Raw genomic sequence first — 55,449 nt, 5'->3', positions numbered from 1 at the left:
CGCCAGACCGCCAACGTCCGCCGCCTGTACGACCGTCCGGGCCGCCGGCCGGCCGGGTTCCTCGCCACCGGCGACGCCCTGTGTGCCTTCAACCCGATCTACGGACAGGGCATGGCCGTCGCCGCGATGAACGCCGTCGCCCTGCGCCGGGCCCTGGCCGACCCGAAGCGGACGCCGAGTACCCGGACCGTCCAGAAGGCGCTGCTCGACTCCTCGAAGCAGGCCTGGGACATCTCGTCCGGCGCGGACAAGAACATGCCGGGGGCCATCGGCAACGCGACCGCCTCGCGCGCGGTGGACAAGCCGGTGGGCTGGTACCTGCGCCGACTTCAGCAGCGGTACGGCGGGGATCCCGTCGTGGGCGCCGCGTTCCGCTCCGTCCTGACCCTGACGGCCCCCATGACCTCGCTGTTCGCCCCGGCGGTGGCGCGTGCGGTGCTCTTCGGCCCGGTGCCGGAGACGCCGGCCGAGCCGCCGATGCGACGCGAGGGGTAGGGGGTACGACGGCGGGGGCGCGGGGACGGCTTACGACGGCGGCGCGGGCGGGGTCAGACGCCCGGCGCCGCCGTGATCACGCCCGCCGCGATCGCCGCGCCCAGCGCCGCGTAGTCGTCGGCGTTCTGGTCCGCGTAGCGGATCGCGAAGTCGGCGACGGCGCGGTCGAAGACGTCCGAGGAGCCGAGGTACGCCGCGATGGCGATGCGGTCGCCGGAGCGGGCGTGGGCGCGGGCCAGGGCCCGGCCGCAGAGACCGGCGTACTGGCGGAGCATCGCCGGGGACATGGTCTCCACGTCGGCCGAGCCCTTCATGTCGCGCAACTGGCGCCAGTAGAAGTGGCGTTTCTCGGGTCCGGTCATCCAGCCGAGGAAGATGTCGCCGGCGGCCTGCGTGAGGCGCTGCCCGCGCACGACCCGCTCCCCCTGGTGCGCGTACGCGCTCGGCGTCAGGAACGGTTCCAGGACCGAGCGGCCGGCCTCCTTGATCTGGAGGAACAACGGATCGCCGTCGTCCCGCCCTTGGAGCAGGAGGATGAAGCAGCGGGTGCCGACGCTGCCGACCCCGACGACCTTGCGGGCCGCGTCGACGAAGTGGAATCGGTCCAGGAGCAGTCGCCGCTCCTCGGCGAGCGAGCTGCGGTAGTCGTTGAAGATCTTGCCGAGGCCGACCCGGTCGATGTCGGCGGCGCGTTCGAGGAGCGGCGGGTCGTCGACGATGCGCCGGGCGCCGTGCTCGTCCACCGTGGTGAGTTTGCCGAAGGCCTGGAGGCTCGTGCGGCGGCGAGCCTGGGCGAGGCGGTTCTCGAACGTGGCGCGGCGCTTCCGGCGGACCAGCGGCGCCAGTTCGTCGGCGTCGATCCGCTCGTACCAGACGGCGAGTTCGCCGAGGCCGGCGAGGCGGCGCATGGCGGTGCGGTACGCCTCGGTGGCGACGAGGGCCGCGTGGTGGGCCTTGGCCCTGGAGGTGCCGTTCTGGAGGGAGGCGACGGCGACGCTGGCGGCGAGCCGCTTCACGTCCCACTCGAAGGGTCCCGGGAGCGTCTCGTCGAAATCGTTGACGTCGAAGAGGAGAGCCCGTTCGGGTGAGGCGTAGACGCCGAAGTTGAGCAGATGGGCGTCGCCGCAGAGCTGCACGGTGAGGCCGGTGTGGTGCCCCGCGCCGAGGTCGGCGGCCATGATCGCGGCGGCGGCGCGCAGGAAGGCGAACGGGGAGACGGCCATCCGGCCGTACCGGATCGGCACCAGTTCGGGTATCCGGTCGACTGACTCCCGTTCCAGGACGGCCAGCGGGTCCGGGCGGTGCGATGACGGTATCCAGCGGCCGTGCGAGGACCGCGGCACGATCTTGCGGGCTGCCCTGCCGGCTTCGGCCCGCTCCGCCGGTGTCGTCATCCGGCCTCACCCGCTTCTTCCGCAGCCAATTCCGGTCGACCTTCATTACAAGGTCAGACGGCGCCGCGCGCACGCCGGGGCGGTCCCGGATTCGGCCACTCCCCGTCGCCGCCTCTTCCTTAATGGTTTAGACCAATGATAGGAAGTGATCACCCCCACGGATCAGACTGTCACGCTGAGCAAAGAGAGGGGTTGGAACATGACTGAGCCCGAAACCGAGCAGGCTACGGCGGTCCCGCTCTACCTGAAGGTCGCCGCGGCGCTGCGCGGCGACCTCGCCGACCGGCGTATCGCTCCCGGCAGCCGGCTCCCGTCCGAGCGCTCCCTCGCGCACCGCTACCACGTCAACCGGCAGACCGTCCGCAGCGCGCTCCACCTGCTGCGCGAGGAGCGGCTCGTGGTCACGGACCGCCGTGGCACCTTCGCGGCGGGCACCGAGAGCGAGCCGCGCGTACCGGTCCTGACGGTGCGTCGGCAGCACTTCCCCGGCGGCACGGAGGCGGCCGACGCCCTCGTGCGCGCCTCGCTCACCTGGGAAGCGCCGCCGGGCGGTCTCGTGGGGCGGCTCGGGCTCGTGCCCGGCGAGCCGACACTTGTCCACCGGCACGTCGTCCTGTCCCCGGTCGGGACGCCCCTGCAGCGGTCGGTGTCCTGGTTCTCCCGGGCGGCGCTCGTCGAGATCCCGCAACTGGCGAAGTACCGGCGGACCAGGGGCGCCGTCCTCCAGCCGGACCTGCGGCTCCTCTACCACTGGATGCACCAGGCCGGCCTCCGGCTCACCCGGCGCGAGTCGATCGGGGTGCCGCCGGCCGCGACGGCGGGGACCGGGGGCGGTGCGCCCCGGCTGATCGTCCACCGGGTGGTGTGCGACCAGCACGGGCACGCGCTGGAGATCACGGACATCGACTGCGCGGCTCAGGGGGTGTCCTGGACCTACGAGTTCAGCAGCTGAGGAAAGGGAGATCGGATCCAATATCTTGGATCCGACATCCTGGATCCAAGATCCGATGTCCGGTATCCGTGATCCGCGATCCGCGATCCGCGATCCGCTACACGATCCCCTCCGCGATCTCCGCCTCCTCGCGGGCCGTTCCGTACGCCGACGGGGTGCCGTACGAGCGCCGCGCCACGTACCACCACACGGAGGCCAGCACGAGGACGACGGCGAGCGCGATCACCGCGTAGTTCATCGAGTCGATCGTCACCGGCGACTTCTGCGGCAGGCAGAAGAGCACGGTGACGAGGGCGACCCAGATCACCGCCGTCCAGCCGATCGGGCGGCTCCACCGGCCCAGGTTCCACGGGCCGGGGGTGAACCGCTTGCCCGCGCGCAGGCGCAGATAGATCGGGATCGCGTAGGCGGGCGTGATGCCGATGACGTTGATCGCGGTGACGGCGCCGTAGGCGGTGGCGGAGTAGAGCGACGGCACGGCGAGGAGCGCGGCGACGCCGACTGCGAGCCAGACAGCCGGAACCGGCGTCTGCGTACGGCTGCTGACCCTGCGCCAGAGCGCCGAGCCCGGCAGGGCGTTGTCCCGGCTGAAGGCGAAGACCATCCGGCTGGCGGCGGCCACCTCGGCGTTGCCGCAGAAGAGCTGGGCCACGATCACCACGAGCAGCAGCGCGGTGGCGCCGCCGGAGCCGAGTGCGTCGAGGAGGATCTGCGCCGGCGGGACGCCCGTGGCGCTGTTCTGCGTGCCCGCGTAGTCCTGGATCGCGAAGGTCAGTCCGGCGAGCAGGGCGAAACCGGCGATCCACGAGACCCAGATGGACCGCACGATGCCCTTGGCGGCGCTGACCGAGGCGTTGGACGTCTCCTCGGAGAGATGGGCGGAGGCGTCGTAGCCGGAGAAGGTGTACTGGGCGAGGAGCAGGCCGACGGCGGCGACGTAGAACGGGTTGGCCCAGCCGGTGTCGTTGACGAACTCGGTGAAGACGAACTCGGCGGACTGGTGGCGGTCGGGGATGAACGCCAGGGCGCCGACGATCACGGCCACGCCGGCGAGGTGCCACCAGACGCTGATCGAGTTCAGCACGCTGACCAGGCGGACGCCGAAGAGGTTGAGCACGGCGTGCAGGAGCAGGATGGCGAGGAAGATCAGGAAGGTCGAGCCTGCGGTGGGCACGATGCCCCACTGGAGGTTGAGGAAGGCTCCGGTGAACAGGGCGGCGCCGTAGTCGATGCCGGCGATGGCGCCGAGCAGGCCGAGGAGATTCAGCCAGCCGGTGTACCAGCCCCAGCGCCGGCCGCCCAGCCGGTCGGCCATGTAGTAGAGCGCGCCGGAGGTCGGATAGGCGCTGGTGACTTCGGCGAGCGCCAGTCCGACACAGAGCACGAACAGCCCGACGCCCGCCCAGCCCCACAGCATGACGGCGGGTCCGCCGGTGCCGAGGCCGAAGCCGTAGAGCGTCATGCAGCCGGAGAGGATGGAGATGACGGAGAAGCTGATGGCGAAGTTGCCGAAGCCGCCCATGCGGCGGGCGAGGACCGGCTGGTAGCCGAGCTCTCTCAGCCGGGCCTCGTCGTCCGGGCCGCCGGCGGGAGGCCTGCGTATCTCGTCGACGGGGACGCTGCGGGACATGCCGGTACCTCCGGTGGAGAAAGGGGGTGAGCGGGGCTGTGAGGGGACGTAGGGAACGTCAGGGGTCGAGGCAGCGGGCGCGGGCGCGCAGGAAGACCTCTTCGGCGAGGTCCCGGTCGTCCGGGCGGGCCGTGCGGTACGCCCACGGCAGCACCGTGTAGTAGGGCCCGAGTGCCTCGAAGACGCGGGCGGCGTCCGCGAAGCACTGGGCGCCGAAGAGGGCGTGCGCGAGGTGGTTGAGGTCCAGGAGTGAGGCCTCGGCGGTGGCGCAGAAGAGGAACCAGTCGTGCAGCGCGCGCTGGGCGTCACGGACGGCGTCCTCGGCGACCCAGTGCAGGTCGAGGGCGTGCTGATGGCCGCGGTCGCGTCGGTAGCGCTCGACCCGTACGTAGAGCGGCAGTGCGTGCAGCGCGGAGCCGATAGGGGCCGAACAAGACGCCCACTGGGCGTAGTTGACGGCCTCGGAGTGCGAGCCGGCGCGGCGCGCGTAGAGGAACTGCAGCATCCGGTGGTGCGCCTCGCGGTTCTGCGGGTCGCGTCTCTCGGCCTCGGCCAGGAGTCCCCAGGGGCCGGACGGGAGGAGGGGCGCCGGCGGGGCGAGGCGGTGTTCTGCCATGTGCTGCCGGTCGTCGAGCGCGGCGAGGGCGAGGAGGCAGATCCAGGGGACGGGGTCGGCGGGCGCCTGTCCGGCGGAGTCGCGGCAAGCGGTCCAGGCTTCCTGCCACAGTTCGCGGGTGCGGGGGTGGGCGCCGCGGTGGGCGCGTACGGCCCGTTCGACGGCGACACGGGTGTGCATCACGGTCGCGGGGACACTGTCCGGCTGCTCGGTCCGCCAGGCCTGGACGACGTCGCCGCCCGCGGCGACGGTGGCGAGCACTTGGGTACGCCGCGTCCAGTCGGCCCATTCGGGTGTCTCGTCGAGTAATCGGGCCATGGACACCCAGCGGCCGGTCCGCAGATCCTGGACGGCATGACGCAGGGCGTGGTCGTGGCCCGCCGGATGGTAGACGGGCCGGAAGCCGTGTCCTGCCCTCACGGAGCGGGGCGTGCGGTGGGCGACATGGGTCCTCGGTGGGTGAAGGGGGTGATCAGTCCCCGATGGGCATCCCGGCCGTTGATCGGCGATCACTATAGGGTCCGTGGAACGATCGCGATCCACTTTCGGATCTGACCGTAACTATCCGGCCACAGAGCGGATATGAGCATGCGTCACCTCATGTGCCGGGACCCGGTGGACGCGCGGCGACCCGCTTGACGGGAGGGAGCGCGTGCACCAGTCTTTCCGGTTCCGCGATCAAGGACGCTGACTCTTCGAGGACGGGAGTACGAGATGACGGGCCCGGTGCTCGCCGTCGACCAGGGAACGTCGGGGACCAAGGCGCTCGTCGTCTGCCCCGAACGGGGTGTCATCGGGACCGGTTCGGCGCCCGTGCGGCCCCGCTACCTGCCCGGCGGGCTGGTCGAGGTCGATCCGGCGGAGCTGTACGACTCCGTGGTCGCCGCGGGCCGCGCCGCGCTCGCCGAGGCGGACACCCCGGTCGCGGCCGTGGGCCTGGCCAACCAGGGGGAGACCGTCCTCGCCTGGGACCCGGCGACCGGCGCCCCGCTCACCGACGCGCTCGTCTGGCAGGACCGCCGGGCCGAGGAACTCTGCACCGAACTATCCGCTCACGCGGACGAGTTGAGGCAGTGGACCGGACTGCCGCTCGACCCCTACTTCGCCGCCCCCAAGATGGCCTGGATCCGTCGCCACCTCACCGGCGCGGGCGTCGTCACCACGAGCGACGCCTGGCTGGTGCACCGCCTCACGGGCGCGTTCGTCACCGACGCCGCGACGGCGGGCCGGACCGGCCTCCTCGACCTGGACACGGTGTCCTGGTCCGCCCCCGCCCTCGACGTCTTCGGCCTGGGCGGCGAACGGCTCCCCCGCGTGGTCGACGCCGACACGCGCGTCGGCACCACGACCGCCTTCGGCCCCGCGATCCCGCTGACCGGGCTCCTCGTGGACCAGCAGGCCGCCCTCCTCGCGCAGAGCGTCACCGCGCCTGGCTCGGCCAAGTGCACCTACGGAACAGGGGCGTTCCTGCTCGCCCAGACCGGGACGACACCGCGCCGCGGCGACTCGGGGCTCGTGAGCTGTGTGGCCTGGCGGCTCGCGGGCCGGACCAGCTACTGCCTGGACGGGCAGGTCTACACGGCCGCGTCCGCCGTGCGCTGGCTGACCGACCTCGGGGTGCTCTCGGGGGCCGGAGATCTCGACGCGGTGGGCGGGACCGTGCCGGACAGCGGCGGAGTCACCTTCGTCCCGGCCCTCGCGGGGCTCGCCGCGCCCTGGTGGCGCGGCGATGTCCGCGGCTCCCTGCACGGCCTGGGTCTGGACACGACCGGCGGGCACCTGGTCCGCGCCCTCTGCGAGGGGATCGCCGCGCAGGTCGTGGAGCTGGCCCGCGCGGCGGAGGCCGACCTCGGCCGCCCGCTCACCACCCTGCGCGTGGACGGCGGGCTCACGCGGTCCGCGCTGCTGATGCAGACCCAGGCGGATCTGCTGCAACTGCCCGTCGAGGTCTCGGCATTGCCCGACGCCACGGCGCTCGGGGTCGGCGCGGTGGCCCGGCTCGGCCTCGACCCCGGCCTCGCCGTCCACGAGGCCGTACCGGAGTGGAAGCCGTCGGCCGTCTACGAGCCGGCCGTCTCCCGCGCGGAGGCCGGCGAGCGCCTGGAGCGGTTCCGTACCGCCGTGGCGGCGCTGCTCGACGGCGCCGAGGGGGCGTCGGGCGCATGACGGCGGAGCCGCGGCCCGGGGCCGTCACCCGTGCGGGCGCGCTGCCGGACACCTCGGCGCCGGGCGCGGAGTACGACGTCGCGGTGGTCGGCGCCGGGGTCGTCGGCTGCGCGGTCGCGCGCGAGCTGGCCCGACGGCCGCTGCGTGTCGCCCTGGTCGAGGCGTCCGGCGATGTCGGCGACGGCACGTCCAAGGCCAACACCGCGATTCTGCATACCGGTTTCGACGCCGCCCCCGGTTCTCTGGAGGCGCGGTTAGTACGGGACGGTCGGCGCCTGCTCGCCGACTACGCGCAGGAGACGGGCATTCCCGTCGAGCCGGTCGGCGCGCTCCTGGTCGCCTGGGACGAGGAGCAGTCGGCCGCCCTCCCCCGCCTCGCGGACAAGGCCGTACGCAACGGCCACCGCACCACCCGGATCCTCGGCGCCGAGGAACTCCGTTCGCGGGAAGCCCACTTGGGCCCGGGCGCCCTCGGGGCCCTTGAGGTTCCGGGCGAGTCGATCATCTGCCCGTGGACGACGACACTGGCGTACGCTACCCAGGCCGTGCGCTCCGGGGTCGATCTGCATCTCAACTGCCGGGTGGAGAAGTCCGATCCGGGCGTACCGCATCGGCTGGTCACGCCGCGCGGCGTGCTGCGCGCCCGCTATGTCGTCAACGCCTGCGGGCTGTACGCCGACCGCTTCGACGCGCTGTTCGGCCGACGCGACTTCACGGTGACGCCCCGGCGCGGCCAGTTGATCGTCTTCGACACGTTCGCCCGCTCGCTCGTCCGGCACATCCTCCTTCCCGTACCCGGCGCACTCGGGAAGGGGGTGCTGGTCGCGCCGACGGTGTACGGGAACGTGCTGCTCGGCCCGACGGCCGAGAACCTCGACGACCGGACGGCCACGGGATCGACGGCCGAAGGTCTGGCGGCCCTGCGTGCCCAGGGGCGCCGCATCCTTCCCGCGCTCCTCGACGAGGAGGTCACGGCGGTCTACGCCGGGCTCCGGGCCGCGACCGAGTACGACGACTACAAGTGCATCGCTCACCCCGGGCTGCGGTACGTCACGGCGGGCGGTATCCGGTCCACCGGACTGACGGCCTCGATGGCCATCGCCGCGCACGTGGTGGAGCTGCTCGCGGAGAGCGGCCTCGTTCTAGGGGCGGAGCGGGCGCTCGCCCCGGTGCGGATGCCGAACCTCGGCGAGGGCTTCCCCCGGCCGTACCAGGACCCCGAACTCATCGCAGTACCGGCGTCTCCGTCACGGGCTGGTCGGGGCCGCTCACCGTGGACGTCACGGCCCCGACGGGTCTGGAGCGGATCACGGCGCGGGCAGTGGTCCTGGCGACCGGCGCGCGCGAACGGCCGCGCAGCGCACGGCTTGTGCCCGGGACGCGGCCGGCCGGAGTCCTGACGACCGGCGAGCTCCAGCAGTCGGTGCATCTGTACGGGGTACGGCGGGAGCGGCTCGGACGGCGTGCCGTCCTGATCGGCGCCGAGCCGGTGGCCCACCACGCGGTGCGGGCGCTCCGCCGGGCCCAGGTGGACGTGGTGGCGATGGTCACCGAACAGCCGTGCGGCCCCCGGCGGTTCGGGACCCTGCCGCCTCCGCCGCTGCTGACGGGCACGACGGTGACCGAGCTCCTTGGCCGGGGCCGGCTCGCGGGCGTCCGGGTGCGGCACGCCGACGGCCGGACGGGCACGATCCGCTGCGACACGGCCGTCTTCACGGGCGACTGGATCCCGGACCACGAACTGGCCCGTTCCGGCGGAGTTCCGCTGGACGCCGGGACCCGCGGCCCCGCGGTCGACGGCGCCTTCCGTACCGCCTCGCCGGGGATCTTCGCGGCGGGCAACGTGCTGCGTGGCGTCGAGCCGGCGGGTGCGGCGGCGGCCGAGGGGCGCGCGGCGGCCGACGCCGTACTGCGGTATCTGGCGGGTGAGCCCTGGCCGGTCGCTGCGGTGCCGTTGACGGCGGAGGAACCCGTCGGGTGGGTGGCGCCGAACCGTATCGCCGGCGGGGCCACCGCACGCGCGTTCCTGCTGCGGGTGCGGGAGCCGCTGGCGCGCCCCCTCGTGGAGGTCGTCCAGGACGGCCGAGTCCTCCATCGCGGCCGGCTGCTCGGCACGGCGTGGCCGCATCGTTCCGTGCGCGTGCCCGCCGGATGGGTGCGCGAGGTCGACCCGGCGGGCGGTCCCGTGGCGGTGCGGGTCACCGGGTGAAGCGCCAGTGGCCTGGGCCACTGGCAGATGTCCGGAACCGTTGACCGCCGGGTCACCCCGCCCCATGCTCGTCGTCATGTTCATGGCGGATCGTTCCGACGGAGATTCCGACGGAGATCCCGACGGAGATCCCGTCTTCTTCCGACACGGAGGTGTCATGGCCCGGCGCATGGTCAGATCCCTGCTCGCCACGCTCATGGTGGTGGTCGCCGCCCTCGCGGGCACGGTCGCCACATCCGGTACAGCCCACGCCGACGAGTGCTACACCTGGGGCCGCACCCTGTCCTCGGGCATGTCCGGGGCGGACGTGACACAGTTGCAGATCCGGGTCGCCGGATACCCCGGCTACGGCGCCGTGCTCGCCGTCGACGGCGACTACGGCCCCGCCACCAAGGCCGCCGTGACCCGCTTCCAGCAGGCGTACGGACTCGCCGCCGACGGCGTCGCCGGTCCCGCGACGTTCTCGAAGCTGTACGCCCTCCAGGACGCGGACTGCACGCCGATCCACTTCACGTACGCCGAGCTGAACAAGTGCAACAGCGACTACTCCGGCGGCGCCGTCAGCGCGGCCGCCGCCAAGTCCAACGCCCTGCGCGCGATGTGGAAGCTGGAGGCCATGCGCCACGCGCTGGGCGACGTACCGATCTCGGTGAGCAGCGGCTTCCGCTCGTACGCCTGCAACTCGGCGGTCGGCGGAGCCTCCGACAGCCGCCATCTGTACGGCGACGGCATCGACCTGACGGGGTCGCCGTCCCTGTGCACGCTGGCCAAGCAGGCGCGCAACCACGGCTTCAACGGGATCCTCGGCCCCGGCTACCCGGGCCACGGGGACCACACCCACATCGACACGCGCGCCTCCCGCTTCTGGTCGGCGAGTAGCTGCGGGATCTGACCCGCTCGGCGACACTGGGCGGTATGCCGGACAAGCGCAGTGCTGGGCTTCTTCTCTTCCGCGGAACGGCGGACGGTGGCTTCGAGGTGCTCATCGGCCATATGGGCGGGCCCTTCTGGTCGTCGAAGGACGTCGCGTCCTGGTCGATCCCGAAGGGCGAGTACGGCCCCGAGGAGACACCGGAGGCCGCCGCCCGCCGCGAGTTCGAGGAGGAGCTCGGTGTGCCGGCGCCGGACGGCGAGCCGATCGCGCTCGGCGAGGCGCGGCAGGCGAACGGAAAGACCGTCACGATCTGGGCGGTGGAGGGGGATCTCGACCCGACCCGGATCGTGCCGGGCACGTTCACCATGGAATGGCCGCGCGGTTCGGGCGTCCAGCAGGAGTTCCCTGAGATCGACCGGGTCGGCTGGTTCCCTCCGGAGGCGGCCGCTCCGCTGCTGGTGAAGGGGCAGCGCGTCTTCCTCGAACGGCTCGCCGCGTGGCGGGACGGGCGGGGCGAACCCTGATTGTCAGACCCGTACGAGAGGGTGGAGGTCGCCAACCTGTCGAGAGGGAGCCCGACATGACCACGATCACCGTCCGTGAGCGCGCCGCCGCCCAAGCGTACCTGCGTCTGCTGGAGTCCACCCAGGCCGTGCTGACCGATCCGCACCTCGTGCCCTACGCGGCGGCGATGCTCACCCACCCGATGGCCGAGGCCGACGAGGCGCTGCGCGCCGCGGGCCTGTCCGGGAACGAGGCGCATCTGCTGCGCCTCGTCTCGGCCCTGCGCACCTCGCCCGCGAACGACCTCGGCCGGGCGGGCTGACCGGCCGTAGAGACCGCCGCACTTCAGGCCTCGGCTACAGTGCGGCCACAGGCCGGTGCCCGTCGGCTGCGGGTTCGCTTGCTGAGCCCCCTCCGTTATTCGCTGCGGTCGGCGGGTTCGGTGACCGCGACCTCGGCGGGGCGCAGCAGATGGTGTCCGACCCGGTAACCGTGGCGCAGCACGGCGGTGCAGGTCGGCTGCTCGACGGTGTCGGACCGTTCGTGAGTGACGGCCTCGTGCCGGGCCGGGTCGAACGGCTCTCCCGGCGTCCCGACGGTCTCAAGCCCGAGACCGGCGAGATGGCTCTCCAGGACGTCGGCGACCGCCTTCAGGCCACCGGTCACTTCGCCGTGCTCCCGGGCGCGATCGATGGCGTCCAGGACGGGGAGCAGCCCGGAAAGGACATTGGCCACCGCGATCTCACGGATCGCCAGGCGGTCTCGCTGCACCCGCTTGCGGTAGTTGTCGAACTCGGCCTTCAGCCGCTGCAGGTCAGCGGTGCGCTCGGCGAGCTGCGCCTCCAGTTCGCCCACCCGTTCAGCCGCCCGGCCGGCTTCCGCCGGAGCATGCTCGGCACCGAGAAGGGTGCGCTCGTCTCCGTGCGTCGTCTCCCGCTCCGCCGCCGCCTGGTCGGGCTTCCTCGGCTGGAGGGTGACCGGATCGATGCGCCGGTTGTCCCGTATCACCACAGGTGGCGTCCGCTGCTGGGGCGGCCGGGACTCGTTCGGCCGGCTCATGCCGCGCCTCCTTCGGCCCTCTCGTCATCGACGATCTCCGCGTCGACGACGTCCTCCTCGCTCGCCGGCCTGCCCTGCGAGGCCGTAGCGGAACCGGCTTCGCTCGCGGCACCCGGTGCCTGGGCGTAGAGGGAGCTGCCGATCTTCTGCGAGGCGGCTACCGCCTTCTCCATGGCGGTACGGATCGCGGCGGTGTCCTCGCCCTTCAGCTTCTCCTTGACGTCCGCAAGAGCGGCCTCGGTCTCCGTCTTCACGTCACCGGGGATCTTGTCCGCGTTGTCGGCCAGGAGCTTCTCGGTCTGGTAGATGAACTGTTCGGCCTGGTTGCGGGTCTCGGCGGACTCGCGGCGGCGCCGGTCCTCCTCGGCGTGGGCTTCGGCGTCGCGCATCATGCGGTCGATGTCGTCCTTCGGCAGCGAGGAGCCGCCGGTGACGGTCATCTTCTACTCCTTGCCCGTGCCCAGGTCCTTCGCGGTCACGTGCATGATGCCGTTGGCGTCGATGTCGAACGCGACCTCGATCTGCGGGACACCACGCGGGGCCGGCGGCAGGCCGGTCAACCACGGAGTTGGTCGTGCCCAGGTCAATGCCTACCGCCCGTGCCATCACTCCTCCTTTCACACGTGTTCCAGATGCGCGTTTGCTCGACTGGGGGCTGCCCGAGGGGCAGCCGGGAACGGCGAGCGAGGGGGCGGGGGACGAAGAGAGGCCCGCCCCTCGACTTCGCTGCCGCTCAGGCGTTGATCTCCTTGGGTGAGCCGTTGCCGGCCCTGATCTCGATCTTCCGCGGCTTGGCCCGCTCGGCGACCGGGATGGTCAGCCGCAGCACGCCTGCTTCGTAGGAGGCGGCGATGCGGTCGGTGTCCAGCGTCTCGCCCAGGAACAGCTGCCGGCTGAAGGCTCCGGTCGGCCGTTCGGCGATCAGCACGTCGCTGTCGTCGGTGGACGCGCCGGTCCGACGCTCCGCCTTCACGGTGAGCACGTTCTGCTCGACAGCCAGGTCGATGGAGTCGGGCTCGACGCCGGGCAGGTCCATCTCGACGACGAAGGCGTCGCCGTCACGGAAGGCGTCCATCGGAATCGCCGCGGGCCTCGTCTCGGTGCCGAACACCCGCTGCGTCAGCCGGTCGAGCTCGCGGAAGGGGTCAGTTCGCATGAGCATCCTGTTCGCTCCTTTCCCATCGGTTCGGGGATGACCATGGCGATACCATCTATATAACTCGCTGCAAGAAACTTGACAAGATCCCGCTCAAGGCTGTTCGAGGCCGCCCCTCGGCCGATGGTGTGACGTAGGTCATTGGTGAATGGCGACACCTATGTCGACCATTAGGGGCAATTCCGCAGGATCGGCCCACTATGAAGAGCGGTCCCCATGAGCAACCACGTACACGTCCGCATCAGCCGGGGCATGGCCGTTTCGGGGGAAGGCGAGCTGGTCGAACAATTCGACTGCCGGTGCGGAGCCACCTGGACCAAGACGTACCAGGTGCAGGGCCCAGAACTCTCTGCAGAAGACGCCGACTGATCCCCGCAGAGGTCAGGCCCCGTTGCGGGCCCCTGCGTGGTCCGATGGGTCGAGGGTGAACAGACCGCCGTCGGGATCCCGGAGCGTCACCTGATGACCGCCGCCCCACTCCGGTCCCGTGACGGTGCTGCCCCCGTTCTCCAGCGCGAGCGCCACCGCCCGGTCCAGATCCGGGACCTTGAAGTGGACCAGCCAGCGGGGCCGCAGCTGCGGCTTCGGCGCGGCTTCCTCGACGGGGCCGCTGTTCAGCCTGGCGACGGGTCGCCCGGACCGCCGGAGGACGACCTGATCCTCCTCGTACGAGGTGTCACAGCAGCTGTCGCCCTCGCCCCACCCCAGCACCTCGCCGTAGAAGACCGCCGCGTCGAACGCATCGCCCGTATGGAGTTCCAGCCAGGCCGGCGACCGCTCCGCGCCGACACTCCACTCGGCGAGGACACTGCCGTCCCAGACACCGAAGGTGGCACCCTCGCGGTCGGCCAGCAGCGCCGCCCGGCCGCCGGGCGGAAAGGAGACGGGGCCCACCCCGACCGTGCCGCCCCGCTCACGCACCCGCGCGACCGCCCCATCCGCGTCGTCGACGGCGAAGTACGGCGTCCATGCCACCGGTACGGCGAACTCACCTGCCACCGCCCCGATGCCGGCGACGGGGACTCCGTCGACCTCCGCCACCGAGAAGGCGCGCCCGAAGCGGCCCTGCCGGAACGTCCACCCCAGCACCGCCCCGTAGAAACGCTCCGCCGCCTGCCGATCACGCGCCGTCAGGCTGCCAGCACGGGGCACCGATCACATCCGCTGCCACCAGCACCACGGAATTCTCCCTCCGTACGTGCTCAGAACCCCGGAGCCGCTCTCCCCGGCTCCCCGGCTCCCCGGGGCCACGCGCCGGCCTCAGCAGCCAGGAACGGTCCTGCCGCTGAGCTGCACCAGGCCGCAGAGGGTCTTCACCGACACCTTCCAGGTGTCGTCCTGGAAGACGGCAGTGCCCTTGGAGTCGGGCAGCGCGGGCGTCCCGCCGACCAGCAGGTCGTACGTCACGTCCGCGTCGTTCGGCGAGGTGAACTCGATCCCCTCGACCTTCACGGAGGTCAGGGCCGCGTTCTTGTCACCCGCGAAGGCGCCGAGAACGGGCTGCATCTTCTCGCCGTTCTCCAGCAGCTTCACCTTCTCGGCCGGCGGTGTCTTCGGGTCGAAGAACGCCGTCCAGTTCTTGGTGATCTCCGCCTTCGCGGCGGACGGGTCGGACGGCTGGTCGCCCGTCGGCACGGGCGGAACCACGGGGGTCGTCTCGCTCGACGGGGCGCCGTTCCCATCGTCCCCGCAGCCCGCGAGAACGGGCCCGAGCACCAGCATCGACGCGGCAGCGAGAGCCGCGACACGAGAGCGAGGGCGTCCACCGATTCGCATGACAACCATCTGGCTCACCACCGAGTGTCCATAGAGGCCGGGCGCTGATGATTCCAGGGTGTGCCGGTTCCGGGGACGGCGCAAAGGAAGAGGGCCGGGGCAGCCGAGGGGCCCATGCCTTGGCCGGGATATCAGCCGTTCAGGGTGTCTGTACAGGCCTGGACGGGGTAGTCGCGTGACGGAAGCGGGAGGTGGCGCTCGTGGGTGGCGGGGTTGCCTCGTCGATGCGTGGGTGGGTGGCTGCGGCCGCCGACCCGGGCACACTGACGTGCGTCGAGCTGCCCGTACCGGTGCCGTCGGCGGATGAACTGCTCGTCCACGTGCACGCGTGTGGGGTGTGCCGGACCGATCTGCATGTACGGGACGGGGACCTGCCGCCGCATCGGGAGCAGGTGGTCCCGGGGCACGAGGCGGTCGGCGACGTCGTGGCGACCGGAAGTGCGGTCACCGGACCGGGGGTCGGCACCCGGGTCGGAATCCCCTGGCTGCGCAGCACGTGCGGGGTCTGCCGGTACTGCCTCGGTGGCCGGGAGAACCTGTGCCCGTCCAGCGTCTACACCGGCTGGGACGTCGACGGAGGGTACGCGGAGTACGCGACGGTTCCCGCGGCGTACGCCTATGAGCTGCCGTCCGGATACAGCGACGAGGAACTCGCCCCGCTGCTGTGCGCCGGCATCATCGGCTTCCGGGCCCTGCGCCGTACGAACCTTCCCGAGGGCGGGCGTCTGGGGATCTACGGGTTCGGCGCGTCCGCCCACCTCACCGCGCAGGTCGCCCTCGCCCGGGGTGCGGTCGTCCACGTCTTCACCCGCTCCCCCGCCGCCCGCGATCTCGCGCTCGAGCTCGGAGCCGCATCCGCGAATCCCCCCGACGCGTCACCGCCGGAGCCGCTGGACGGGGCGATCATCTTCGCCCCCGCCGGCACCCTCATCCCGGTGGCCCTGGAGGCACTGGACAGCGGCGGGACCCTCACCATCGCCGGTATCCACCTCTCCGACATCCCACCGCTGAACTACCAGCGGCATCTCTACCGCGAGCGGACGGTGAGCTCGGTCACCGCCAATACCCGGCAGGACGGACACGCGCTCCTCTCCACCGCCGCCGAGCACCCGCTGCGGGCCACCCTGACGATCTACGACTTCGACCACGCGGACCGGGCTCTCGACGACCTGGCCGCCGGCCGGATCACCGGGGCAGGAGTGCTCCGCGTCAACGCCCCGCACGACTCTTGACAACGGGAACGAGGGCGTATTACTCACATGTCCAATGAGACGTTTCTTCGGAAATGTCCCGGCTCGTCTCCATGAAAGGAGCCCCGAGGCGGCCGGCTGGAAGGGAGGCGGGGATCCCATGGACTATCTGTCGGTTTCTTCCTACCGCTACGCCGGCTGGCCGATCGTCGAGGCATCCGGCGAACTCGACATCGCGACCCGCGAACAGCTGCGCACGCGCCTGCACGAGGTGATCGGCGCGCACAGTCCGGCGAACGTCATCGTGGATGTGAGCGGCCTGGAATTCTGCGATGCCGCCGGCCTCGGCGTGCTCGTCGCCGCGAGCCGCGAAGCCAGGCAGCGGTCCGGCGAGCTTCGCCTGGTCAGCCGCAAGAAGTCCTTCAGGCGCCTGCTGGACGCCACTCGGCTGAAACACATGCCTCTGTACGACAGCCTCGCCCAAGCCGTGCGCGCCCCCTCGGCAGCCGTCGAAAGCCCTGTCGCGTACACGGTGGAGCAGGTCGCTTTCACCTGCGGCCACTGCTGGCACAGGTGGACGCTCGACTACGAGGTGCACCGCTCCCGCGACGGCGCCGCCGATGCCGACGGTGGCGGCGACGGCCACCGCCGCGTCCCGGAGCGCTACGTTCGCAACGGGGTGGAGGTCCCGTCCCCCTACGTCCCCAGCGGCGCACCCGCCTGCCCGCAGTGCGGTCGGCACTGGCTGGGCCGCCTCGCCGCCCAACTGCCCGCGCCCCTGGAAAGCACCCTCACAGCGGGATGAGCGGGATCGGGCATCGCCGCCCGGTTCCCGTCACTCTGCGTCAGGTCGCCGGGTGAGGGAGTGGCATGCCACCGGCCGACGGCTGATCACCAGACGGAAGGGTGGGTGATCGGCCGCCGGCCGGGGTAGGCCCAGGCGGAATCAGCTCATGGGGTCGGGGCCCCCGGGCATGCCCTCCTGCTGCTGGATCTTCTCCCGCAGCTGACGCGCCTTGTCCTGCAGGCGCTGGCGCTCCTGCGGGTCGTTGGCACGCTCGGCGGCCTGTTCCATCTCCTGCGCCTTGCGGCGCATCTGCTGGGCCTGTTCTGCAGCGCTCATGATCACTCCTTTGTGAACGGGAAGAGCGCCTCCAGCCAAACAGAGCCCCGCGCACACCGCACGCCGAACAGTCACGGAAAGTGACATTCCTAGGCCTGCCCCTACGGCTAGGCCTGCTCCCTACGGTCGGCTCGTCCAGTCGCGGACGGAGTCGGGCGCTTCCTGGCGCGGGGGCCGGGGTTGCCTGCCGAGGAGTTCGGCCAGGCCGCGGCGGGTGGTGGCGACGAGGACGCGGTCCCCGGCGCCCAGGACACGGTCGGGCTCCAACTGCCACACGAGACCCGCCGAGTACCGGCCGAGGGGCGCGGAACCGGTCGCGAGGGCGATGACCCGCCAGGCACCCGGACGGAAGGCCTCGGCCACGGTACGCCCCTCCAGGAGCGGGTTGCCCGCCGCCTCCACGGCCGCGAAGAGCAGCACCCGGCGCTCCACCGGGATCGCGCCGAGGATCTGACGGCCCATCATGGCGCCCGCGAAGGCGGGTGCGGCCAGGTGCGAGACGCTGCGGCTGCGGGTCAGGGCCTCGGGGTGGGCGGCGCGCAGCGTGCGGTAGACGGCGGTGGCGAAGTCGTCGTCGTACAGCCGCATCGCGACCTTCAGATCGGGCTTGACGGAGCGGGCGGAGAGCGCGGCCTCCAGATTGGTGATGTCGATGCTGGTCAGCGCGAGCAGGGCGTGGGCCCGGTGGATCCGGGCGGCCTCCAGGACGCCCTCCTCGGTGACGTCCCCGATGACGGTGGGCACGCGGAGCCGGCGGGCCAGTGCGATACCGCGCGCCTCGGGGTCGGACTCGACGCAGACCACGGGGATGTCCAGCCAACGCAGCCGCGCGAGGACGCGCGTGCCGACCTTGCCCAGGCCCAGGAGGACCACGTGCCCGGACAGCCCTCGGGGCGGGCGGCGCAGCGAGGTCGCCGTCCGGAAGGTGCCGAGGGCCTCCAGGATTCCCGCGATGAGGACGGGCATCAGGAGCAGACCGACGAAACCGGCGAGGATCTGGAGCACCTGACGGCTGGTCGGCTCCTCCACGGCGGGGTCCCCGATGGCGAAGATGTCGAGTAGCGTGAGGTAGGCGGCGTGCAGGGGGTGGTCCCCGGTGGTGAGCGAGGAGGCGAGGGCGATCGCGCCCACCGCCGCGGCCACACCGGCGAGCGACCAGCGCAGGCGGCGGGAGAACAGCGAGCCCACGGGCAGGACGGAGGCGCCGAACCGCTTGGCGGACAGGGTGGGACCGGCGTAGGTGATCGCCTCGAGGGCGACCGTTCCCCGGCCGGGGGCGGCCGCGACGGCCCGGTCGTCGGGCAGCAGCAGCGGCCCCTGGGCGCCGCTGCGCTCCGAGCCCTCGACGCCGGCCGGGTCGTTGGTCGTCGCCGACAGGAGGGCGAGGGTGCACAGCCCCGGATCGGCGACCTCGCCCCGGGCCGGCGGGGTCCGTTCGACGGCGTGCAGGAGCAGGCCGCCCGCCTGGACGACCTTGCTGGTGCCGGCGACGGCGGTGGCCGCGAGGGCGGGGGCCGCCGTGTCCGCGTCGGACAGCACGGTCGTGGCGGCGTCGAGCTCCTTGGGGTCGAGACCGGGCTCGGCGACGGCGGCGGCCTGGTCGAGGAGCGTTTCGAGGTGCTGGCCGAGCCTTCGGTTGTAGAGCCGGATGACCAGGCGCAGCCTCGGGTTCAGCCGGCGTGCGGCGAGCGCGCCGCGGATGTTCGTCTCGTCGTCCTCGTGGACCAGGGCGAGCGCGGCGGCCCGCCCCACGCCCGCGTCGAGCAGGACCGCGTCGTCGACCTCGTCCGTCTCGACCACCCGGATCGACCGGGACTCGGACGCGCCGCGCTGGTCTCCCGGGGCCGAGCGGGTCACGGCGGCCGTGACCCGGCCGAAGAGCGAGGCGGCGCGACCCGCGCGGCCGGCGGGCTGCTGCGGGGCGTCGCTCCGCGCCGGGACGAGCAGGGTGATCCGCTCCCCGTAGACGTCGTGAAGCTCATGGGACAGCCGGTGGGCGAGGACGTCGTCCCCGCAGACGATCATGTGGCCGACGGGGGCGGTCCGCGGCTGACGATCGCCCCGGAAGGCGGGCGCGCCGAACGGCGCGCCTTGGGGATCGGCGGCGGGCGGCCCCTCCGGGGGCTCCGGGGGCTCCGGGGGAACGGGCGTGCTCTGGTACGGAAGTGAGGACACGTCACCAGGATGCCTTGCGCCTCCGACAGCCCGGTCATCGCCCGTACGCCACTCTGCGTACGCCGGTCGGCGCACTTCGATCTGCGGGCGCCGTCCTGGCTTTCTACCGTGGCTGAATGATCGTCATGTCAGCTGTCCGTCGTGCTGCCGCCGGTGCCGGGGCGCTGCTGCTCGTGCTGCCCGTCCCGGCGGCCACGGCATCCTCCGTCACCGAACCCACGCCTCCTGCCGAAAGTTTCATCGACTCCGCCCGCCTCTACCGCTCGGGCACCCAGGTCCAGCGGCTGTCGGGTGCGCCGGACGCGCCGTCCTCCGTCTCCGCGCTGTCCTGGCTGGTGGCCGACGCCTCCACGGGTGAGGTCCTCGCGGCGCGTGACGCGCATCGGCGGCTGCCTCCGGCCAGCACGCTCAAGGCCCTGTTCGCCGTGACCGCGCTCCCCCGCATCGATCAGGAGAAGCGGCACACGGTCTCCGAGGCGGAGCTGGCGGGGATCGGCAGCGGCAGCAGCCTGGTCGGGGTCCGGGCCGGATTCACGTACAAGGTGTCCGACCTGTGGAGGGGCGTCTTCCTCAGCTCCGGCAACGACGCGGTGCGGGTGCTGGCGGCGATGAACGGCGGCTGGAAGTCCATGGCCCGTCAGATGCAGGAGAAGGCCCGGGCGCTGGGGGCACGCGACACGCGGGTGGTGTCCCCGGACGGGTACGACGCGCCGGGGCAGGTGTCGTCGGCGTACGACCTGGCGGTCTTCGGGCGGGCGGGGCTCCAGGACCCGTCGTTCGTCCGGTACTGCTCCACGCCGTACGCCGACTTCCCGTCGGGGAACTGGTCGTACGGCATCCGCAACACCAACCGGCTCCTGACCGGGGCGAACGGGGTGGGCCGCTATCCGGGGCTCATCGGCGTGAAGAACGGCTACACCAGCCGTGCGGGCAACACCTTGATCGCGGCGGCGCGGCGGGGCTCGCGGACGCTGGTCGTGTCGGTGATGAACCCCCAGTCGGGCGGGGGGCTCGCGGTGTACGAGGAGGCGCGGACGCTGCTCGACTGGGGCTTCGACGCGGCGGGACGGGTCCAGCCGGTGGGCTCCCTGGCCCCCGCGCCGGTACGGGACAAGGCGAAGCCGGCGGACCGGCCCGCCGAGAAGGCCGTCGGGAAGGCCACTCCGCAGGCTGGTCCCGAGGCGGAGGGGCAGACGGGCGCGGCGGCGGTGTCCGGGGACCTGGCCGCGCTCTCCTCTCCCGGGAAGGCGGTGTCCCGCCAGGATGTGCCTCCCAGACCCTGGGCGGGCCTACCGCTGGCCCTGGTGGGTTCGTCGCTCGGCGCCGCGCTCTCACTCTGGGTCTGGCGCCGCAGATCCCCCCGGCGCGGCGACGAGGGCCTCTAGCGCCCGCGTAGTAGGCGGCAGCAGCGTGCTGGGCATCCTCGACCGCCCGCGCGTAGCGGCGGCGTCGGCGAGAACCGGAGTCGTCACCACTGACAACGGGTCCTCGCCGACGCCTTGGCCGGTCTCAACCAGCTGGTCTCACTTGCCCAGGGAGCGCTTCAGCTCCGCCTTGTTCATGGACGAACGGCCGTGGATGTCGCGCCGCTGCGCCTCGGCGTAGAGCTGGTCGTACGTCGGTCCCTCCGCGCCGCTGTGCGAGCGCTTCCCGCCGCGCCGCGAGGAGGACATGTCCTCGGTGGAACTCTTGCTCGCGGACTTCGACTCGCCCGCGCGTGCGCGTTCCTTGTTGACCGTGCGCGAGGCGATCTCCTTGGCGCGCTTCTCACTCTCGCCCCGTTCCAGAGCGCTCTCCTTGATGTGCTCGTACTGGCGTTCGCGCTTCGAGCTCGATCCGCGCGGCATGACGTACTCCTCTCTGCTCAGGTGTCCGGTCGGCCAGGATTCGGCCTGATCCGTCGGGACCAGCGGATGACCAGGCGCAGCAGGCCGTACAGGGTCGCCACCCACACGGCCGCGAAGGCCCAGACCAGGGCGGGCGCGCCGGTCGCGACAGCGAGCACGAGCAGGGCGAGGGTCAGCATGCCGAGGAGGGCGACGATCACGGCCTCGCGGTGGCGGTGCGGACGGTGGTCGCCCGCGCGGTGATCGCCCGCACGGTCGTCGCCCGGACGGTGGCGCCGCAGGCGCGGCACCCAGCTGCCTGTTCGCTCCCGGTGCATCGTGCGGAGACCGCGCTCCAGCGCCTCGTCCGCGCTGAGCGCCTCCTCGATCTCGGCCAGAATGCGCCGCTCACGCTGGGAGAGACGGGCCTCGTCCATCGCCGGACACCTCCCACCGGGACGCCGGATCGGTTCCGACCCGGCGAGTACCCGCGCAGGCCGATCGGACACCCCCGACAGAGGCCCAGAACGGTAGAATCCGGAGCGAACGCGATCATTTCGGACAACCTCATGGTGGAGGGCGGCAGGAGTCGTGACGACGTCTGCGGGCGGGCCCGAGGGGCCCGGCACCACCGGCCTCTCGGCCGAGATCAGACGGCTGCGCGCCGAACTCACCCGCCGCCATCTGATCGATCTGGCCACCGGCGTCCTCGCGGCCCAGCTCGGTGCCTCCCCGGCCGATGCCTCGGAACACCTCACCGCCCTCTCCCACGCGACGGGCCTCGGAGTCGAGGACCTCTCCGCCGACATCGTCAACGCCGTCGCCGGCACGTCCGGAACCGGACCGGCCGCCGCCCCGCGTGCCGAACCCGCCCCGTCCCCTCCCGTCGTCTTCAGCACTCCGGACGAGCGCCGGGCCCGGCGGGCGGTCGCCGCGGCCGAGACGCTGGACACCGTCGGCGAGGCGGCGCACGCCCTGCTCGAAGGGGGCCTTGCACCGCTCGGTGCGGAGAGCCTGTGGCTCTGGCGATGCGACACGTGGGGCTGTCTGCGCCTCGCGGGACATGCCGGCGTCGGGGCGGCGGAGGCGGCGGCCTGGCAGTGGATCCCCCCGGCGCCCCCTCCCGCGTTCCGCTCGGTCCTGTCCGACGGCGGGCCCGTCTGGCTGGACACCGGCCCGGAGGCCGGAGAGGAACTGCCGGGTCCTGCGCGCCGCGCGGGCCGGGCGGTGCTCCCGCTGCGGCTGCGCGGAGCGACGGTGGGCCTGGCCCTCGCCGCCTGGCCGGGGCCCGTCGTCTTCGACGAGTCCCTGAGAAAGGCCCTCGTCGGTCTGATCGACGTGGCGGGCACCGTCCTCGACGCGGCCGACTCCTCCCCATCGGCCGCTCCGGCCCTGGTGGACGTCCTGGACGCGCTCGTCCATCCGGCGATGCTGCTGCGGGCGACTTCGCCCACGTCGCCGCCGACGGTCGAGCATCTCAACGACTACGCCGTGGAGGCCCTCGGTGGCGCGCCGCCCTCCGAGGACCGGTCCCTGTCGGCCGCCCTCCCCCGGGTCCACGCGGACATCGCCCATCTGGCGCGGCGCGCCCACCGGACGGCCCGCACCCAGCGCGTGGCCCGGCTGCCGGCGTCGGCGGACCGGGGGCACGAGGACCCCGCGCCGCTGCTCGACGTACGCGTCCTGCCGACCGGAAGTGAGCGGACCGTGGTCCTGTGGCATACCGCCACGGATCCGGCGCTCGCCTCGGAGCGCGCGGTGTCCCGGCTGCAGAGCGTGGCGCTGTTCCAGGACAGCCTGACCGGCGGCGGCACGGTGTGGTCGGAGCAGGCGTACGCCCTCTTCGGCCGGGCCCGTGACGAGCCTCCCGTACCCCTGCTCGGGCTGCGCGGCCTGGTGCACCCGGAGGACGGGGAGGCGCTCACGGACCTGCTCAGGGCACTGACCGAGCGGCGTACCGGTGCGCAGACGGTGCTGCGGATCGTCCTGGGCGACCGGACCGTGCGCCATGTCCGGGTGGCGGCGGAGCCGCTCCTCGACGCGGGCACGGTCACCGGGTTCGCCGGGGTGTTCCAGGACGTCTCCGCGAGCCGTCGCACCGAGGCGGCGCTGAACGCGACCTTCGACCAGCTGACGGCCGTACGGACCCGGGCCGAGCTCCGGCACCAGACGGCGCTCCAGCTCCAGCAGGCGATCGTGCCGGAGGTCCCGGACCTGCAGGAGTTCCCGGGCCTGGTGGTGGCGGCCCGGTACCGGCCGGCGGCCGAGGAGTACCGGGTGGGCGGCGACTGGTACGACGTCCAGCCGCTGCCCAGCGGCAAGGTCCTCGTGGCGGTCGGGGACGTGGCCGGGCACGGCATCGAGTCCGTGACCGGCATGGTGGCGCTCCACAACGCCCAGCGGGGTCTGGCCTGCACCGGTGAATCGCCGCGGCGGATGATGGAGTGGCTCAACGACGTGACGCTGCGCACCAGCGGGCACCCGACCGCGACGGCGGTGTGCGCGCTGTACGACCCGGAGGACCGGGGGCTGGTCTGGTCGAGCGCGGGGCACCTGCCGATGCTGCTCGTGCGCGACGGCGTGGCGCGGCTGATCGACCCGCCGCACGACCTCCTGCTGGGCGCGGTGCCCTCGTACGCGTACGAGGAGCGGCGGACCGCCCTGCGGCCGGGCGACACGCTGCTGCTGTACACGGACGGGCTGATCGAGCGCCGTCACGACGGTCTGGACGACGGGCTCGCGCGGCTCGCCGCGCAGGCGGAACGGCTCAGCGGCTACCCGCCGAACGAGCAGGTGGAACGCCTCCTCGACGGCGCCGCCGGCGACACGGACGACGACACGAGCATCGTCGCCGTCCTCGTACGCTGACGGCCGCGCGCACGGCGACGGCGGCGAGCCCGCGTCGGGCAAGGGCAGGCCACGGGCAGGGGGCGGCCATAGGGCGCGCCCGCGCCACGGGGCGGGGCCGGGGCGCGTCACGGGGCGCGGCCGGGGCGGTCACGGGGCAGGGCGGTCACCGGCATGGCCGGTCACGGGGCGGCCCGCGTACCGGGCCGCGTCACTGGCAGGGCAGTCACGGCGTCCCCGCGTCACGCGGCCAGGGCGGATCACGCGGCCAGGGCAGGCCACGGCGCCCCCACGTCACGCGGCCGGGGCGCGTCACCGGGCAGGGGCCGACAGCCAGTGGCGGACCTTGGCCATGAGTTCCTCGGTGTCGACGGGTTTCGCGACGTAGTCGCTGGCGCCGGCGGCGAGGGCACGGGCGCGGTCGCCCGGCATGGCCTTGGCGGTGACGGCGATGACGGGGAGCCCGTGGCGGCCGGGGAGGTTGCGGATCGCCTCCGTGGTGGCGTAGCCGTCCATGCCCGCCATCATCACGTCCATCAGGACGAGTTCGACCTCGTCGTGGGTCTTAAGGAGGGCGAGGCCCGCCCGGCCGCTGTCGGCCTGGAGCACCCGGACGCCGTGGCGTTCCAGCACTTCGGTGAGCGCGTAGACGTTGCGCACGTCGTCGTCGACGACGAGGACGGTACGTCCCGCGGTCCTCGGGTCGTGCGGCACGGCGGCCCCGAGGGCGCCGGCGGCGCGCTCGGTGTCGGCCGCGGACACGCCGGCGCCCGGCTCCGCGGCGCCCGCTCCGGCCGGGGCGGGCCGGGGAGCCGGCAGGTAGAACGTGAACCGGCTGCCCTTCCCGGGAGTGGAGCGCACGTCGATCGCGCCGCCGAGCAGCCCGGCCACCTCGCGGCTGATGGAGAGCCCGAGCCCGGTCCCGCCGTAGCGGCGGGCCATCGTCCCGTCGCCCTGCTGGAACGCGCCGAAGATCCCTTCGAGCCGCTCGGCGGGGATGCCGACGCCGGTGTCGCTGACGCGGAAGGCGAGCACGGGTCCGCTTCCGCGCAGCGCCACGGGCGTCTCGTCCTCGTAGGCGTACTCGATGACGAACTCCACTCCGCCCTCGTCGGTGAACTTCAGTGCGTTGGAGAGCAGGTTGCGCAGGATCTGCCGCAGTCGCGACTCGTCGGTGGTCAGTTCCTCGGGCACGTCCGAGGAGACGGTGACCGAGAACGTCAGCCCGCGTTCGTCGGCCACGGGTCCGAAGGTCGCCTCCAGATACTCCAGGAGCTGGTGGAGCGCGAACCGTTCGGGCCGGATGTCCATCTTGCCCGCCTCCACCTTGGACAGGTCGAGGATGTCGTTGATCAGCTGGAGCAGGTCGGATCCGGCGGAGTGGATGACCTCGGCGTAGTCGACCTGCTTCTCCGTGAGGTTCCCTTCGGGGTTCTGGGCGAGCAACCGGGCCAGGATCAGCAGGCTGTTGAGCGGTGTGCGCAGTTCGTGGCTCATGTTGGCGAGGAACTCGGACTTGTACATGGACGTCCGGGAGAGCTGCTGGGCGCGCGTCTCCAGTTCCTGGCGGGCCTGTTCGATGACAAGGTTCTTGGACTCGATGTCCTTGTTGCGTTCGGCGAGCAGTGCCGCCTTCTCCTTCAGTTCGGCGTTGGAGCGCTGGAGTTCCTGCTGCCGGGCCTGCAACTCCTGGGACCGGGAGCGCAGTTCGTCGGTGAGCCGCTGGGACTGGCCGAGGAGTTCGTCGGTACGGAGGTTGGCGACGAGCGAGCTGACGACGGCGCCCGCGGTGTCGACGAACTGTTCGAGGAAGTCGCGGTGGATGGCGGTGAAGGGCTGGAGCGAGGCGAGTTCGACGGCTCCGAGGACCTGGTCCTCGACGACGATCGGCAGGATGACCAGCATGGCCGGTTCGCCGGAGCCGGCCGCGGAGGCGATGGTGGCGTAGCCGGCGGGCACGTTCTCCACGACGAGGGTGCGCCGGTCGCGGGCGGCCTGGCCGACGAGGGACTGGCCGACGCGGAAGCGGCGCGGCGGGGCGGCGGGTTCGTCGGGCGAGCCGTAGGACGCGGTGACGACGAGTTCGGTGCCGCGCTTGTCGTGCCGGGCGAGGAAGAAGGCACCGTACTGGGCGGAGACCAGGGGCGGCACCTCGGTCATGATGAGTTCGGCGATGTCCGGGAGGGTGCGCGTGCCCTGCATCAGGCCGGCGATGCGGGCGATGTTGGTCTTGAGCCAGTCCTGTTCCTCGTTGGCGCGGGTCGTGGCGCGCAGGGACTCGACCATCGCGTTGATGTTGTCCCGCAGCTCGCCGACCTCGCCGGGGGCCTCGACGGTGATGGAGCGGGTGAGGTCGCCCTCGGCGACGGCGCTGGTGACCTCGGCGATGGCGCGGACCTGCCGGGTCAGATTGCCGGCGAGCTCGTTGACGTTCTCGGTGAGCCGCTTCCACGTGCCGGAGACGCCCTCGACCTCGGCCTGGCCGCCGAGCTTTCCTTCCGTGCCGACCTCGCGGGCCACGCGGGTGACCTCGGCGGCGAAGGAGGAGAGCTGGTCGACCATGGTGTTGATGGTGGTCTTGAGCTCCAGGATCTCGCCGCGCGCCGCCACGTCGATGCGGCTGGTGAGGTCGCCCTGGGCGACGGCCGTGGTCACCTGGGCGATGTTGCGGACCTGGTTGGTCAGGTTGTCCGCCATGGAGTTGACGTTGTCCGTGAGGTCCTTCCAGGTGCCGGAGACGCCGTGGACGGTGGCCTGGCCGCCGAGTTTGCCCTCCGTGCCGACCTCGCGGGCGACCCTGGTGACCTCCTCGGCGAAGGAGGAGAGCCGGTCCACCATCGTGTTGATGGTCTCCTTGAGCTCCAGGATCTCGCCGCGGGCGTCGACCCGGATCTTGCGGGTGAGGTCGCCCTGGGCGACGGCGGTGGCGACCTGGGCGATGGACCGGACCTGGGAGGTCAGGTTGTCGGCCATCGTGTTGACGCCGGAGGTCAGATCGCGCCACACCCCGCTCACGCGCGGCTCGCGGGCCCGGCCGCCGAGCAGGCCCTGGCCGCCGACCTCGCTGGCGACACGGGTGACCTCGGAGGTGACCAGGGAGAGCCGGTCGACCATGTCGTTGTAGACGGAGGCGATCTCGCCGAGGATGCCGCCGGCCGAGTCCGGCAGGCGGACGGTGAGGTCACCGTCGCGTACGGCGGTGAGCCCGGCCAGGAGCCTGTCGAGCCCGTCCTCACCGAGTCGATCAGGCGGCACGTGCGGCTCGGAAGCGGCCGGCCGGGGGGAACTCGACATCGCGGACCTCGCGCTGCACGGAGGGGTACGGGAGCGGTACGGGCCCGGTACGAGTGCGGGTGCACCCGCGACGGCCCCGCTCCTCCACTCTAGGCACGGCGCGACGCGGCGGCAGTGCCGGTGATCGCCATCTCGAACCAGACGGCCTTCCCCGTGCCGCGCGGCACCCACCCCCACGCGCTCGAGAGCCGTTCGAGCAGATACAGCCCGTGCCCCGAGGACCGGCTCGCCACGTGTCGGCCGTGCGGACGTGGCCGTACCGGGCTGGTGTCGCTGACCTGGACCCACAGCCGCCCGTCGGTGCGGTCGAGGCGTAGCTCGTACGGCCTGCCACCGTGCGTGTACGCGTTGGTGACGACCTCCGAGACGAGGAGCAGGACGTCCTCGGCGAGGATCTCCCGCGGGCCGGTGAGCGGGCCGAACCAGTCGCGCAGCGCCTGGCGGGTGAGGTCGCGGCACTCCCCCACCACGCCGGGGCCGCCGCTCAGCGGGAAGCGGCGGGCCTGGGCGGCCTCGTCCCGTTCCATCGTCGTCATGAGGTGCCGCTTCCCGGCCATACCGTGTCAAACACTCCACAAAGGGAATGTTTCTGTCAGGACGCTCGAACAGGACGCTCGAACGACGGACCCCCGCCGCCGCCCCTCGCCCGGCGGTCGGCGAAGGCTCGCCCAACCGTCGAGGGAGCCTCATGTCCACCCCCCGAAAGCACACCGGTACGACCCGCACGGGAGCGGCAGCCGCGACCGTGCGCGCGCGGGCGCTGGACGGCCTGCCCGAGATCGACCGGCCCACCGAGGTGAGCACGGCCGACGCCCAGACCCTCTCCATGGCGCTCTTCACCCGTCTGGAGGCGCTGGAGGAGGGCACGCCGGAGCACGCGTACGTACGGAACACGCTGGTCGAGCTGAATCTCAGCCTGGTGAAGTTCGCCGCCCGCCGGTTCCGGAACCGGGCCGAGCCGATGGAGGACATCATCCAGGTCGGCACGATCGGTCTGATCAAGGCGATCGACCGGTTCGAGGCGGGGCGGGACGTGGAGTTCTCGGCCTTCGCGCTGCCGACCATCGTCGGCGAGATGAAACGATTCTTCCGGGACACCAGCTGGGCCGTCCAGGTGCCGCGCAGGCTCCAGGAGCTGCGCATCGAGCTGGCGAAGGCCGTCGACACGCTGGAGCAACAGCTGGGCCGGCGTCCCAGCCGGGCCGAGCTCGCCGCGCATCTGAGCATCGGCGAGGAGAGCGTGGCCGAGGGCGAGCAGGCGTCGAACGGCTATGTCGCCCGCTCGCTCGACACGCCCGCCGGGGACGACGAGTCGGCCGTCACCGCGGGCGCCCGGCGGCTCGGCGAGGAGGAGCGGGCCTTCGAGCTGATCGACGCGCTGGAGTCGCTCAAGCCGCTGATCGCGGGGCTCGACGAGCGGGACCGCCGGATCCTGGCGCTGCGCTTCGGAGAGGAGCTGACCCAGGCGGAGATCGGCGAGCGGCTGGGCCTCTCGCAGATGCACATCTCCCGCCTGCTCGCCCGGATCCTCGACGAACTCCGAACCGGCCTCCTGGAGGACCGCACCGACCACGGGCCCGCCGCGGGCCACCGGGGCGGCAACGGCCACCCATCCGGCGCCCACGCAGGCCACCCGGCCGACACTGGCCACGCATCCGGCGCCCGGCAGGTCAGCCCATCCACCGATCACCGGGTCCGCCCGTCCACCGATCGCCGGGTCAGCGCGGTCCCGGGTGGTGCCGGCGCGGGTACGAGGGGCGGCTGACCTCCAGCCAGACGACCTTGCCGCGCTCGCGGGGCTCCGACCCCCAGGCCCCCGCCAGCCGGTCCAGGACCATCAGACCGTGACCGCCGGGCAGCGACGGCGCTCGCGGCTGCCGTCGCCTCGGGTGCTCCGGGCTGGCGTCGGACACCTCGACCCGGAGGTGGTCGGAGCGGTGGCGCAGGACCAGCTCTTCGGGGCCGTCGGCGTGCAGACAGGCGTTGGTGACCACCTCGGAGACCAGGAGCAGGACGTCCTCCGCCCGCTCCCGCCCCTCGTCGTCCTCTGCCGGCATCCAGCCCCAGTCGGTCAGCGCCTCCGCCGTGAAGTCACGGCAGCGCATCACGACGCCCTTGGTCCCGAACAGCACCAGCCGCCGGACCTGGCCCTCGTCCACGGCGTTCCCTCCCACGACTCCCTCCGCCATCGCGCGCCTAGCCGCCCGCCCGCCGGTCCGTGAGCGCCTCGGCCAGGTTCTCGTACACCCGGAACACGGTCCGTGCCCCGGTGATCTCGAACATCCGGGAAACGGGCGGGCGCAGTCCCGCCAGTTCCAGTCGGCCGCCCGCCTCCAGGGCGTTCAGGCGGGCCCTGAGCAGGACGTTCAGCCCGGTCGAGTCGCAGAAGCGCAGCCGCTCGCAGTCGACCAGGATCCGTACCGCACCGTTCCGTTCCTCCAGCGCGTGCCGCAGCGTGTCCGCGGTGTCGTGGTCGAGCTCTCCCGTCAGGGAAAGCACCACAGCACCGGGCTGCGGACCGGGCTCGGCCGTGACGGCGAACCGTTCCGACCCCATCGGATCACCCGCCTCCCTCCGTGCCCTCGTACGGGCCCCTATCCCTCTCATGCCCCGGAACGCGACTCTTGCCCCATCCGGACCGCCCCATCCGACGGGGAAGGCCTGCCATCGTGATGAGGCGGTACGGCCGTACGGTCAGGAGCCGGGGAGTCCTTCCAGTGCCTGGCGGGGTGCGGGGCTCGTCCGCCCCACGTACCGTTCGGCGGCGTGCACCGCCTCGCGGGCGGTCCGCTCCCCCATCAGCACGCACAGCGTGTACGCCGTGTCCTCGAAGCGCCTGCGGATCGACAGATCGCACGGCCTGGCCAGGACCGCCCGTTCCTGTGCCCGGTAGTGCCGCAGCAGCCGGTCGATCGTGTTTCTGTCGGGCAGCAACATCTTCTCCTCCTGGCACAGGCCCCCTTCCCTCCGTCGCTCCATACTCGGGTCGACGCGTCACCCGCGCGACCCATGCGAACACGGTCCGTCACGGTCAGGGGTCCGGCGTGCATGTGGGCCGGGTATGGCGGAAGGTCGATTACATGAAGGCGAGTGCGGGACTGAAGGTCGTCGTCACGGGCGCCACGGGCAATGTCGGGACGAGTGTGGTCCGGGCTCTGGAGGGCGAGCCGCGGATCGCGTCCGTCCTCGGACTCGCCCGCCGCAGGCCCGCGTTGACGCTGGAGAAGACCGAGTGGGCCGAGGTGGACCTCTCGCTGGAGAGCGACGAACCACGGCTCGCGCAGTACATCGAGGACGCCGACGCGGTGGTCCATCTGGCCTGGCGGTTCCAGCCGACCCACGACCCGGCCGAGACCTGGCGGTCGAACGTCCTCGGCGCCCTGCGGGTCTTCGACGCCGTGGCGGAGGCGCACGTGCCGATTCTGGTGTGCGCCTCGTCCCTCGCCGCCTACTCCCCCGGGCCGGAGGACGGGCCGCCCGTCTCGGAGTCCTGGCCGACCCACGGCTGGCCGGGCGCCGCGTACACCCGTGAGAAGGCCTATCTGGAACGCGTCCTGGACACCTTCGAGCGCGACCATCCGCAGACCCGGGTGGTGCGGATGCGGCCCTGCTTCCTCTTCAAGGAGGAGTCGGCGAGCGAGCAGCGGCGGATCTTCGCGGGCCGGTTCTTCCCCGGGTGGCTGGTCCGTCCCGATCTGCTGCCGCTCCTCCCGGACCTGCGGGGGCTGCGCTTCCAGGCCCTGCACACGGACGACGCCGCCGACGCCTACCGCCGTGCGCTCCTACGGGACGTCCGGGGCCCCTTCAACCTCGCCGCGGACCCGGTGATCGACACTGCGGCGCTCGCCTCGCTCCTGGACGCCCGGCCGGTGAAGGTGCCGAGCGGGGCGGCGCGGGGGCTGCTCTCGGCCGCCTGGCGGCTCCGCGTGGCGGGTGCCGACCCGGGCCTCTTCGACGCGGTCCTGAGGCTGCCGCTGCTGTCCACCGAGCGGGCGCGCCGGGAGCTCGACTGGGAGCCGTCCTCGACCTCGCTCGAGGCACTGGGTGCCTTTCTGCGGGGTGTACGGGCGGGCAGAGGCGACGCCACCGATCCGCTCGCGGGGCGCCGCGTCGGCTGACGGACCACCCCGTCGGTCCCGGAGCGACTGCCCGGGCATACCCGTATCTCCTTCTGGCCTACAGGAAGTTGGCCACCCGCCGCGGCCGTGGTCTGAAGGGCGACGGATGCGCTCGCGCCCCTGACCGCGGTCCCGGCACCTCCGACCCCCCCGGCCCGGTGGCGGTCGTGCCGCACGAGTGATGCGCTGGTTCTGCGTGTTGACGCGGCGGGGTGACGCGGCAGGTTGACGAGGTGTGTCGGCGGGCCCGGGGCCGGAAAGTGTCATGGCCGCCGCTCCGGCGGCTCTCCCCTCTGCCGGACCGCCCGGTGGCCTCGGAGAAGAGAGCGGAGTCCATGCAGTACCACGAGGAGCGCAGTCCCGACGAGCAGCGGAGGAAGGGCGGAGGACGCCACCGGGGTGGAGGGGGTGCGAGACGTCCTGCCCTCCGGCTGCCGTCCTTCCGTACGGCCGTGATCCTCGCGGGTACGGCGACGGCTGTTCTCACGGTGGCCACCGGGGCGTACGTGGCGTCCCTGGGGAACACGTCAGGGACCGACACCCGTTCGGAGGGAGGCACCCCGACGAATGTGGCGCCCTTCACCGAGGCGTCCGCCCCGCCGCCGGCCGCGCCCCCGGCCCCGAAGCCGGCCGCGTCGGCCTCCGCACCTCCCGCGCAGGCCCCCGAGCCACCGAGGGCGTTGGCCCCGCAGATGAGGGCGTCCGGCGGCGGGAAGGCGGCGCAGTACATCGACCGGGTCGTCGCGCTCGCCAACACCGAACGGGACAAGGCCGGTTGTGCGCCGCTGCGCGCGAACGGCCGGCTGCACGAGGCCGCGCAGTCCCACGCGGACGACATGGCGGACCGCGAGTACTACCACCACACCACCCCCGAGGGCCGGGACGCCGGCGACCGGATCAAGGCGGCCGGGTACGCGTGGTCCAGCTGGGCGGAGAACATCCACCGCGGCCCCAAGAGCCCCGCGGAGGCGATGGAGGACTGGATGAAGAGCGACGGGCACCGCAGCAACATCCTCAACTGCTCGTTCAAGGACATCGGCGTCGGGGTGACCCTGACGGCCAACGGGCCTTGGTGGGTGCAGAACTTCGGCGCCAGGCGCTGATCCGGCCGCCCGGCCCGGCGGTGTGGGTTCAGGACGCGGGCGTGGCCAGCTTCTGCACCCACACCGTGCCGTCCGGCCCGGGCACGGCGGCGACACCGGTGTGGCGGTAGCGGCAGTCCAGCATGTTCTGCTGGTGCATGGCGCCGTCCAGCCAGCCGTCGAAGACGGCGGCCGGGTCGGCCGTGCCGCGCGCCAGGTTCTCGGCCCATGCGGACCAGGAGTACCCGGCGGCCGTGATCCGCGCGTCGGCGAACTCGCCCTCGGGGCTGCTGTGCGCGTAGTACCCGCGCCGCACCATGTCCCGGGCGTAGGCGCGGGCCGCTCCGGCGAGCCGGGGATCGGTGCGCAGCGGCGCGCAACCCGCCTCCGCCCGCCGCTGGTTGACCAGCCGGGTCAGCCGCTCCTCGGCGGTGACCGTCCGCTTCGGGGTGGGCGTCGGAGACGGAGTCGATGCCGGGGTGGGCGTGGGGGTGGTGGGGCTGGGCGGGGGTGCGATCGTCGTCGCCGGGGGCGGAGCCGCCGCGGGCGCGAGCTCGCGCGCCCCGGGCTCGGACGGTGCGACCAGGACGACCCCGCCGAGCACGCCGACGGCCACCACCCCGGCAACCCACGCCCGCCGCATCACTCCTGCGCCCGACCCGCTCGTCCCGCCCGACCCACTCGTCCCACCCAGCCCGCTCGTCCCAGCACCGGCCCCGGCCTCGGCCGGGACCCGGTCGGGGCTCAGGTGCCAGGCCGCGTCCTGACCGGTCTCCGGCCGGCCGGCGGCCTGGCCCGGGACCGGATCCCTCGGCGCGCCCGCATGGGTCATCGGGCCGGCGGCGTCCGCCGGCGGCCACGTCGTCGATCCGGCCGGGTCGGGAGCATCTCCGGCCCAGGCGGCGGCCTGGGGCTCCGGACCGGCCGTGGCCCAGGTCAGGAGCGGTGGGACCAGGCCCAGACCCACGAGGAGTGCCTCTGCCGGGGCGAGAGCGGCATGGGCGGGGGCGCACCGGCGGCAGGTCGTCACATGGCGGGCGAGGCGCTTGCGCCAGAGCGGGGAGGGGTGTCCGTTCCAGTCGGCGGTCAGCCGGACCAGCTCCCCGCACGGCGGCCGCGCGGCCAGGGCTCGTACGATCTCCCGACCGGTCTCCAGGCGCTCCTTCATGCGCTGGACGCGGACGGCCGCGTGCGCGGGGGTGATCGCCAGCGCCTCGGCCAGCTCCGCGCGGCCGAGTTCGCCGCCGGCCTCCAGCCACCACAGGGAGAGCACCTCGCGGTCGCTCTCGTCGAGCCAGCGGGTGGCCTCGGCGACCTCGCGCCGCTGGCCGGAGAGCCCGAGCCGCAGGATGGTCAGATCGACGAAGTCGCCCGTGGGGTCGGCCAGCTCGGCCGCCCGGTCGAGACCGGGGACAGGACCGTTCTGCCGCTCGCGCCAGCGCCGGCGGATCTCGTTCATGGCGATGGCGACGAGCCAGGACCGGAAGCGTGCGGGCTCGCGCAGCCCGGGCAGGCCGTCCAGGGCGCGGACCATCGTCTCCTGGACGACGTCGTCGACGTCCGCGTGCCCGTCGAGCGCGCGGCCGACGATGTTGTAGACCAGCGGAAGGTACGCGCGTATCAGCCGCTCACCGGCGTGCGCGTCCCCCGCGGCGGCCGCGTCCACCAGTGCGGCCGTGCCGCGCTCGTCGCTGTGCATGTGCCCTGCTCCCTCGTGCCTGGGTCTGTCCGTCCCCGTCGTGAGGAGACCCATGGGAGAGGGCGGGATAACACTTCGCGGCCGAGTCCGTGACGTTACCGGGCCGCGCCACCTCCTATGCGGGTGGGTGGGGCAGGTACGGCACCGTCGCCGCGTTCCCCGCCCGTACGGCTTCGACGGCGGCCTCGTGGATCTCGCGGCTCTCCGCCTCGGAGGAGCACGGCACCGGACTGCCCGACATCGTGAACCAGTCGGAGGCACCGCTGTACTGCACGGCTACGCGTGCTTCGCCATCTGCCCAGGTGGTGTGCACGGTCATGTCGCCCGTGACCGTACCGACCTCGTCGGTGAGCACCCCACCGCGCCCGGTGTAGACGCCGGGGGTCGTCCATGATGCCCAGCTCATCCATCCAGGTTCACACCCGGTTGCCACATGCGCCACTGACGGGACCGCCCCGGTCGGAGGAATTCCGGCCGGGGCGGTTCGACGGTCGCGCCGGGATCAGGCGAGGGACGCGATGGCCTCGTTGAAGGTGGCGGACGGGCGCATCACGGCCGCGGCCTTGGCCGGGTCGGGCTGGTAGTAGCCGCCGATGTCGGCCGGGGAGCCCTGGACCGCGATGAGCTCGGAGACGATGGTCTCCTCCTGCTCGGTCAGGGTCTTGGCCAGGCCGGCGAAGGCCTCCGCGAGCTGCGCGTCGTCGGTCTGCTTGGCCAGCTCCTGGGCCCAGTACAGGGCCAGGTAGAAGTGGCTGCCGCGGTTGTCGATACCACCGAGGCGACGGGTCGGCGACTTGTCCTCGTTGAGGAAGGTGCCGGTGGCGCGGTCGAGGGTGTCGGCGAGGACCTGGGCGCGGGCGTTGCCCGTGGTGGTGGCCAGGTGCTCGAAACTGGCGGCCAGGGCGAAGAACTCGCCGAGGGAGTCCCAGCGGAGGTAGTTCTCCTTGACGAGCTGCTGGACGTGCTTCGGGGCGGAACCGCCGGCGCCCGTCTCGAAGAGGCCGCCGCCCGCCATCAGCGGGACGACGGACAGCATCTTGGCGCTGGTGCCCAGCTCCAGGATCGGGAAGAGGTCGGTCAGGTAGTCGCGCAGCACGTTGCCGGTGACCGAGATGGTGTCCTCGCCGCGGCGGATGCGCTCCAGGGAGAACTTCGTGGCCTCGACCGGGGCGAGGATCTTGATCTCCAGGCCCTCGGTGTCGTGCTCCGGCAGGTACTGCTTGACCTTGGCGATCAGCTGCGCGTCGTGGGCGCGGTTCTCGTCGAGCCAGAAGACGGCCGCGGAGCCGGTGGCGCGGGCGCGGGTGACGGCGAGCTTGACCCAGTCCTGGATCGGGAGGTCCTTGGTCTGGCAGGCGCGGAAGATGTCGCCCTCGGCGACCTCCTGCTCCAGGACGACGTTGCCGGCGGCGTCGACCAGGCGGACCGTGCCGGCCGTGGCGATCTCGAAGGTCTTGTCGTGGGAGCCGTACTCCTCGGCCTTCTGCGCCATGAGGCCGACGTTCGGGACGGAGCCCATGGTCGACGGGTCGAAGGCGCCGTGGGCGCGGCAGTCCTCGATGACGGCCTGGTAGACACCGGAGTAGCTGCTGTCCGGGAGGACGGCGAGGGTGTCGGCCTCCTGGCCGTCCGGGCCCCACATGTGGCCGGAGGTGCGGATCATGGCCGGCATCGAGGCGTCGACGATGACGTCGGACGGCACGTGCAGGTTGGTGATGCCCTTGTCGGAGTCGACCATGGCGAGGGCCGGGCCCTCGGCGATCTCGGCGTCGAAGGAGGCCTTGATCTCCTCGCCCTCGGGGTGGGTCAGCAGGCCGTTCAGGATGGTGCCGAGGCCGTCGTTGGGGGACAGACCGGCGGCGGCGAGCGTCTCCCCGTACGCGGCGAAGGTCTTCGGGAAGAAGGCGCGGACGACGTGGCCGAAGACGATCGGGTCGGAGACCTTCATCATCGTGGCCTTGAGGTGCACGGAGAAGAGGACGTCCTCGGCCTTGGCGCGGGCGACCTGCTCGCTCAGGAAGGTGTTCAGGGCGGCGGCGCGCATGACGGCGGCGTCGACGACCTCGCCGGCGATGACGGGCAGCGGCTTGCGGAGCTCGGTGACGGTGCCGTCGGCGGCGACGTGCTCGAAGCGGAGGGTGCCGTCCTCGGCGATGACGGTGGACTTCTCCGTGCTCGCGAAGTCGTTCTCGCCCATGGTGGCGACGTTCGTCTTCGAGTCGGAGGACCAGGCGCCCATGCGGTGCGGGTGGGTCTTGGCGTAGTTCTTGACCGAGGCGGGGGCGCGGCGGTCGGAGTTGCCCTCGCGCAGGACCGGGTTGACGGCGCTGCCCTTGATCTTGTCGTAGCGGGCGCGGACGTCCTTGTCCTCGTCGGTCTGCGGGTCGTCCGGGTAGTCCGGGAGGGCGTAGCCCTGCGCCTGGAGCTCGGCGATCGCGGCCTTCAGCTGCGGGATGGACGCCGAGACGTTCGGCAGCTTGATGATGTTGGCTTCGGGCGTCTTGGCGAGCGCGCCGAGCTCGGCGAGGGCGTCATCGATGCGCTGCCCCTCTTCGAGACGCTCGGGGAAGCTGGAGATGATGCGGCCGGCCAGGGAGATGTCACGGGTCTCGACATTGACTCCGGCCGTCGAGGCGTAGGCCTGGATCACGGGCAGGAACGAGTACGTCGCCAGGGCGGGCGCCTCGTCAGTGTGGGTGTAGATGATGGTCGAGTCAGTCACCGGGTGTGCTCCGCTCCACGTCTGCGTCTGCGAGATTGCTCGACATCAAGATATCTCGTGATCGCCCTCGGTGGGAAAGGGCCCTGTCGGGTCGGTGGCAAGGGTGCCCGTGAGCCGGTAGGGGGTGGGGCGGGCGCCCAGGTCGACATCGCGGAGCAGGCCGAGCATCAGGAGCGTGGCCGCCGCGCTCGCACCGGCCGCGAGGGCGTGTCCTGCCTGGTAGGCGAGGCGCGGGCGGTCCGGGTCGGTGGGCTCCAGGACGAACATGGAGTCGACGAGGAGGAGGATCCCGAGGCCGAGGCCGCCGACGGCGGCGATGCTCAGGGGCACGATCACGAAGAGGGTGCGCAGCGGGAAGCGGCGGCTGCGCGCGGGGGCGACCCCGCCGCGTCGGGCGAGGACCGCGACGAGCCCGCAGGCCACGGCGAGGACGAGCAGGTCGGCGCCGATCGTGTCGCTGGGCCGGTGCCATCCGGCGGCCACGGTGTACGCGCCCACGGCCGTCGCCCACAGGGCGCACAGGCCCACGGCGAGGCCGCGCGCCCGGTACGGGACGACGAGGGCGAGTCCGATCATCACGCTCATCGCGATGGTGGTGTACCCGCTCGGGAAGGTGTTCCGCGTCAGGTGCGCGGGCGCGTCGACCAGGTCGGGGCGGACCAGGAGGTAGCGCTTGAGCACCTCGGCAAGGAACAGCGAGAAGGCGACGGTGCCCAGTGCCACGACCGTGAGCGCGTACCGCCGGCGCAGCATCCCGATGGCGGTCAGGACGAGCAGGGCGACGGCGAGCGAGTAGACGGTGATGTGCTGGAGGGAGCGGTGCGCCTCGTGAGCGGCGGCCAGCGTCTCGTCGGTCAGCCGGCCGGTGAGGACCGCGTTCTCCCAGCGCTGGCCTGTCGCGGTCAGCACGAGTCCGGCGTAGACGACGGCCATGAGCAGGACCGAGCCGAGACAGGCGCACCGCATTCGCCTGCGGACGCGGGTGCTGAAGGAGTCGGCCGCTTCACCGGCGACGGCGGCGTACCACCAGGTGCCGGTCTCCAGCGACTGCGTGCTGCGGTCGGTACGGAGCCTGTCGTAGGGAGCCATGCTCCGATTCGACCCCGCCGCGGCCCCACGCGCCCGCTGGACGCACCCGAACGAATCGCCGAGCGGGAGTTCCGGGGCGCGAGCGGTCCTGCGCGGGGGCGTCGACCCGGTCAGTGGTCCTGCGCGGGGCCGGGCCCGGGCGAGCGCCTCGCGGCGGTATCCGCTGATCTCTAAGGGGCGGTCCCGCGCCGCCCCCGCGAAGCATCAGGACGACTCGCGGACGACCAGTTCCGTCGGCAGTACGCGCTGCGGCTGGTCCGCGGACGCCTCGGCGATCTCCTGGAGCAGTAGCCGGGCCATCGTGCGCCCCATCTCCTCGATCGGCTGCCGCACGCTGGACAGCGGCGGGTCCATGTGGCGGGCCACCGGCGAGTCGTCGACGCCGACCAGGGCCACGTCCTCCGGGACCCGGCGCCCCGCCTCCTTCAGCACCCCGCGCGCACCGGCCGCCATCACGTCGGAGGCAGCGAAGACGGCGTCCAGGCCGGGGCTGCGGTCGAGCAGCTCCCGCATGGCGCGACGCCCGCCCTCCTCGGTGAAGTCGCCGGTGGCGACGAGCCGCTCGTCGGGGGCGAGCCCCGCCTCCGCGAGCCCCCAGTGGTAGCCGTCGAGACGGCAGCGGGCGACGTACATGTCCAGCGGGCCCGTGATGGTCGCGATGCGGCGGCGCCCGCGCCCCGCGAGATGGGCGACGGCCGAGCGCCCGGCGCCGACGTTGTCGGAGTCGACATAGGCCACCTGCTCCGCCTCGGTCCGGCGGCCGTTCAGCACGGCCGGCAGGCCGAGTGCCCGCACCTGGTCCGGCAGCGGGTCGTCGCCGTGGACCGAGACGAGGAGCACCCCGTCCACCCGCTGGGCGGCGAGGTACTGCTCGAAGCGCTGGCGCTCCCTGTCGTCGCGGATCAGCGTGAGCAGCAGCTGCTTGTCCGCGTCGGCGAGTTCGGCGCTGACCCCGCGGATGATGTCGAGGAAGTACGGCTCGGCGAAGAGCCTCGCCTCGGTCTCGGGAATCACGAGCGCCACCGCATCCGTACGGCTGCCGGCCAGCGCCCGGGCCGCGCGGTTGGGTACGTAACCGAGTTCGGCGACGGCCCGGTCGACGGCGGCCTTGGCGTGCTCGCTCACCCGCGGGGAGCCGTTGATCACCCGCGAGACCGTGCCACGGCCGACGCCCGCCCTGGCCGCGACCTCCTCCAGGGTGGGCCTGCCGGTCTGACGCCCGCTCACCACCATCTGCCGTCTCCCCTCGCGTCCCCTGTGTCCCGCTGACTGTATCAAGCGTGGGAGCGCTCCCAAGCCTCGCGTAACGGATCGCCGCCCACCTCTTGACACCCGTACGGGCCAGGCAGCAACCTTCCGGCGAGAGGGAGTGGGAGCGCTCCCACGCACTGAGCCGCGCAGGCCGCACGAGCCACGCATCGCAGCACCCCGGACGAGGAGAGTCGAATGCGCACTTCCAGCACGAGCCGCAGCAGACAGAGACACCGCCGCACCGTTCGCGCCGCGGTCGCCGGGGTCGCCGCCGGCGCCGCCCTGATCACCGGCTGCGGCGGCGACGGCGGTTCCGACGGGGCGGGCGGCGACGAACAGATCACCCTGCGCATCGGGACCTTCGGCTCCTTCGGCTACGACGACAAGACGGGCGCCAAGCTCTACGCCGAGTACATGAAGGCGCACCCGAACATCAAGATCGTCGAGTCGAACGTCGCCGACGGACAGAAGTACTGGGACACCCTCAAGCTGCGGCTCTCCCGCAACAGCGGTCTCGCCGACATCCAGGCCCTGGAGGTCGGTTACGTGGCGGAGGCCACCGGCCCCGCCATGGCGGACAAGTGGGTCGACCTCGGTACGACCGGCGGCGCGGAACTCGGCGCGTTCCTCGACTGGAAGGTCAAGCAGGCCACCACCTCCGACGGCAAGGTCATCGGACTCGGCACCGACATCGGCCCGATGGCCATCTGCTACAACAAGGAGCTGTTCGCCAAGGCCAAGCTGCCCACCGACCGCGCCGCCGTCGGCGCGCTGTGGCAGGGCGACTGGGCCAAGTTCCTGGAGACAGGAAAGAACTACCAGAAGAACGCCCCGGCCGGAACGGCCTTCCACGACTCCGCGAGCGGGCTGTTCAACGCCGTCGTCTCCAGCGAGGCCGTGCAGTACGCCAACACCAAGGGCGAGCTGGACTACGAGAACAGCCCGGGCGTGAAGAAGGCCTGGGACACCGCCGTCGCGGCGGCCAAGAGCGGCATCACCGCCAAGCTGCGCCAGTTCGACGAGAAGGGCACCTGGAACGCCGCCTTCAAGAACTCCACGTTCGCCACGGTCGCCTGTCCGAGCTGGATGACCGGCATCATCAAGGACCAGGCGGGCGCGGGCAACCAGGGCAAGTGGGACATCGCCGCACCGCCGGTGGCCGGAAACTGGGGCGGTTCGTTCCTCGCCGTCCCGAAGTCGGGCAAGCACGCCAAGGAGGCCGCGGAGCTCGCCGCCTGGCTCACCGCGCCCGCGCAGCACGCCAAGGTCTTCGGCGTGAACGGCAACATCCCCTCGACCAAGCACACCCTCACGTCCGCGGTCGTACAGGACGCCAAGCTGCCGTACTTCGGTGACACCCCGGTCGGCAAGATCTACTCGGAGGCCGCGGCCGGCATCACACCGGCCCCGATCAGCCGCTGGGACGGCCAGGTGAAGACCTTCCTCACCGACAACGGCATCCTCGACATCGAGCAGCGCGGCACCGATCCCGCGAAGGCGTGGGAGAACGTCAAGAAGCTGATCGAGGACAAGATCGAGCAGTAGCGGGGGCGCCTTCCCAGCCGCCCGGCGCTCCCCCGCCGGGCGGCCGGCCGACCGCGCCCCTCGCGCGCGTCGCGGACCTCGCACCCGACCCGACCGCGCCCCTCGCGCGCGCGGCGCGCAGTCCGCACCGACCGCGCGCATCCGTACCGATTCCGAAGGGACGCCCCCGTGGCCACCTCCCTCCAGGCGGCGGCCGGCGGCTCCCCGCCGCCCGCCCCGCCCTCCCCCGACTCCCCCAACCCCCCACCGCCTCCCGGTGGTCTGCGCAGCCGGCTCTACCGATGGGACCTGCGGTTCAGCCCGTACGCGTTCGTCGCCCCGTTCTTCCTCACCTTCGCCGCCTTCGGGCTCTTCCCGCTGATCTACACGGGCTGGCTCTCGCTGCACCGCGTGGAGCTCGGCGGGGAGGCGCAGTGGCGGGGCCTGGACAACTACACGGCCCTCGCGGACAGCGAGTTCTTCTGGAACGCGCTCGCCAACACGTTCACCATCGGTGTCGTGTCGACCGTCCCCCAGCTCCTCATGGCGCTCGGCCTGGCCCATCTGCTCAACTACCGGCTGCGTGCCCGGGGTTTCTTCCGGGTCGCCGTCCTCGCCCCGTACGCCACCTCCATCGCGGCGGCGACCCTCGTCTTCGCCCAGCTCTTCAACACCGACTACGGCCTGATCAACACGGCTCTGGGCTGGGTGGGGTTCGAGCCGGTGGACTGGGAGTCCTCCAAGTGGCCGGCGCAGATCGCGATCTCGACGATCGTGACCTGGCGCTGGACGGGCTACAACGCGCTGATCTACCTGGCCGCGATGCAGGCGGTGCCGAAGGATCTCTACGAGGCGGCGGCGCTGGACGGGGCCTCCCGCTGGCGGCAGTTCCTCAGCGTGACGATCCCGTCGATCCGGCCCACGATCCTCTTCACGATCGTGGTCTCCACGATCGGCGCGACCCAGCTGTTCGGCGAGCCGATGATCTTCGGCGGCAGCCTCGGCATCAGCGGCGGCAGCGGCAACCAGTTCCAGACGCTGAGTCTGCTGATGTACGAGAAGGGCTGGGTGACCGGCGCGCTGGGCCAGGCCTCCGCCATCGCCTGGTTGATGCTGCTGCTCCTCCTTGTGATCGGGGCGGTCCGCACGCTCCTCGCCCGGGCGAACCGTAAGAAACTGGGGGCCTGACCTCATGTCACGTGTACGTGTACGTCTCCGCCCGGCGGCCGGTGACCAGAACCGGGCCGGCCCGCTGACCTACGTGCTGCTCGGCCTGGCCGCGCTGGTCTCGCTCTTCCCGCTGTACTGGAACCTGGTCGCCGCCTCCCACTCGGGCGAGCGCGTGGTCTCTCCCCCGGCGCCGCTGCTGCCCGGCCCCCGGCTCTTCGACAACCTCGCCTTCGCCTGGAACCAGGTCGACATGGGCGAGGCGCTGGTCAACACCACCGTCGTGGCAAGCCTCGTGGCGCTCTCCACCGTGCTCTTCTCCACCCTGGCCGGCTTCGCCTTCGCCAAGCTGCCGTTCAAGGGGCGGGGCGCGATGCTGACGCTCGTCGTCGCGACCATGACGATCCCTCCGCAGCTGAGCGTGATCCCGCTGTACCGGATCATCACCGACCTGGGCTGGGTCGACCAGCTCCAGTCCGTCGTCCTGCCGTCCCTGGTCGCCGCGTTCGGCGTGTTCTTCATGCGCCAGTACCTGATCGAGGCGCTGCCGGTGGAGCTCGTGGAGGCGGCCCGGGTGGACGGCGCGCACAGTCTGCGGATCATCTGGCACGTGGTCTTCCCGGTGGCCAGACCCGCGATGGCGGTGCTCGGCATGCTGGTGTTCGTACAGGCCTGGAACGACTTCTTCTGGCCGTTCATCGCGCTCACCCCGGACGGGAGCCCGACGCTCCAGGTGGCCCTGGCCGGTCTCGGCGCGGGCAACCACACGGTCGACCAGTCGATCGTGCTGACCGGCGCGCTGATATCCACGCTGCCGCTGCTGCTGGTCTTCGCCGTGCTCGGCAAGCACATCGTGGGCGGCATCACCACGGGCGCGGTCAAGAGCTGACCGGCGCCCCCGCCCCGTACCCCCTTTACATCCCTCACACCCGGGAGCACTTCCGTATGACCGCGACAGATCCCGGACCGCTCACCGCGGTCCGACAGTTCCCGCCCGGCTTCCTGTGGGGCGCCGCCACCGCCGCGTACCAGATCGAGGGAGCGGCGGCCGAGGACGGCCGTACGCCCTCGATCTGGGACACCTTCTCGCACACGCCGGGGAGGGTGTTCGAGGGCCACACCGGCGATGTGGCGGTCGACCACTACCACCGCTTCCGGGACGACGTCCGGATGATGTCCGAACTCGGCCTGAGCGCCTACCGGTTCTCCGTGTCCTGGTCCCGGGTCCAGCCGACCGGACGGGGCCCGGCCGTCCAGAAGGGCCTGGACTTCTACCGCAGCCTGGTCGACGAGCTGCTCGCCGCCGGCATCGAGCCGGCCCTCACCCTCTACCACTGGGACCTGCCCCAGGAGCTGGAAGACGCGGGCGGCTGGCCGGAACGGGCGACCGCCGAGCGGTTCGCCGAGTACGCGGGGATCGTCGCCGCGGCCGTCGGCGACCGCGTCACCCGCTGGACCACCCTCAACGAGCCCTGGTGCAGCGCCTTCCTCGGCTACGGCTCCGGGGTGCACGCACCGGGTCGCACCGACCCGGTCGCCGCCCTGCGCGCCGCCCACCACCTCAACCTCGGTCACGGTCTCGCCGTACAGGCACTGCGGGCCGCTCTGCCGGCGGATCGGCAGATCGCCGTCTCCCTCAATCTGCACGAGGTGCGGCCCCTGACCCCCTCCGTCGAGGACGGGGACGCGGCCCGCCGGATCGACGCCGTCGGCAACGGGGTCTGGCTCGGCCCGATGCTGGAGGGCGCCTACCCCGAGGACCTGCTCGCCGACACCGCGCACCTCACCGACTGGTCCTTCGTCCGGGACGGCGACACGGCCGCGATCAATCAGCCCTTGGACCTGCTCGCGATCAACTACTACACGCCGACGGTCGTCTCGCACGTCGCCGAGGGCGAGGAGAAGCCGCAGGACGATGGCCACGGCAACAGCGAGCACTCGCCCTGGCCCGGTGCGGACTCGGTCGCCTTCCACCAGGCGCCGGGCGAGCGCACGGCGATGGGCTGGGCCGTCGACCCGAGCGCCCTGTACGACCTGCTGACCCGGGTCTCCACCCGCTACCCGGGCCTGCCGCTGGTGATCAGCGAGAACGGTGCCGCGTACGAGGACGAGGTCCGCCCGGACGGCACCGTCCACGACCCCGAGCGCGCCGCCTACGTCCACGCGCACCTGGCGGCCGTGCACCGGGCGATCGCGGACGGGGTGGACGTCCGCGGCTACTTCCTCTGGTCGCTCCTGGACAACTTCGAGTGGGCGTACGGCTATGCGAAGCGGTTCGGCGCGGTCCACGTCGACTACAAGTCCCTCGCCCGTACGCCCAAGTCGAGCGCGCACTGGTACGCGCGCGTGGCGCGGTCGAACGAGCTGGTCGACCCGGTGAAGGACTGAACCACGGTGCGTGAGGGGCGAGTCCGCCCCTCACGCACCATCCCCGACACTCCCGACACATAAGTGCAGGTCAAGGCCTTCCGACGTGCGCGGGACACCCGTCCGGCGTAACGTCGCGGATGGATCTCGGGTACCTCCGACCGCACCGGGAGGTTGTGTGCGCGACTCCCGTCACGAGGACGACGCCACGCCGTCGTCCTCTCGCAGCCGTGGCATACGCATCGCCCTGACGGCGGCCGGAGTGGCCCTCCTCGCCGTGGGCGGACTGTACGCGGCGGGTCTCGTCGCCACGGGGGACGAGATCTCCGAGGGCACGCGCGTGGACGGCGTGGACATCGGCGGGATGAGCCGCGCGGAGGCGCGGGCGAAGCTGACGGCGTCGGCCCCGGCGTCCTGGACGGCCCCGATACCGGTGCGGATCGGGGAGAGTTCCGGCACCGTCGAACCCGCCACGGCAGGACTGACCGTCGACGTGGCGAAGACTGTCGAGAAGGCGGCCGATCCCGCGCGTGATCCGGTGACCGTGATCGGCCGGCTGTTCTCCACCGACGAGCGGGACATCGAACCGGTCGTCGCCTTCGACGACGACAAGGCGCGTACGGCGATGGCCGAGACGGCCCGCACGTACGACCGGGCGACCGTGGAGGGCGCCGTCTCCTTCAAGAACGGCCAGGCCGTGATCGTGCAGGCCCGCGACGGGCAGAAGCTGGACGTCGACGGCGCCGTGGACACGCTGCGCGCCCACTATCCGGAGCCCGCGGGCGTCGACCCGCTGGCGCTGCCGGCCGCCGTGTCCCGGCCCAAGGTCGGCGGGGCGGAAACAGCGCGCTTCCTCAACGAGTTCGGGACGCCCGCCATGTCGGGACCGGTCACCCTCACCGTCGACGGCGAGAGCCTGCGCATCACGCCGACGACGCTCGGCGCCCATCTGACGGTGAAGGCGGACGACAAGGGCCGGCTGATGCCCTCGCTCGACGAGAAGGGCCTGATCCGCGACCCGGCCGTGGCGCGCCCGCTGGAAAAGGTCGCCACCGGGCCGGTCGAGGCGCGGCTCGGGGTGGAGAACGGCAAGGTCGTGGTCCTCGCGGACGGCCGGCCTGGTCATGAGGTGACGGCGAAGGCCCTCGGTGACGCGGTCATGCCGCTGCTGCCGAAGCGTGGCGAGGCGGCACGGACCGGGCCTGTGGCCACTGTGCTGCTCCAGCCGGTGCTGACCCGGAAGTCCGTGGCGGAGATGGGGATCAAGGAGCAGATGTCGACGTTCACGGTCAACTTCCCCACCGCGCCCTACCGGACGATCAACATCGGCCGGGCGGTCGAGCTGATCAACGGCTCGCTGGTGAAGCCGGGCGAGGTCTGGAGCTTCAACCGGACCGTCGGTGAGCGCACGAAGGCCAACGGTTTCGTGGACGGCACGATGATCCTGGACGGGCAGTACCACTCGGCACCGGGCGGCGGGGTGTCCGCCGTGGCGACGACGGTCTTCAACGCGATCTTCTTCGCCGGGGTCAAGCCGATCGAGTACGGGGCGCACTCCTTCTACATCGAGCGGTACCCGCCGGGCCGGGAGGCGACCGTGGCCTGGGGCACGCTGGACCTGAAGTTCCGCAACAACTCCGACGCGTGGATCTACATCCGGGCGAGCTCCACCGACTCCTCGGTGACCGTCAGCTTCCTCGGCACGAAGAAGTACGACGCCGTGGAGGCGGTGGAGGGTCCGCGCACCAACCTCACGGAGCCCGCCGAGCGGACCGGCACGGGTCCGAAGTGCGAGCCGCAGCCTCCGCTGGAGGGCTTCGACATCACCGTGGACCGGGTCTTCCGCGACGGCGGGGCGGAGGTCGGCCGGGAGACCTTCCGTACGCACTACACCCCGCGCGACCGCGTCACGTGCGAACCAGAGGAGCCTCCTGCGCCAGCACCTGAAGCAGGTGGGTGACCGCCTCCGCGACCGCCGTGCGGGCCGGGCCGAGGTAGCGGCGCGGGTCGACGGTCGTGGCGTTCTCCCCCAGGTGGGCCCGGACGGCGCCGGTGAACGCCTTGTTGAGGTGGGTGGCGACGTTCACCTTCGTCATCCCGGCATGGACGGCCCAGCTCAGGTCCACGTCCCCGACACCCGAGGAGCCGTGCAGCACGAGGGGTACGTCCACGGCCTCGCGCAGCCGGGACACGAGCTCGAAGTCGAGGACGGCGTCCCGGGTGAGCATCGCGTGGGAGCTGCCGACGGCGACGGCGAGGGCGTCGACACCGGTGGCGGCGACGAACGCGCGCGCCTCGTCCGGGTCGGTGCGCACCCCGGGCGCGTGGGCGCCGTCCTTGCCGCCCACCTCGCCGAGTTCGGCCTCCACCCAGACGTCGTTGCGGTGGCAGTAGTCCGTCATCTCGCGGGTGGCGGCGACGTTCTCCTCGTACGGGAGGGTCGACGCGTCGAACATGACGGAGCAGAAGCCGAGTGCGACCGCCTCGCGGACGAGTTCGGGCGATTCGGCGTGGTCGAGGTGGACGGCGACCGGGACGGCGGCGCGGCGGGCGATGGCGAGGGTCGCGAGTCCGACGGGCTCGAGGGAGCCGTGGTAGCGGGCGGTGTTCTCGCTGATCTGGAGGATGACGGGACGGCCCGCGGCCTCGGCGCCGGCGACGATGGCCTGCGCGTGCTCGATCTGGATGACGTTGAAGGCACCGGCGCCGGCGTTCCGCTCGCGGGCGCCGAGGACGATCTCGTCGGTGGTGGTGAGCGGCATCAGCTCTCCTCCGCCGTGTCGGTGCCGCCGGGGTTGAGGACGACGGACCGGGTGAGGTTGCGCGGCCGGTCCGGGTCCTGTCCCTGGCCCTCGGCGAGGAGGACGGCGAGGCGCTGGGCGCGGATCAGGTCCGCCATCGGGTCCAGCTCCACGTCGGCGTCGCCGGATTCCGCGACGAGGGTGCCGCCGACACGGGCGACGTCGGCGGCGAGGCCGGCGGGCACGGGGCCGAAGGACCAGGCGACCCGGCCGGGCGCGGTGATGCTGATGGGTCCGTGCCGGTACTCCATCGCCGGGTAGGCCTCGGTCCAGGCCCCGGCGGCCTCACGCATCTTCAGGCCGGCTTCGAGGGCCAGGCCGTACGTCCAGCCGGTGCCGAGGAAGGTGAACTGCTCGGCCTCGGTGATCTCGGCGGCGAGGGGTTCGACGACGGCGCGCTCGGCGTCCTCGGCGGCGCGCTCGACGGTACGCACCCCGGCCGGGAGGGCGCCCTCGGCCTCCAGGTGCGCGCGGAGCAGGGCGAGGGCGGTGGTGGCGAAGCGGGTCTGCACCACCGACTCCTCGTCGGCGAAGTCGAGGACGGCGACGGCGTCGGCGGCGGTCATGACGGGGGTCGTGGGGTCGGCGGTGAGGGCGCCGGTGGCGACGGTCCCCTTGACGCGGCCGAGCAGGTCGAGGACCTCGGTCGTGGTGCCGGAGCGGGTGATCGCCAGGATCCGGTCGTAGCGGCGGCCGAGCGGGAACTCGGAGGCGGCGAAGGCGTCGGTCTCGCCGTGCCCGCCGCTCTCGCGCAGCTGGGCGTACGCCTGGGCGATGAACCAGGAGGTACCGCAGCCGACGACGGCGACGCGCTCGCCGCGCACGGGGAGCGCCGCGCGGTGCTGGGGCAGGGTCTCGGCGGCCTTGCGCCAGGAGGCGGGCTGGGAGGCGATCTCGGCGGCGGTGCGGGAGGGTCCCGAGGTGGGCACGTGCGACTCCTTCACAGACAGGTGATGCTCACTTGTGCTCGTAACAGATTACCTTCGAGCAACTTCGAGCATCGATTGCTGTGCGCAGTATCCATCAGCAGAGGCGTACGGTCCAGGGCCCACGCCCTGGGCGCGGCCGCGATCACGTCGCAGCCGCGCCCTCGTGCGTCAGCCGGTGATGATCCCCGGGTCGCTGACGCCCGCCGTGCCGTTCTCGACATGGCCGGCGAAGCGCCGCAGGAAGGTGCTGTTCCCGCTGGAGACGACCGACAGGTCGTACCAGCGCCTGCTACCGCTCAGATCCACGGTGTGCGTCACGGTCGCACCCTTGGCCACGGTGAACCGCTGCGACTGGCCGCCGTAGGCCGGGGCCTGCGTGACGGTGAGGGTGACGTCGGAGGCGCCGGGGTTCGTCATGGTCAGCACCAGGCTGCCGCCTGCGGTGTCATGACGGGCCGTCACCTCCGGGCCCGCCGTCTTGCCGGGTCCCCTGAAGGTCCGCAGAAAGCCGTTGGGGCCGGTCACCGTCAGGTCGTAGACCCCGGCGGAGTACGCGGTGTTCCAGGTGTCGGCGATGCTCGTGCCGGCCGACGCCGTGTACGTCCACGGCCCGTCGGTGCGGTTCGGCGCCGTGATGTAGAAGAAGGCCCCGGCGCCCGCGCCCGCGCCGAAGGCGAGGGTGAAGCGGCCGGTGGACGGGGTGGCCGTACCGTCGACGTACAGCTCGTACGGCAGCGCCCTGGTGGGGCGCGCTCCCGCCTCCTGGACCGGCAGGGCCGGCTTCGCGGGAGGCTTCGGAACGTAGCTGGGGTGCCGGTCGTTGTCCAGCGGCTTGTAGGCCGAGGTGTCCGGCAGCGCGGCCGGTGTGGCGTCCTCGAGACCGAAGTCGAAGGCCGAGGTCAGATCGCCGCAGACGGCCCGCCGCCAGGGCGAGATCTGCGGCTCCCGCACGCCGAAGCGGCGCTCCATGAACCGGATGATCGAGGTGTGGTCGAAGACCTCGGAGCAGACGTAACCGCCCTTGCTCCAGGGAGAGACGACCAGCATCGGGACGCGCTGCCCGAGACCGTAGACGCCGGCGGCGTAGCTCGCGTTGCCGGAGAAGTGGTCGAGGGAGGTATCGACGGTGGACAGCCCCTGGGAGGCGGAGGCCGGCGGGTAGGGCGGGACGACGTGGTCGAAGTAGCCGTCGTTCTCGTCGTACGTGATGAACAGCGCCGTCCTGCTCCACACCTCCGGGTTGGAGGTCAGGGCGTCCAGGACCTGGGAGATGTACCAGGCGCCGTAGTTCGAGGGGAAGTTGGGGTGCTCGGTGAAGGCCTCGGGCGCGGCGATCCAGGAGATCTGGGGAAGCCGGTTCGCGGCGACGTCGGCCCGCAGGATGTCGAAGAAGCCGTCGCCCTTCGAGGCGTCCGTGCCCGTGCGGGCCTTGTCGTAGAGCGGGTTGCCCGGCTGGGCGTTGCGGTACTGGTTGAAGTAGAGCAGCGAGTTGTCGCCGTAGTTGCCACGGTAGGCGTCGTTGATCCAGCCCCAGTGCCCGGCCGCGTTCAGGCCGTCGCCGATGTCCTGGTAGATCTTCCAGGAGACCCCGGCCTGCTCAAGACGTTCGGGGTACGTCGTCCAGCTGTACCCCGCCTCCTCGTTGCCGAGGACGGGGCCGCCGCCCGTGCGGTCGTTGCCGGTGTGGCCGGTCCACATGTAGTAGCGGTTGGGGTCCGTGGCGCCGATGAACGAGCAGTGGTACGCGTCGCAGACGGTGAACGCGTCGGCCAGCGCGTAGTGGAACGGGATGTCGTTCCGGTTCAGGTACGCCATGGTGCCCGCGGACTTGGCGGGGATCCACTGGTCGTACTTGCCGTTGTTGAAGGCCCGGTGACCACCGGCCCAGTCGTGGTTGAGCCCGGCGATGAACTGCATGCCGAGGTCCTCGGCCGTGGGGTGGTAGGGCAGCACGGTCTTGCCGCCGTCCTGCTGGTGCCAGACGGACTTGCCGCTGGGCAGGGTGATGGGACGGGGGTCGCCGAAGCCGCGGACACCGTTCAGCGCGCCGAAGTAGTGGTCGAAGGAGCGGTTCTCCTGCATCAGCACGACGATGTGCTCGACGTCGGCGAGGGTGCCGGAGGTTCGGGCGGCGGGGATGGCCGCGGCCCGGGCGATGCTGCTGTTGAGCGCGGCGAAGCCGGCGGTGGCGCCCGCTATCTGAAGGAAGCGGCGCCGGTTGAGTTCGGTCATGGGTCTGAGCACCTCTGATGGATTCCGGGGACGGTGGTCCGAGCGAGCCCAAGATCAGTGGGTGAGGGGTCGGGTACGTGTCGTCGACGCATGAGGGCGCGGTACAGGACATGAACGCGGGACACATGGTCGCGGAACAGCCGCCCGCGCGGGGGCGGTCGGCGAAGAGTCCATGGGGTCGTACGAGAAGTCCATGCGCCGTCGGCGCGCCGCCCGTGCGCCCTTGCCGGGAACCGGCCGTGGCCGGAATCTGTCCCCGTTAGAGGAGGAATGGGGGGCGGGATGAACGCATGGGTGGTGCCCGGCTACACGGAGTCCCGGGAGTTGGGTGCGGGCGGCAGCGGGCGGGTGGTGCTCGCCGTCCATGACGCGACCGGCGTGCCGGTGGCTGTGAAGTACCTCAGTGAGCGGCTGCGCTCGGATCCCGTCTTCGTCCGGGGATTCCGGGCGGAGGCGCGGCTGCTCGCCGGACTCGGCTCGCCATACGTGGTGGGGCTGTACGAGTACGTGGAGGCGCCGCACGGGGCGGCGATCGTCATGGAGCTGGTCGACGGGGTCGCCCTGCGCGCGCTGCTCGCCCGCGAGGGAGCGACCGGTCCGGAGGCGGCGCTCGTGGTGCTCAAGGGCTCGCTCCTCGGCCTGGCCGCCGCGCACGCGGCCGGGGTCGTGCACCGCGACTACAAGCCGGAGAACGTCCTCGTCGCGGCGGACGGCTCGTCCACGCTCGTGGACTTCGGCATCGCGACGGACCACGGCAGCACCCCGGGCGTCGCGGGCACCCCGGCGTACATGGCGCCCGAGCAGTGGAACGGCGAGCCCGCCTCTCCCGCCGCCGACGTGTACGCGGCGACCGCGACGTTCTTCGAGTGTCTGACCGGACGCAAGCCGTTCACCGGCCAGAACGTCATGGAGCTGGCGCTCCGGCATCTCGAGGCGCCCGTGCCGGACGCGGAGGCCCCGGAGCCGCTGCGGCCCCTGATCCGGCGCGGTCTCGCGAAGGCCCCCGGGCAGCGTCCCGCACACGCGGCGGCCTTCGTAGCGGAGCTGGAGGCGGTCGCCACGGCCGCCTACGGGCTCGACTGGGAGGAGCGGGGCCGGAGCAGGCTCGCCGCGCTCGCGGCCCTCCTGCCCCTGCTCTTCCCCTCCTCCGGCGGCGACCCGGCCACGGGCACGACCGCACTCGCCACGACCACGCTGCCCGGGCGTGCAGGAGGACGTGGCCACCGGTTGTGGCCGAAGGCGCTCCCGGCCGGCGCTGCCGCGCTGGTCCTGGCGCTCCTGGCGGCCGTGGCGGCGCGGGCCGGGGCCGAGGGGACGGGCCGTACGACGACGGAGGCGTTCGCCACGACGAGCGCGCTGCCGACCGCCCCGGAGCCCCCCACGGGCACAGCATCTCCGGCGGCCACACCCTCGGCGTCCGGGGAGGCGTCACCGTCGACCGCTCCCCCGCCGTCCCCGACGGAGAAACCGACCACGTCCGCCCCGCCCACGACCCCTGGGCCGACCCCGACCACGGCTGTGCCCACGACGTCGACGGAGCCGCCGAGCAGCACGCGGCCGGTCGCCGTGAAGTCGGTGTCCGTCACATCGCTGCGTCAGACCGGCCCGGACGTCGCGGAGGCCTCGTTCGAGATCCTCACGGACGGGACCGGACCGGTGACCGTCCAGCTCTCCTGGTTCACGGCCGCCGCCAAGGGAGAGGCGGGCGTGTCCGACGGCTCCGAGAGCCTGTGGAGGAGCGGGGCGACCCGCTACACGATCACGCTGACGCACACCTTCCGGGGCCGGGGCTGCTACTGGGGTGTCCGGGCGACGACGAACCCCCCTGCCGCGAACGGCGGTTCCACGCAACAGATCCTCACCAGGCGGTGCACGATCACATGAACGGTCCCGACGAAGACGACGCATACAGCGCCACGGTCCTCGGCAGCCAGTGGTTCGAACGACCGGCGGAGGACGTGCCGCCGGACCGGGTGGAGGGCGAGGTCCTGCGCTTCGGCCCCGGGGTCACGCCGGCGGCCCGGCAGCGCCTGGCCGGCGGTCCGACGACCGCCCAGATCTGGCACGGCGCCCCGCCCGCTCCCCCGCCGCGCCGCCGGAGTGCACTGCGCCGGTACGCCCTGGCGGGTGCCGTCCTGCTCGCCGTACTCGCGTTCCTCGCCTGGCAGCGGTTCGGGCCGGAGGTCGCGGTACGAGGCGTGACGGTCGCCGCGCCCGCGCAGCCGCTCGCGTGCGACGGCATGGCCGATGTCGTGGCGGTCCTCGAGACCGACGGGCGGCCCGGCACCGTCACGTACCGCTGGGAACGGAGTGACGGCACCACGTCCGGGCTGCTGCGGGAGCGGCTCGCCCGCCATCAGATGCAGGCGCGCCTGCATCTGCTGTGGACGTTCCACGGCCGCGGCGAGCACCGGGCGACGGCACGACTCGTGGTCGTCTCGCCCACCCGGCACACCGCCGAGACCCGGTTCACGTACCGCTGCGACTGAGTCCCGCCGGGAACCCGGAGTACGACGGCCGGCGTACGACAACGCCCGGACTACGGAAGTCCGGACTGACGACAGTCCGGACTGACGAGGGCCCGGTCTAGCGGCCGCGGCGGACGCGGGCGGCCTGCCGTGCCTCGGCCTGCTTGCGGGCCTCGGCGGACCGCCGCGACTCGTTCTTGGCGCGGCCGGGCTTCCCCGGGACGGTCCCGATCCCGCGGAAGACTGCCCCGCCCCGCTTGGGGCGCTCGCTGCTCGGGGCGCTGCCGTCGACGGGCACACCGGACGGGGCCTTGGCGCCGGTGAGGCGGCTCAACTCGGCCTCGCCGGAACGGACCTGGGTGATCCGGGCGCGGATCCCCGCGTCCCCCATGAGGCGGACCACGTCCTTGCGCTGGTCCGGGAGGACCAGCGTGACGACGCTGCCGGACTCGCCGGCGCGGGCGGTCCGCCCGCCGCGGTGCAGATAGTCCTTGTGGTCGGCGGGCGGGTCCACGTTGACGACGAGGTCGAGCTCGTCGACGTGGATGCCGCGCGCGGCGACGTTGGTGGCCACGAGGACGGTGATGTCACCGCTCCTGAACCGCTCCAGGGTGCGGTTGCGCAGCGGCTGTGACTTGCCGCCGTGCAGCGCTTCGGCGCGGACTCCGCTGCCGCGCAGGTGCGCGGTGAAGCGGTCCACGGAGTGCTTGGTGTCCAGGAACATGATCACGCGCCCGTCGCGGGCGGCGATCTCCGTGGCGGTGGCGAACTTGTCGGCGCCGTGCACCTGGAGGACGTGGTGCTCCATGGTGGTGACGGCGGCGGCCGAGGGGTCGACCGAGTGCACGACGGGGTCGTGGAGGTAGCTCTGGACCAGGTGGTCGACGTTGCGGTCGAGCGTGGCGGAGAACAGCATGCGCTGACCGTCGGCCCGTACCAGGTCGAGGATCTCCGTGACCTGGGGAAGGAAGCCCATGTCGGCCATCTGGTCGGCCTCGTCCAGGACGGTGATGTCCACCCGGTCCAGGCGGGCGTCCTTGCGCTCGACGAGGTCGTTCAGGCGGCCGGGGGTGGCGACGACGACCTCGGCGCCCTCGCGCAGCGCGGCGGCCTGCCTGCCGATCGACATGCCGCCGACGACGGTGGCGAGGCGCAGCTTGAGGACGCGGGCGTACGGAGTGAGCGCGTCGGTGACCTGCTGGGCCAGCTCGCGGGTGGGGACGAGGATCAGGGCCCGCGGCTTGCGCGCCTCGGCCCGCCGGCCGGCGGTGCGCACGAGCAGGGGAAGGCCGAACGCGAGGGTCTTTCCCGATCCGGTGCGCCCGCGCCCGAGCACGTCACGGCCGGCGAGGGCGTTCGGCAGCGTGGCGGCCTGGATGGGAAAGGGCGTCTCGACACCGAGCTCGGTGAGGAGCTCCAGCACCTCGGCGGGCAGATCGAGGTCGCCGAAAGCGGCGACCGGGGGAAGGGCCGGGGTGTGGGTGACCGGGGATGCGAATTCATTCATGAAAAGAGACCTCGTCCGAAAATGCGACGAGCTGGGGCCCTCACCTCGAGGGTGAGGACCCCAGCTGCGTCTGAAGGCTCGGCGTCAGGCGGGGAGAATGTTCTCCGCCTGCGGGCCCTTCTGACCCTGGGTGACGTCGAAGGTCACCTTCTGGCCCTCCTGAAGCTCACGGAAGCCAGAGGTCGCGATGTTGGAGTAGTGGGCGAACACGTCCGGGCCGCCACCCTCCTGCTCGATGAAGCCGAAGCCCTTTTCCGAGTTGAACCACTTCACGGTGCCAGTAGCCATGTCATATCTCCTTCGAGGCACTACCCGGGGATCCGCACTGTGCGAATCCCGGCGTCGCCGCGATGATTGCCCCGTCCGGAAACAGCACCGAAAATACAAAAAGTGCCCGGCGAAATGAATTCACCTAAGGCACTTGAAGTCTATGGGAACCACAACTGCAACTGATTCGACTGTAGCACGGCGTGGTCGGATGTGCACGGAATTCCTCATTCCGCGCCTCGCGGCGCGCCCGCGCGCAGGCACATGCGCGCGCGTGCGAGGCTGCTCCACCGCAGGGTTTCCTCCTTCGGCACGCCTGCGGTGCGCCTCAGTGCGCCTTGAGGACGACGACGGCCTCGTCCGTGTACGTCAGGAACGTCAGCGTCTCCTGGAAGTACAGCTCGATGCCCTTCGCGTCGTGCGCGGTGTAGCCGATCGCCAGGTCCTGGCCGAGGAGGAGCTCGAAGTCGCCGCCCCGGGTGGACAGGACGAACGCGCCGGCCAGTGCGGGCGCCCAGATCGGGTCGCCGTCCAGGATCCGGCCGAGGTGCGCCGCGATCGGGTAGCCGTGGTCGGAGGTCTCGCTGACCGCCGTGTACGCGTCGGCGCCCAGCAGGAGCGCGTACGGACCGTCGACGCCCGCCAGCCGGAGTGAGGTCAGCGCCCGGCTGATCGCGTCCGGGTAGTCGCGCGGCTCGGCGGGCAGGCTCAGCTCCGGGTTGGACGATCTCGACCGCAGCCCTTCGATGCCCGCCGCCGCGTACCCGTCGAAGACGGTCCGGTCCTCGGCGAACGCCATGGCGCGTGCCGCGTCCTTGACGGGCTGCCAGTCGGAGTCGTGAGAGCCGCGCTCGACGTCGTCCACGGCGGCCCTGCTCACGGTGAACGGGACGCGGAGCTCCACCAGTTGCCGCGCTTCGCGCAGCCGCGCGGCGACACC

Annotated in this window: 49 protein-coding genes and 2 pseudogenes (2 of these 51 running past the window's edge); 23 read left to right on the top strand and 28 right to left on the bottom strand. The window is 72.2% G+C overall.

From position 1 onward, the window contains the following. Window positions 1-495, top strand: partial view of an FAD-dependent oxidoreductase gene (locus ACZ4VI_RS14750; RefSeq protein ID WP_467999587.1) — the 3' portion only. Its footprint begins 894 nt before the window's first position; the window shows 495 of its 1,389 coding nt (coding positions 895-1,389); the start codon falls outside the window, past its left edge; its stop codon occupies window positions 493-495. Between the two features lie 53 nt (window positions 496-548). On the opposite strand, the gene ACZ4VI_RS14745 is transcribed toward ACZ4VI_RS14750, so the two are convergent. Then, entirely contained in the window at window positions 549-1,889 is a 1,341-nt protein-coding gene (locus ACZ4VI_RS14745) for a DUF2252 domain-containing protein (RefSeq protein WP_467999586.1), read from the bottom strand. Window positions 1,890-2,088: 199 nt separating this feature from the next. Between ACZ4VI_RS14745 and ACZ4VI_RS14740 the strand changes: the two genes are divergently transcribed. Beyond that, window positions 2,089-2,841, top strand: a complete 753-nt coding sequence (locus ACZ4VI_RS14740) for a GntR family transcriptional regulator (protein WP_467999585.1) — start codon at window positions 2,089-2,091, stop codon at window positions 2,839-2,841. A gap of 97 nt (window positions 2,842-2,938) precedes the next feature. Here the strand turns inward: ACZ4VI_RS14740 and ACZ4VI_RS14735 are convergent, their stop codons facing one another. Beyond that, window positions 2,939-4,471 (bottom strand): amino acid permease, encoded by a 1,533-nt coding sequence (locus ACZ4VI_RS14735; RefSeq protein WP_467999584.1) that lies wholly within the window; start codon window positions 4,469-4,471, stop codon window positions 2,939-2,941. Between the two features lie 58 nt (window positions 4,472-4,529). Continuing rightward, window positions 4,530-5,507: a hypothetical protein gene (locus ACZ4VI_RS14730; protein ID WP_467999583.1), complete on the bottom strand. Its 978-nt coding sequence runs from the start codon at window positions 5,505-5,507 to the stop codon at window positions 4,530-4,532. 294 nt (window positions 5,508-5,801) lie between these two features. On the opposite strand from ACZ4VI_RS14730, the gene ACZ4VI_RS14725 reads away from it, so the two are divergent. The 6 genes from ACZ4VI_RS14725 (at window position 5,802) to ACZ4VI_RS14700 (ending at window position 11,162) form a co-directional block, all read left to right on the top strand. Continuing rightward, window positions 5,802-7,253 (top strand): FGGY family carbohydrate kinase, encoded by a 1,452-nt coding sequence (locus ACZ4VI_RS14725; protein ID WP_467999582.1) that lies wholly within the window; start codon window positions 5,802-5,804, stop codon window positions 7,251-7,253. Continuing rightward, complete coding sequence (locus ACZ4VI_RS14720; protein WP_467999581.1) at window positions 7,250-8,653, top strand: NAD(P)/FAD-dependent oxidoreductase; 1,404 nt, start codon at window positions 7,250-7,252, stop codon at window positions 8,651-8,653. The genes ACZ4VI_RS14725 and ACZ4VI_RS14720 overlap by 4 nt, the downstream gene beginning before the upstream one ends. After that, entirely contained in the window at window positions 8,623-9,462 is an 840-nt protein-coding gene (locus tag ACZ4VI_RS14715; RefSeq protein WP_467999580.1) for an FAD-dependent oxidoreductase, read from the top strand. Before ACZ4VI_RS14720 ends, ACZ4VI_RS14715 begins: the two co-directional genes overlap by 31 nt. Window positions 9,463-9,619: 157 nt before the next feature. After that, a complete protein-coding gene (locus ACZ4VI_RS14710; RefSeq protein WP_467999579.1) occupies window positions 9,620-10,354 on the top strand; it encodes a D-Ala-D-Ala carboxypeptidase family metallohydrolase in 735 nt (244 codons plus the stop codon). 23 nt (window positions 10,355-10,377) lie between these two features. After that, on the top strand, window positions 10,378-10,860 hold the full coding sequence (locus ACZ4VI_RS14705; protein ID WP_467999578.1) for an NUDIX hydrolase: 483 nt from the start codon (window positions 10,378-10,380) through the stop codon (window positions 10,858-10,860). Between the two features lie 56 nt (window positions 10,861-10,916). Beyond that, window positions 10,917-11,162: a hypothetical protein gene (locus tag ACZ4VI_RS14700; protein ID WP_467999577.1), complete on the top strand. Its 246-nt coding sequence runs from the start codon at window positions 10,917-10,919 to the stop codon at window positions 11,160-11,162. A gap of 95 nt (window positions 11,163-11,257) precedes the next feature. Here the strand turns inward: ACZ4VI_RS14700 and grpE are convergent, their stop codons facing one another. The 3 genes and pseudogenes from grpE to ACZ4VI_RS14685 form a co-directional block, all read right to left on the bottom strand. After that, window positions 11,258-11,899: a nucleotide exchange factor GrpE gene (gene grpE / locus ACZ4VI_RS14695; RefSeq protein WP_467999576.1), complete on the bottom strand. Its 642-nt coding sequence runs from the start codon at window positions 11,897-11,899 to the stop codon at window positions 11,258-11,260. Next, a pseudogene (locus ACZ4VI_RS14690) lies at window positions 11,896-12,459 on the bottom strand (Hsp70 family protein); the annotation flags it as partial. The gene grpE and the pseudogene ACZ4VI_RS14690, both read right to left, overlap by 4 nt. A 173-nt stretch (window positions 12,460-12,632) precedes the next feature. After that, complete coding sequence (locus ACZ4VI_RS14685) at window positions 12,633-13,061, bottom strand: Hsp20/alpha crystallin family protein (RefSeq protein ID WP_467999575.1); 429 nt, start codon at window positions 13,059-13,061, stop codon at window positions 12,633-12,635. A gap of 210 nt (window positions 13,062-13,271) precedes the next feature. On the opposite strand from ACZ4VI_RS14685, the gene ACZ4VI_RS14680 reads away from it, so the two are divergent. Continuing rightward, on the top strand, window positions 13,272-13,424 hold the full coding sequence (locus ACZ4VI_RS14680; protein WP_467999574.1) for a hypothetical protein: 153 nt from the start codon (window positions 13,272-13,274) through the stop codon (window positions 13,422-13,424). Between the two features lie 12 nt (window positions 13,425-13,436). Here ACZ4VI_RS14680 and ACZ4VI_RS14675 read toward each other — a convergent pair whose 3' ends face one another. Further along, window positions 13,437-14,207: a VOC family protein gene (locus ACZ4VI_RS14675; protein ID WP_467999573.1), complete on the bottom strand. Its 771-nt coding sequence runs from the start codon at window positions 14,205-14,207 to the stop codon at window positions 13,437-13,439. A gap of 108 nt (window positions 14,208-14,315) precedes the next feature. Next, on the bottom strand, window positions 14,316-14,690 hold the full coding sequence (locus ACZ4VI_RS14670; protein WP_467999572.1) for an MTB12 C-terminal domain-containing protein: 375 nt from the start codon (window positions 14,688-14,690) through the stop codon (window positions 14,316-14,318). Window positions 14,691-15,067: 377 nt separating this feature from the next. On the opposite strand from ACZ4VI_RS14670, the gene ACZ4VI_RS14665 reads away from it, so the two are divergent. Further along, a complete protein-coding gene (locus ACZ4VI_RS14665) occupies window positions 15,068-16,063 on the top strand; it encodes a zinc-binding alcohol dehydrogenase family protein (protein WP_467999571.1) in 996 nt (331 codons plus the stop codon). 118 nt (window positions 16,064-16,181) lie between these two features. After that, complete coding sequence (locus ACZ4VI_RS14660; protein ID WP_467999570.1) at window positions 16,182-16,826, top strand: STAS domain-containing protein; 645 nt, start codon at window positions 16,182-16,184, stop codon at window positions 16,824-16,826. Window positions 16,827-16,967: 141 nt separating this feature from the next. Here ACZ4VI_RS14660 and ACZ4VI_RS14655 read toward each other — a convergent pair whose 3' ends face one another. Then, window positions 16,968-17,144: a DUF6381 family protein gene (locus tag ACZ4VI_RS14655; protein ID WP_467999569.1), complete on the bottom strand. Its 177-nt coding sequence runs from the start codon at window positions 17,142-17,144 to the stop codon at window positions 16,968-16,970. 120 nt (window positions 17,145-17,264) lie between these two features. Next, on the bottom strand, window positions 17,265-19,169 hold the full coding sequence (locus tag ACZ4VI_RS14650; RefSeq protein WP_467999647.1) for an NAD-binding protein: 1,905 nt from the start codon (window positions 19,167-19,169) through the stop codon (window positions 17,265-17,267). Between the two features lie 266 nt (window positions 19,170-19,435). On the opposite strand from ACZ4VI_RS14650, the gene ACZ4VI_RS14645 reads away from it, so the two are divergent. Next, window positions 19,436-20,704 carry a D-alanyl-D-alanine carboxypeptidase family protein gene (locus tag ACZ4VI_RS14645; protein WP_467999568.1) on the top strand — a complete coding sequence of 423 codons (1,269 nt, stop codon included), beginning with the start codon at window positions 19,436-19,438 and terminating at the stop codon, window positions 20,702-20,704. A gap of 138 nt (window positions 20,705-20,842) precedes the next feature. Here ACZ4VI_RS14645 and ACZ4VI_RS14640 read toward each other — a convergent pair whose 3' ends face one another. Both ACZ4VI_RS14640 and ACZ4VI_RS14635 read right to left on the bottom strand, forming a co-directional pair. Beyond that, a complete protein-coding gene (locus ACZ4VI_RS14640) occupies window positions 20,843-21,166 on the bottom strand; it encodes a plasmid stabilization protein (protein WP_467999567.1) in 324 nt (107 codons plus the stop codon). Between the two features lie 17 nt (window positions 21,167-21,183). Continuing rightward, complete coding sequence (locus ACZ4VI_RS14635) at window positions 21,184-21,582, bottom strand: DUF3040 domain-containing protein (protein WP_467999566.1); 399 nt, start codon at window positions 21,580-21,582, stop codon at window positions 21,184-21,186. 154 nt (window positions 21,583-21,736) lie between these two features. Here ACZ4VI_RS14635 and ACZ4VI_RS14630 point away from each other — a divergent pair, with 154 nt between their 5' ends. Continuing rightward, window positions 21,737-24,013 carry a SpoIIE family protein phosphatase gene (locus ACZ4VI_RS14630; RefSeq protein ID WP_467999565.1) on the top strand — a complete coding sequence of 759 codons (2,277 nt, stop codon included), beginning with the start codon at window positions 21,737-21,739 and terminating at the stop codon, window positions 24,011-24,013. A 291-nt stretch (window positions 24,014-24,304) separates the two neighbouring features. Here ACZ4VI_RS14630 and ACZ4VI_RS14625 read toward each other — a convergent pair whose 3' ends face one another. Together ACZ4VI_RS14625 and ACZ4VI_RS14620 are read right to left on the bottom strand one after the other, a co-directional pair. Further along, window positions 24,305-27,286, bottom strand: a complete 2,982-nt coding sequence (locus ACZ4VI_RS14625; RefSeq protein ID WP_467999564.1) for a hybrid sensor histidine kinase/response regulator — start codon at window positions 27,284-27,286, stop codon at window positions 24,305-24,307. Window positions 27,287-27,375: 89 nt separating this feature from the next. After that, window positions 27,376-27,822, bottom strand: a complete 447-nt coding sequence (locus tag ACZ4VI_RS14620) for an ATP-binding protein (RefSeq protein WP_467999563.1) — start codon at window positions 27,820-27,822, stop codon at window positions 27,376-27,378. Window positions 27,823-27,974: 152 nt separating this feature from the next. Between ACZ4VI_RS14620 and ACZ4VI_RS14615 the strand changes: the two are divergent. Then, window positions 27,975-28,847, top strand: a pseudogene (locus tag ACZ4VI_RS14615) (SigB/SigF/SigG family RNA polymerase sigma factor); the annotation flags it as partial. A gap of 157 nt (window positions 28,848-29,004) precedes the next feature. On the opposite strand, the gene ACZ4VI_RS14610 reads toward ACZ4VI_RS14615, so the two are convergent. The 3 genes from ACZ4VI_RS14610 to ACZ4VI_RS14600 all read right to left on the bottom strand — a co-directional run bounded on the left by ACZ4VI_RS14610 (window position 29,005) and on the right by ACZ4VI_RS14600 (window position 30,223). Continuing rightward, window positions 29,005-29,460: an ATP-binding protein gene (locus ACZ4VI_RS14610; protein ID WP_467999562.1), complete on the bottom strand. Its 456-nt coding sequence runs from the start codon at window positions 29,458-29,460 to the stop codon at window positions 29,005-29,007. A gap of 22 nt (window positions 29,461-29,482) precedes the next feature. Then, the gene (locus ACZ4VI_RS14605; protein WP_467999561.1) at window positions 29,483-29,842 is read right to left on the bottom strand and encodes an STAS domain-containing protein; all 360 of its coding nucleotides are present in this window, start codon (window positions 29,840-29,842) and stop codon (window positions 29,483-29,485) included. Between the two features lie 138 nt (window positions 29,843-29,980). Then, window positions 29,981-30,223 (bottom strand): DUF5133 domain-containing protein, encoded by a 243-nt coding sequence (locus ACZ4VI_RS14600; RefSeq protein ID WP_467999560.1) that lies wholly within the window; start codon window positions 30,221-30,223, stop codon window positions 29,981-29,983. Window positions 30,224-30,366: 143 nt separating this feature from the next. Here ACZ4VI_RS14600 and ACZ4VI_RS14595 point away from each other — a divergent pair, with 143 nt between their 5' ends. Together ACZ4VI_RS14595 and ACZ4VI_RS14590 are read left to right on the top strand one after the other, a co-directional pair. Further along, window positions 30,367-31,404, top strand: a complete 1,038-nt coding sequence (locus ACZ4VI_RS14595; protein WP_467999559.1) for an NAD-dependent epimerase/dehydratase family protein — start codon at window positions 30,367-30,369, stop codon at window positions 31,402-31,404. Between the two features lie 452 nt (window positions 31,405-31,856). After that, window positions 31,857-32,507 (top strand): CAP domain-containing protein, encoded by a 651-nt coding sequence (locus ACZ4VI_RS14590; protein ID WP_467999558.1) that lies wholly within the window; start codon window positions 31,857-31,859, stop codon window positions 32,505-32,507. A gap of 28 nt (window positions 32,508-32,535) precedes the next feature. Here ACZ4VI_RS14590 and ACZ4VI_RS14585 read toward each other — a convergent pair whose 3' ends face one another. From ACZ4VI_RS14585 to ACZ4VI_RS14565, 5 genes are all read right to left on the bottom strand, one after another. Next, window positions 32,536-34,185 carry a sigma-70 family RNA polymerase sigma factor gene (locus ACZ4VI_RS14585; RefSeq protein WP_467999557.1) on the bottom strand — a complete coding sequence of 550 codons (1,650 nt, stop codon included), beginning with the start codon at window positions 34,183-34,185 and terminating at the stop codon, window positions 32,536-32,538. 115 nt (window positions 34,186-34,300) lie between these two features. Beyond that, the gene (locus ACZ4VI_RS14580; protein ID WP_467999556.1) at window positions 34,301-34,591 is read right to left on the bottom strand and encodes a hypothetical protein; all 291 of its coding nucleotides are present in this window, start codon (window positions 34,589-34,591) and stop codon (window positions 34,301-34,303) included. Between the two features lie 96 nt (window positions 34,592-34,687). After that, complete coding sequence (locus ACZ4VI_RS14575) at window positions 34,688-36,907, bottom strand: NADP-dependent isocitrate dehydrogenase (protein WP_467999555.1); 2,220 nt, start codon at window positions 36,905-36,907, stop codon at window positions 34,688-34,690. Between the two features lie 45 nt (window positions 36,908-36,952). Further along, window positions 36,953-37,996: a phosphatase PAP2 family protein gene (locus ACZ4VI_RS14570; protein WP_467999554.1), complete on the bottom strand. Its 1,044-nt coding sequence runs from the start codon at window positions 37,994-37,996 to the stop codon at window positions 36,953-36,955. Between the two features lie 204 nt (window positions 37,997-38,200). Then, complete coding sequence (locus ACZ4VI_RS14565; RefSeq protein WP_467999553.1) at window positions 38,201-39,229, bottom strand: LacI family DNA-binding transcriptional regulator; 1,029 nt, start codon at window positions 39,227-39,229, stop codon at window positions 38,201-38,203. 213 nt (window positions 39,230-39,442) lie between these two features. Here ACZ4VI_RS14565 and ACZ4VI_RS14560 point away from each other — a divergent pair, with 213 nt between their 5' ends. The 5 genes from ACZ4VI_RS14560 to ACZ4VI_RS14540 all read left to right on the top strand — a co-directional run bounded on the left by ACZ4VI_RS14560 (window position 39,443) and on the right by ACZ4VI_RS14540 (window position 46,265). After that, on the top strand, window positions 39,443-40,792 hold the full coding sequence (locus ACZ4VI_RS14560) for an ABC transporter substrate-binding protein (protein ID WP_467999552.1): 1,350 nt from the start codon (window positions 39,443-39,445) through the stop codon (window positions 40,790-40,792). A gap of 168 nt (window positions 40,793-40,960) precedes the next feature. Next, window positions 40,961-41,959 carry a carbohydrate ABC transporter permease gene (locus ACZ4VI_RS14555; RefSeq protein WP_467999551.1) on the top strand — a complete coding sequence of 333 codons (999 nt, stop codon included), beginning with the start codon at window positions 40,961-40,963 and terminating at the stop codon, window positions 41,957-41,959. Window positions 41,960-41,963: 4 nt separating this feature from the next. Further along, on the top strand, window positions 41,964-42,827 hold the full coding sequence (locus tag ACZ4VI_RS14550; RefSeq protein WP_467999550.1) for a carbohydrate ABC transporter permease: 864 nt from the start codon (window positions 41,964-41,966) through the stop codon (window positions 42,825-42,827). Window positions 42,828-42,883: 56 nt separating this feature from the next. Continuing rightward, a complete protein-coding gene (locus tag ACZ4VI_RS14545; protein ID WP_467999549.1) occupies window positions 42,884-44,326 on the top strand; it encodes a GH1 family beta-glucosidase in 1,443 nt (480 codons plus the stop codon). Window positions 44,327-44,483: 157 nt separating this feature from the next. Beyond that, a complete protein-coding gene (locus ACZ4VI_RS14540; RefSeq protein ID WP_467999548.1) occupies window positions 44,484-46,265 on the top strand; it encodes a VanW family protein in 1,782 nt (593 codons plus the stop codon). Here the strand turns inward: ACZ4VI_RS14540 and ACZ4VI_RS14535 are convergent. The 3 genes from ACZ4VI_RS14535 to ACZ4VI_RS14525 form a co-directional block, all read right to left on the bottom strand. Then, entirely contained in the window at window positions 46,213-47,067 is an 855-nt protein-coding gene (locus tag ACZ4VI_RS14535; protein WP_467999547.1) for a class II fructose-bisphosphate aldolase, read from the bottom strand. The two genes, ACZ4VI_RS14540 and ACZ4VI_RS14535, sit on opposite strands and share 53 nt — an antisense overlap. Beyond that, window positions 47,067-48,035 (bottom strand): SIS domain-containing protein, encoded by a 969-nt coding sequence (locus tag ACZ4VI_RS14530; RefSeq protein WP_467999546.1) that lies wholly within the window; start codon window positions 48,033-48,035, stop codon window positions 47,067-47,069. The genes ACZ4VI_RS14535 and ACZ4VI_RS14530 overlap by 1 nt, the downstream gene beginning before the upstream one ends. A gap of 168 nt (window positions 48,036-48,203) precedes the next feature. After that, window positions 48,204-50,267, bottom strand: coding sequence for a phosphocholine-specific phospholipase C (locus tag ACZ4VI_RS14525; protein ID WP_467999545.1), 2,064 nt, complete (start codon window positions 50,265-50,267; stop codon window positions 48,204-48,206). A gap of 282 nt (window positions 50,268-50,549) precedes the next feature. On the opposite strand from ACZ4VI_RS14525, the gene ACZ4VI_RS14520 reads away from it, so the two are divergent. Together ACZ4VI_RS14520 and ACZ4VI_RS14515 are read left to right on the top strand one after the other, a co-directional pair. Then, the gene (locus tag ACZ4VI_RS14520; RefSeq protein ID WP_467999544.1) at window positions 50,550-52,151 is read left to right on the top strand and encodes a serine/threonine-protein kinase; all 1,602 of its coding nucleotides are present in this window, start codon (window positions 50,550-50,552) and stop codon (window positions 52,149-52,151) included. Further along, window positions 52,148-52,756: a hypothetical protein gene (locus tag ACZ4VI_RS14515; protein ID WP_467999543.1), complete on the top strand. Its 609-nt coding sequence runs from the start codon at window positions 52,148-52,150 to the stop codon at window positions 52,754-52,756. The genes ACZ4VI_RS14520 and ACZ4VI_RS14515 overlap by 4 nt, the downstream gene beginning before the upstream one ends. 97 nt (window positions 52,757-52,853) lie before the next feature. Here ACZ4VI_RS14515 and ACZ4VI_RS14510 read toward each other — a convergent pair whose 3' ends face one another. From ACZ4VI_RS14510 to ACZ4VI_RS14500, 3 genes are all read right to left on the bottom strand, one after another. Next, the gene (locus tag ACZ4VI_RS14510) at window positions 52,854-54,242 is read right to left on the bottom strand and encodes a DEAD/DEAH box helicase (protein ID WP_467999542.1); all 1,389 of its coding nucleotides are present in this window, start codon (window positions 54,240-54,242) and stop codon (window positions 52,854-52,856) included. Between the two features lie 84 nt (window positions 54,243-54,326). Beyond that, entirely contained in the window at window positions 54,327-54,530 is a 204-nt protein-coding gene (locus ACZ4VI_RS14505; RefSeq protein WP_033201600.1) for a cold-shock protein, read from the bottom strand. 307 nt (window positions 54,531-54,837) lie between these two features. Further along, window positions 54,838-55,449 carry the 3' portion of a family 1 encapsulin nanocompartment shell protein gene (locus ACZ4VI_RS14500; RefSeq protein WP_467999541.1) on the bottom strand. 207 nt of this gene lie beyond the right edge of the window, so 612 of the gene's 819 nt are visible here — the last part of the coding sequence; its start codon lies beyond the right edge, outside the window; its stop codon occupies window positions 54,838-54,840.

The organism is Streptomyces sp. NPDC029169, from assembly GCF_055563935.1.
The sequence above is the reverse complement of the archived record's forward strand: the minus strand, read 5'-3'. Positions and strand labels throughout refer to the sequence as shown.

Bases quoted from the DNA above. Each gene is read 5' to 3' on its own strand.
- ACZ4VI_RS14565 (WP_467999553.1), bottom strand. From the start codon at position 39,229: ATGGTGGTGAGCGGGCGTCAGACCGGCAGGCCCACCCTGGAGGAGGTC.
- ACZ4VI_RS14740 (WP_467999585.1), top strand. From the start codon at position 2,089: ATGACTGAGCCCGAAACCGAGCAGGCTACGGCGGTCCCGCTCTACCTG.
- ACZ4VI_RS14545 (WP_467999549.1), top strand. From the start codon at position 42,884: ATGACCGCGACAGATCCCGGACCGCTCACCGCGGTCCGACAGTTCCCG.
- ACZ4VI_RS14620 (WP_467999563.1), bottom strand. From the start codon at position 27,822: ATGACGACGATGGAACGGGACGAGGCCGCCCAGGCCCGCCGCTTCCCG.
- ACZ4VI_RS14650 (WP_467999647.1), bottom strand. From the start codon at position 19,169: ATGATCGTCTGCGGGGACGACGTCCTCGCCCACCGGCTGTCCCATGAG.
- ACZ4VI_RS14655 (WP_467999569.1), bottom strand. From the start codon at position 17,144: ATGAGCGCTGCAGAACAGGCCCAGCAGATGCGCCGCAAGGCGCAGGAG.
- ACZ4VI_RS14600 (WP_467999560.1), bottom strand. From the start codon at position 30,223: ATGTTGCTGCCCGACAGAAACACGATCGACCGGCTGCTGCGGCACTAC.
- ACZ4VI_RS14605 (WP_467999561.1), bottom strand. From the start codon at position 29,842: ATGGGGTCGGAACGGTTCGCCGTCACGGCCGAGCCCGGTCCGCAGCCC.
- ACZ4VI_RS14535 (WP_467999547.1), bottom strand. From the start codon at position 47,067: ATGCCGCTCACCACCACCGACGAGATCGTCCTCGGCGCCCGCGAGCGG.
- ACZ4VI_RS14635 (WP_467999566.1), bottom strand. From the start codon at position 21,582: ATGGACGAGGCCCGTCTCTCCCAGCGTGAGCGGCGCATTCTGGCCGAG.
- ACZ4VI_RS14570 (WP_467999554.1), bottom strand. From the start codon at position 37,996: ATGGCTCCCTACGACAGGCTCCGTACCGACCGCAGCACGCAGTCGCTG.
- ACZ4VI_RS14645 (WP_467999568.1), top strand. From the start codon at position 19,436: ATGATCGTCATGTCAGCTGTCCGTCGTGCTGCCGCCGGTGCCGGGGCG.
- ACZ4VI_RS14660 (WP_467999570.1), top strand. From the start codon at position 16,182: ATGGACTATCTGTCGGTTTCTTCCTACCGCTACGCCGGCTGGCCGATC.
- ACZ4VI_RS14515 (WP_467999543.1), top strand. From the start codon at position 52,148: ATGAACGGTCCCGACGAAGACGACGCATACAGCGCCACGGTCCTCGGC.
- ACZ4VI_RS14505 (WP_033201600.1), bottom strand. From the start codon at position 54,530: ATGGCTACTGGCACCGTGAAGTGGTTCAACTCGGAAAAGGGCTTCGGC.
- ACZ4VI_RS14685 (WP_467999575.1), bottom strand. From the start codon at position 13,061: ATGCTCATGCGAACTGACCCCTTCCGCGAGCTCGACCGGCTGACGCAG.
- ACZ4VI_RS14585 (WP_467999557.1), bottom strand. From the start codon at position 34,185: ATGCACAGCGACGAGCGCGGCACGGCCGCACTGGTGGACGCGGCCGCC.
- ACZ4VI_RS14640 (WP_467999567.1), bottom strand. From the start codon at position 21,166: ATGCCGCGCGGATCGAGCTCGAAGCGCGAACGCCAGTACGAGCACATC.
- ACZ4VI_RS14625 (WP_467999564.1), bottom strand. From the start codon at position 27,286: ATGTCGAGTTCCCCCCGGCCGGCCGCTTCCGAGCCGCACGTGCCGCCT.
- ACZ4VI_RS14700 (WP_467999577.1), top strand. From the start codon at position 10,917: ATGACCACGATCACCGTCCGTGAGCGCGCCGCCGCCCAAGCGTACCTG.
- ACZ4VI_RS14595 (WP_467999559.1), top strand. From the start codon at position 30,367: ATGAAGGCGAGTGCGGGACTGAAGGTCGTCGTCACGGGCGCCACGGGC.
- ACZ4VI_RS14735 (WP_467999584.1), bottom strand. From the start codon at position 4,471: ATGTCCCGCAGCGTCCCCGTCGACGAGATACGCAGGCCTCCCGCCGGC.
- ACZ4VI_RS14520 (WP_467999544.1), top strand. From the start codon at position 50,550: ATGAACGCATGGGTGGTGCCCGGCTACACGGAGTCCCGGGAGTTGGGT.
- grpE (WP_467999576.1), bottom strand. From the start codon at position 11,899: ATGAGCCGGCCGAACGAGTCCCGGCCGCCCCAGCAGCGGACGCCACCT.
- ACZ4VI_RS14745 (WP_467999586.1), bottom strand. From the start codon at position 1,889: ATGACGACACCGGCGGAGCGGGCCGAAGCCGGCAGGGCAGCCCGCAAG.
- ACZ4VI_RS14720 (WP_467999581.1), top strand. From the start codon at position 7,250: ATGACGGCGGAGCCGCGGCCCGGGGCCGTCACCCGTGCGGGCGCGCTG.
- ACZ4VI_RS14705 (WP_467999578.1), top strand. From the start codon at position 10,378: ATGCCGGACAAGCGCAGTGCTGGGCTTCTTCTCTTCCGCGGAACGGCG.
- ACZ4VI_RS14525 (WP_467999545.1), bottom strand. From the start codon at position 50,267: ATGACCGAACTCAACCGGCGCCGCTTCCTTCAGATAGCGGGCGCCACC.
- ACZ4VI_RS14725 (WP_467999582.1), top strand. From the start codon at position 5,802: ATGACGGGCCCGGTGCTCGCCGTCGACCAGGGAACGTCGGGGACCAAG.
- ACZ4VI_RS14580 (WP_467999556.1), bottom strand. From the start codon at position 34,591: ATGAGCTGGGCATCATGGACGACCCCCGGCGTCTACACCGGGCGCGGT.
- ACZ4VI_RS14710 (WP_467999579.1), top strand. From the start codon at position 9,620: ATGGCCCGGCGCATGGTCAGATCCCTGCTCGCCACGCTCATGGTGGTG.
- ACZ4VI_RS14510 (WP_467999542.1), bottom strand. From the start codon at position 54,242: ATGAATGAATTCGCATCCCCGGTCACCCACACCCCGGCCCTTCCCCCG.
- ACZ4VI_RS14550 (WP_467999550.1), top strand. From the start codon at position 41,964: ATGTCACGTGTACGTGTACGTCTCCGCCCGGCGGCCGGTGACCAGAAC.
- ACZ4VI_RS14680 (WP_467999574.1), top strand. From the start codon at position 13,272: ATGAGCAACCACGTACACGTCCGCATCAGCCGGGGCATGGCCGTTTCG.
- ACZ4VI_RS14560 (WP_467999552.1), top strand. From the start codon at position 39,443: ATGCGCACTTCCAGCACGAGCCGCAGCAGACAGAGACACCGCCGCACC.